The organism is Maridesulfovibrio ferrireducens, from assembly GCF_016342405.1.
GTDB classification, from domain to species: domain Bacteria; phylum Desulfobacterota; class Desulfovibrionia; order Desulfovibrionales; family Desulfovibrionaceae; genus Maridesulfovibrio; species Maridesulfovibrio ferrireducens_A.
On sequence record NZ_JAEINN010000014.1, the window covers coordinates 57672 to 115342 of the forward strand.

Annotated in this window: 45 protein-coding genes (2 of these 45 cut by a window edge); 16 read left to right on the forward strand and 29 right to left on the reverse strand. The window is 42.5% G+C overall.

Annotated features, from left to right (window positions below; all coding sequences use genetic code 11):
* The 7 genes from JEY82_RS14855 to JEY82_RS14885 form a co-directional block, all read right to left on the reverse strand.
* Positions 1 to 646, reverse strand: the 5' portion of a protein-coding gene (locus tag JEY82_RS14855; protein ID WP_304086989.1) for a diguanylate cyclase. 527 nt of this gene lie to the left of the window's left edge; 646 of the gene's 1173 nt are visible here — the first part of the coding sequence; the start codon lies at positions 644 to 646; the stop codon falls past the left edge of the window.
* Positions 633 to 1646, reverse strand: coding sequence for a BMP family protein (locus JEY82_RS14860; RefSeq protein WP_304086990.1), 1014 nt, complete (start codon positions 1644 to 1646; stop codon positions 633 to 635). The genes JEY82_RS14855 and JEY82_RS14860 overlap by 14 nt, the downstream gene beginning before the upstream one ends.
* Before the next feature lie 182 nt (positions 1647 to 1828).
* Entirely contained in the window at positions 1829 to 2641 is an 813-nt protein-coding gene (locus JEY82_RS14865) for an ATP-binding protein (RefSeq protein WP_304086993.1), read from the reverse strand.
* 116 nt (positions 2642 to 2757) lie between these two features.
* On the reverse strand, positions 2758 to 4365 hold the full coding sequence (gene hcp / locus JEY82_RS14870; protein ID WP_304086995.1) for a hydroxylamine reductase: 1608 nt from the start codon (positions 4363 to 4365) through the stop codon (positions 2758 to 2760).
* A gap of 100 nt (positions 4366 to 4465) precedes the next feature.
* Complete coding sequence (locus JEY82_RS14875) at positions 4466 to 4660, reverse strand: ferredoxin (RefSeq protein WP_304086998.1); 195 nt, start codon at positions 4658 to 4660, stop codon at positions 4466 to 4468.
* A 153-nt stretch (positions 4661 to 4813) separates the two neighbouring features.
* The gene (locus tag JEY82_RS14880; RefSeq protein WP_304087001.1) at positions 4814 to 6118 is read right to left on the reverse strand and encodes a 4Fe-4S binding protein; all 1305 of its coding nucleotides are present in this window, start codon (positions 6116 to 6118) and stop codon (positions 4814 to 4816) included.
* A gap of 86 nt (positions 6119 to 6204) precedes the next feature.
* The gene (locus tag JEY82_RS14885; RefSeq protein ID WP_304087004.1) at positions 6205 to 6828 is read right to left on the reverse strand and encodes a 4Fe-4S binding protein; all 624 of its coding nucleotides are present in this window, start codon (positions 6826 to 6828) and stop codon (positions 6205 to 6207) included.
* Between the two features lie 122 nt (positions 6829 to 6950).
* Between JEY82_RS14885 and JEY82_RS14890 the strand changes: the two genes are divergently transcribed.
* On the forward strand, positions 6951 to 7631 hold the full coding sequence (locus JEY82_RS14890; protein WP_304087007.1) for a Crp/Fnr family transcriptional regulator: 681 nt from the start codon (positions 6951 to 6953) through the stop codon (positions 7629 to 7631).
* Position 7632: 1 nt separating this feature from the next.
* On the opposite strand, the gene JEY82_RS14895 is transcribed toward JEY82_RS14890, so the two are convergent.
* From JEY82_RS14895 to JEY82_RS14915, 5 genes are all read right to left on the reverse strand, one after another.
* Positions 7633 to 8634 (reverse strand): chemotaxis protein, encoded by a 1002-nt coding sequence (locus JEY82_RS14895; RefSeq protein ID WP_304087009.1) that lies wholly within the window; start codon positions 8632 to 8634, stop codon positions 7633 to 7635.
* Positions 8635 to 8759: 125 nt separating this feature from the next.
* Positions 8760 to 10133 (reverse strand): tetratricopeptide repeat-containing glycosyltransferase family protein, encoded by a 1374-nt coding sequence (locus tag JEY82_RS14900; protein ID WP_304087012.1) that lies wholly within the window; start codon positions 10131 to 10133, stop codon positions 8760 to 8762.
* Positions 10130 to 11425 carry an HlyD family type I secretion periplasmic adaptor subunit gene (locus JEY82_RS14905; protein WP_304087015.1) on the reverse strand — a complete coding sequence of 432 codons (1296 nt, stop codon included), beginning with the start codon at positions 11423 to 11425 and terminating at the stop codon, positions 10130 to 10132. Before JEY82_RS14905 ends, JEY82_RS14900 begins: the two co-directional genes overlap by 4 nt.
* Positions 11422 to 13122: an ATP-binding cassette domain-containing protein gene (locus JEY82_RS14910; protein WP_304087018.1), complete on the reverse strand. Its 1701-nt coding sequence runs from the start codon at positions 13120 to 13122 to the stop codon at positions 11422 to 11424. Before JEY82_RS14910 ends, JEY82_RS14905 begins: the two co-directional genes overlap by 4 nt.
* Positions 13123 to 13128: 6 nt before the next feature.
* Positions 13129 to 14481, reverse strand: a complete 1353-nt coding sequence (locus JEY82_RS14915) for a TolC family protein (RefSeq protein ID WP_304087020.1) — start codon at positions 14479 to 14481, stop codon at positions 13129 to 13131.
* A gap of 167 nt (positions 14482 to 14648) precedes the next feature.
* Between JEY82_RS14915 and JEY82_RS14920 the strand changes: the two genes are divergently transcribed.
* Complete coding sequence (locus tag JEY82_RS14920) at positions 14649 to 17012, forward strand: CHASE2 domain-containing protein (RefSeq protein ID WP_304087023.1); 2364 nt, start codon at positions 14649 to 14651, stop codon at positions 17010 to 17012.
* 12 nt (positions 17013 to 17024) lie between these two features.
* Here JEY82_RS14920 and JEY82_RS14925 read toward each other — a convergent pair whose 3' ends face one another.
* Both JEY82_RS14925 and JEY82_RS14930 read right to left on the reverse strand, forming a co-directional pair.
* A complete protein-coding gene (locus JEY82_RS14925) occupies positions 17025 to 18974 on the reverse strand; it encodes an ATP-binding protein (RefSeq protein WP_304087026.1) in 1950 nt (649 codons plus the stop codon).
* Between the two features lie 274 nt (positions 18975 to 19248).
* Positions 19249 to 21543 carry a cysteine synthase gene (locus tag JEY82_RS14930; RefSeq protein ID WP_304087029.1) on the reverse strand — a complete coding sequence of 765 codons (2295 nt, stop codon included), beginning with the start codon at positions 21541 to 21543 and terminating at the stop codon, positions 19249 to 19251.
* Between the two features lie 195 nt (positions 21544 to 21738).
* Here JEY82_RS14930 and JEY82_RS14935 point away from each other — a divergent pair, with 195 nt between their 5' ends.
* Positions 21739 to 23502, forward strand: coding sequence for a motility associated factor glycosyltransferase family protein (locus JEY82_RS14935; protein ID WP_304087031.1), 1764 nt, complete (start codon positions 21739 to 21741; stop codon positions 23500 to 23502).
* Between the two features lie 124 nt (positions 23503 to 23626).
* Here JEY82_RS14935 and JEY82_RS14940 read toward each other — a convergent pair whose 3' ends face one another.
* Complete coding sequence (locus JEY82_RS14940) at positions 23627 to 24949, reverse strand: sulfotransferase family 2 domain-containing protein (RefSeq protein WP_304087035.1); 1323 nt, start codon at positions 24947 to 24949, stop codon at positions 23627 to 23629.
* A 139-nt stretch (positions 24950 to 25088) separates the two neighbouring features.
* Between JEY82_RS14940 and JEY82_RS14945 the strand changes: the two genes are divergently transcribed.
* The 4 genes from JEY82_RS14945 to JEY82_RS14960 all read left to right on the forward strand — a co-directional run bounded on the left by JEY82_RS14945 (position 25089) and on the right by JEY82_RS14960 (position 29001).
* Positions 25089 to 25316, forward strand: a complete 228-nt coding sequence (locus JEY82_RS14945; protein WP_304087037.1) for a hypothetical protein — start codon at positions 25089 to 25091, stop codon at positions 25314 to 25316.
* Between the two features lie 11 nt (positions 25317 to 25327).
* A complete protein-coding gene (locus JEY82_RS14950) occupies positions 25328 to 25948 on the forward strand; it encodes a phosphatase PAP2 family protein (RefSeq protein WP_304087039.1) in 621 nt (206 codons plus the stop codon).
* A gap of 1 nt (position 25949) precedes the next feature.
* Positions 25950 to 27584, forward strand: a complete 1635-nt coding sequence (locus JEY82_RS14955) for a glycosyltransferase family 39 protein (protein WP_304087041.1) — start codon at positions 25950 to 25952, stop codon at positions 27582 to 27584.
* Positions 27585 to 27771: 187 nt separating this feature from the next.
* A complete protein-coding gene (locus tag JEY82_RS14960; RefSeq protein ID WP_304087044.1) occupies positions 27772 to 29001 on the forward strand; it encodes a response regulator in 1230 nt (409 codons plus the stop codon).
* On the opposite strand, the gene JEY82_RS14965 is transcribed toward JEY82_RS14960, so the two are convergent.
* Positions 28991 to 30640 (reverse strand): NAD+ synthase, encoded by a 1650-nt coding sequence (locus tag JEY82_RS14965; protein ID WP_304087046.1) that lies wholly within the window; start codon positions 30638 to 30640, stop codon positions 28991 to 28993. The genes JEY82_RS14960 and JEY82_RS14965 overlap by 11 nt on opposite strands.
* 244 nt (positions 30641 to 30884) lie before the next feature.
* Here JEY82_RS14965 and JEY82_RS14970 point away from each other — a divergent pair, with 244 nt between their 5' ends.
* Entirely contained in the window at positions 30885 to 33608 is a 2724-nt protein-coding gene (locus tag JEY82_RS14970) for a response regulator (protein WP_304087049.1), read from the forward strand.
* Between the two features lie 73 nt (positions 33609 to 33681).
* Positions 33682 to 34023, forward strand: coding sequence for a hypothetical protein (locus tag JEY82_RS14975; protein ID WP_304087052.1), 342 nt, complete (start codon positions 33682 to 33684; stop codon positions 34021 to 34023).
* Between the two features lie 48 nt (positions 34024 to 34071).
* On the opposite strand, the gene aroC is transcribed toward JEY82_RS14975, so the two are convergent.
* Both aroC and aroL read right to left on the reverse strand, forming a co-directional pair.
* Positions 34072 to 35124, reverse strand: a complete 1053-nt coding sequence (gene aroC / locus JEY82_RS14980) for a chorismate synthase (RefSeq protein ID WP_304087054.1) — start codon at positions 35122 to 35124, stop codon at positions 34072 to 34074.
* Positions 35124 to 35654 (reverse strand): shikimate kinase AroL, encoded by a 531-nt coding sequence (gene aroL / locus JEY82_RS14985; RefSeq protein ID WP_304087057.1) that lies wholly within the window; start codon positions 35652 to 35654, stop codon positions 35124 to 35126. The genes aroC and aroL overlap by 1 nt, the downstream gene beginning before the upstream one ends.
* 315 nt (positions 35655 to 35969) lie before the next feature.
* On the opposite strand from aroL, the gene JEY82_RS14990 reads away from it, so the two are divergent.
* Entirely contained in the window at positions 35970 to 38486 is a 2517-nt protein-coding gene (locus tag JEY82_RS14990) for a mechanosensitive ion channel family protein (RefSeq protein ID WP_304087060.1), read from the forward strand.
* 139 nt (positions 38487 to 38625) lie between these two features.
* On the opposite strand, the gene JEY82_RS14995 is transcribed toward JEY82_RS14990, so the two are convergent.
* Together JEY82_RS14995 and JEY82_RS15000 are read right to left on the reverse strand one after the other, a co-directional pair.
* On the reverse strand, positions 38626 to 38964 hold the full coding sequence (locus tag JEY82_RS14995) for an STAS domain-containing protein (protein ID WP_092162289.1): 339 nt from the start codon (positions 38962 to 38964) through the stop codon (positions 38626 to 38628).
* 87 nt (positions 38965 to 39051) lie between these two features.
* Positions 39052 to 39495, reverse strand: coding sequence for an ATP-binding protein (locus JEY82_RS15000; protein WP_304087066.1), 444 nt, complete (start codon positions 39493 to 39495; stop codon positions 39052 to 39054).
* A gap of 217 nt (positions 39496 to 39712) precedes the next feature.
* Here JEY82_RS15000 and JEY82_RS15005 point away from each other — a divergent pair, with 217 nt between their 5' ends.
* From JEY82_RS15005 to JEY82_RS15015, 3 genes are read left to right on the forward strand one after another with little or no spacing between them, the layout of a single operon-like run.
* The gene (locus JEY82_RS15005) at positions 39713 to 42211 is read left to right on the forward strand and encodes an ABC transporter ATP-binding protein/permease (RefSeq protein WP_369681168.1); all 2499 of its coding nucleotides are present in this window, start codon (positions 39713 to 39715) and stop codon (positions 42209 to 42211) included.
* A 2-nt stretch (positions 42212 to 42213) separates the two neighbouring features.
* A complete protein-coding gene (locus JEY82_RS15010; RefSeq protein WP_304087068.1) occupies positions 42214 to 42711 on the forward strand; it encodes a Crp/Fnr family transcriptional regulator in 498 nt (165 codons plus the stop codon).
* A 47-nt stretch (positions 42712 to 42758) separates the two neighbouring features.
* Positions 42759 to 43358 carry a hypothetical protein gene (locus JEY82_RS15015; RefSeq protein WP_304087071.1) on the forward strand — a complete coding sequence of 200 codons (600 nt, stop codon included), beginning with the start codon at positions 42759 to 42761 and terminating at the stop codon, positions 43356 to 43358.
* Positions 43359 to 43725: 367 nt separating this feature from the next.
* Here the strand turns inward: JEY82_RS15015 and qrcD are convergent, their stop codons facing one another.
* The 5 genes from qrcD to rfbC form a co-directional block, all read right to left on the reverse strand.
* Positions 43726 to 44961 carry a menaquinone reductase integral membrane subunit QrcD gene (qrcD, locus tag JEY82_RS15020; protein ID WP_304087073.1) on the reverse strand — a complete coding sequence of 412 codons (1236 nt, stop codon included), beginning with the start codon at positions 44959 to 44961 and terminating at the stop codon, positions 43726 to 43728.
* A gap of 13 nt (positions 44962 to 44974) precedes the next feature.
* Positions 44975 to 45733, reverse strand: a complete 759-nt coding sequence (gene qrcC / locus JEY82_RS15025) for a menaquinone reductase iron-sulfur cluster-binding subunit QrcC (protein WP_304087076.1) — start codon at positions 45731 to 45733, stop codon at positions 44975 to 44977.
* Positions 45734 to 45756: 23 nt separating this feature from the next.
* The gene (gene qrcB, locus JEY82_RS15030; RefSeq protein ID WP_304087079.1) at positions 45757 to 47829 is read right to left on the reverse strand and encodes a menaquinone reductase molybdopterin-binding-like subunit QrcB; all 2073 of its coding nucleotides are present in this window, start codon (positions 47827 to 47829) and stop codon (positions 45757 to 45759) included.
* Between the two features lie 13 nt (positions 47830 to 47842).
* The gene (gene qrcA, locus JEY82_RS15035) at positions 47843 to 48394 is read right to left on the reverse strand and encodes a menaquinone reductase multiheme cytochrome c subunit QrcA (RefSeq protein WP_092162280.1); all 552 of its coding nucleotides are present in this window, start codon (positions 48392 to 48394) and stop codon (positions 47843 to 47845) included.
* 191 nt (positions 48395 to 48585) lie between these two features.
* Positions 48586 to 49137 carry a dTDP-4-dehydrorhamnose 3,5-epimerase gene (rfbC, locus tag JEY82_RS15040; protein WP_304087082.1) on the reverse strand — a complete coding sequence of 184 codons (552 nt, stop codon included), beginning with the start codon at positions 49135 to 49137 and terminating at the stop codon, positions 48586 to 48588.
* Between the two features lie 249 nt (positions 49138 to 49386).
* Between rfbC and JEY82_RS15045 the strand changes: the two genes are divergently transcribed.
* The 3 genes from JEY82_RS15045 (at position 49387) to JEY82_RS15055 (ending at position 51081) form a co-directional block, all read left to right on the forward strand.
* Complete coding sequence (locus tag JEY82_RS15045) at positions 49387 to 49947, forward strand: CvpA family protein (protein WP_304087084.1); 561 nt, start codon at positions 49387 to 49389, stop codon at positions 49945 to 49947.
* Between the two features lies 1 nt (position 49948).
* The gene (mazG, locus tag JEY82_RS15050) at positions 49949 to 50716 is read left to right on the forward strand and encodes a nucleoside triphosphate pyrophosphohydrolase (RefSeq protein ID WP_304087087.1); all 768 of its coding nucleotides are present in this window, start codon (positions 49949 to 49951) and stop codon (positions 50714 to 50716) included.
* 155 nt (positions 50717 to 50871) lie between these two features.
* Positions 50872 to 51081 carry a hypothetical protein gene (locus JEY82_RS15055; RefSeq protein ID WP_092162276.1) on the forward strand — a complete coding sequence of 70 codons (210 nt, stop codon included), beginning with the start codon at positions 50872 to 50874 and terminating at the stop codon, positions 51079 to 51081.
* A gap of 84 nt (positions 51082 to 51165) precedes the next feature.
* Here the strand turns inward: JEY82_RS15055 and JEY82_RS15060 are convergent, their stop codons facing one another.
* The 4 genes from JEY82_RS15060 to JEY82_RS15075 form a co-directional block, all read right to left on the reverse strand.
* A complete protein-coding gene (locus JEY82_RS15060; protein WP_304087088.1) occupies positions 51166 to 54165 on the reverse strand; it encodes a hypothetical protein in 3000 nt (999 codons plus the stop codon).
* A gap of 117 nt (positions 54166 to 54282) precedes the next feature.
* Complete coding sequence (gene cls, locus JEY82_RS15065) at positions 54283 to 55710, reverse strand: cardiolipin synthase (RefSeq protein WP_304087090.1); 1428 nt, start codon at positions 55708 to 55710, stop codon at positions 54283 to 54285.
* 112 nt (positions 55711 to 55822) lie between these two features.
* The gene (locus JEY82_RS15070; protein WP_304087093.1) at positions 55823 to 57220 is read right to left on the reverse strand and encodes a glutamate decarboxylase; all 1398 of its coding nucleotides are present in this window, start codon (positions 57218 to 57220) and stop codon (positions 55823 to 55825) included.
* 26 nt (positions 57221 to 57246) lie between these two features.
* A protein-coding gene (locus JEY82_RS15075) for an amino acid permease (RefSeq protein WP_304087096.1) crosses the window boundary here: on the reverse strand, positions 57247 to 57671 show its end. 1027 nt of this gene lie beyond the right edge of the window; only the last 425 of its 1452 coding nucleotides appear in the window; the start codon falls outside the window, past its right edge; its stop codon occupies positions 57247 to 57249.

The window sequence follows — 57671 nt, forward strand, 5'->3', positions numbered from 1 at the left end:
TACTATCCAATGTCTTGCCGAGCAGAGACAATTCGTCTTTGCCACGCCAGTCACACTCAATCCCGAGTTCACCTTTCGATAAAAGATCAGCTTGTCTTGTCAGCCGTCTAAGAGGCTTTAATATTTTATAATATATTGCTGGAACAACAAGCAGTAGAGCACTTAAAAACATAGAAGAAAATAAAATAATAATACGATTGCGAGCTTCTTCAATTCGGGGAATTATCCAGCCGTTATCCACTTCAACCTGAACATAGCCCAGAACTTCATCGTCTTTTACAACTGTTTCCCGCATAGAGAAAGAATCAAATTGATGATCGGGAATTTGCTTGGAAACCCGCAAAAGATAAAGATCAAAAAGTTCAGAAAAAACTTCGATACTGACTATACGCTCATCTTTTAACAGAACACCGGCAATATTGCGGACCCCTTCCGGCGAAAAGGATAACATTGCATCCTCAGTGCTCACCACGAGAGTTTTAAGGGTTTCGCGATGAAACTCGCTTAACTCGTCTTCTAACTTTATTCGCTCCTGACCAAGGGTTATAACCATACCCGCAGTTATGGGAATGAGCAGCCCAAGCAGCAAAACACATACCAGATACAGGGCTACGCTATGAAGTTTTATAGCTCTATTTATCAACATGGACGGAACACTTCAAATCCTCAGTATACTCGTGAACAGAAATTGATCCAAGAACAATGTCTTTCTTTATTACCTCAATACGTGCGCGCATTTCAGGAGTAACCAAAGATTTATTATTCTCGTCAAACACAATCCCCACTGCGCCCTGCTCAAGACCAAGCCGCTTAAAATTATCTCGCCAAACCCCTCTTTTAGCGAGCATCAAGGCTGCAAAAACTACTTTGTCAGTACGTTTAATCATGGAAGTCAGCACGCTGCCGGGATGAAGGCTATTCTGATTTACATCCACGCCGATGCCAAGCTTACCGCGGGCCGCGACCGCCTCCAGTACTGCCGGACCTGCTCCTCCAGCTACCTGATATATTACATCAGCTCCCTTATCCATCATCCTGTTAGCCAAAGCGGATGTGGCATTCCCGTCAAACCATGATCCAGTGTAACTCCCGATAAAACTTTTTAGAACGGTTATCTGGGGATCAACATATTTTGCTCCCTGAACATATCCGCACCAAAAACGCCGCAGAAAAGGGATATCCGCAACTGAAACAAAACCTATTTTTTTACTCTTTGATGCCATGGCCGCCAAAGCTCCGGCCAGAAATGAACCTTCATGCTCCGCCAAAACAAAAGAAAACATATTCGGCTCATCATAAACCGTATCGAGTACAATAAATCTAGTCCCCGGATAATTACGAACAAAATTAACCAAGTTAGCAAATTGATTGCCATAAGGTAGAAACACCGGGGAGTAGCCCTCATTCACATACTGCTTGACACTTTTATAATAATCCGCCGCATCCACACTGCTAACAACTTCAGTGCAATTCAGCCCGGTCTTTTTCGAAAATTTTTTAACACCCTCGTGAATGGAAACATTAAATGAATTGTTCTCAATACTACCCTGATAAATAACCACTGGCTTAAAGTTATCAGCATGAGCACAAACGGCCTGCGTGAAACAGACAGCAAATAAAATAAATAAAACATAAAAGTTACGCATCAGCACTATTTCACACTCCTTGCTTTACTAATATGCACTACAATCAAAAAGCAATAAACCTTTAAAACCGGAAAAACGTCCTCGAAAATAATTTTCGAGGACGATTCATAATTACTCATTTAAGCTTTTGGTTATTTTGCTTAAGTAATACCAGCTAGCAAGTATTAAAAATTCTCCAATTGCTAGAGAAGAACCGGCTGAACTAGGTCTCCCTTGAAAATAATCTCACCCGTGCGGGCTACAATAATTTTTTCAGCGGGGATATTCGCACCTGAATTTTTAAGAGCCTTTGCAACAATCTTGCTCATATTCGAACAACAAGGAACTTCCATTTCAAGAAGAGTAATGGACTTCAAACCTGCTGTTGCAAAAATTGCGGTGAGCCTTTCGATATAAAGTTCGACATCATCAAACTTCGGACACCCCATGAGCACTTTGCGACCCGGCAGAAATCTTTCATGATATCCGGGCATGGAAACAGCAACACAATCTGCGGTGAGCAAAAGGTCTGCGCCTTTAAGGAACGGAGCATCAGGTGGGACAAGTCTAAGCTGAACAGGCCAGTGAGTAAGGTGTGACGGACCTGCTTCACCTTCGATATCAGCCGAAATATTGGCCTTCTGACACGGAGTAAATTCTTCTAATTTTGATCCACCGCAACCGCAACCTGATTTAGGAGCAACTTTCGCAGCAGGATTATCCAATCTCAAACTTTCAGGAGAAGGCATATGCTCCGGCACCGCCCTTCCCTGCTTTGTAAGGAGTTCCCGTACAGCATCAGGATCAAAATCTTCGGTCTCAACGTCCCTTACGGTAAGAGCTCCGGTGGGACACTCGCCCAGACAGGCTCCGAGACCGTCACAATACTTCTCGGCAACCAAACGGGCCTTGCCGTCAATAATTTGCAACGCGCCTTCTTCACAGCCCGGAACACATTCTCCGCAACCGTTACAGAGTTCTTCGTCTATATGGATGAGCTTTCTTGTAACCTTCATAATTTTCTCCTGAAACCTGAAAAACTGATAAATTTTTGTTTATGTTACGGCGGAGAAAGAAATTCTTTCTCCGCCGTTTTAATTGAGTCTGTAATTAATTCTAATCGTTATACAATCTAGCCGAGAATAGCCTTGAGATCTTCATCAGGAGTGCTGATAGGCATAATGTTGAAATTCTCAACAAGGAAGTTCAGCACGTTCGGTGTGATGAAAGCAGGAAGACTAGGCCCGATGCGGATGTCCTTGATTCCGAGGTGGAGCAAGGTCAAAAGAATGGAGACAGCTTTCTGCTCGTACCATGAAAGGATAAAGGATAATGGAAGCTCGTTCACGCCGCATTCGAATGCGCCGGCAAGAGCGACCGCAATCTGAACTGCGGAATAAGCATCATTACACTGTCCGATATCAAGCAAGCGAGGAATTCCACCGATATCGCCGAGTTTTTTGTCGAAGAAACGGAATTTACCGCAAGCAAGGGTAAGGATAATAGTATCTTCAGGAGCTTTTTCAACGAACTCAGTGTAGTAGTTACGACCTGGTTTAGCACCGTCACAGCCACCGACGAGGAAGAAGTGGCGGATATCGCCAGCTTTAACAGCGTCGATAACTTTGTCAGCTACGCCGAGAACTGCGTTTCTTGCGAATCCGCAAAGGACAGTTCCTTTATCGGTATCAGCAGGGAAACCGGGAAGTTCTTTTGCCTTAGCAATAACTTCACTGAAGTCACCGTTAAGAACATGAGTCACTCCAGGCCATCCGACAAGACCAGTGGTGTAAATATCACCAATGTACTTTTCAGAAGGTTTCTGGATGCAGTTAGTTGTCATAAGGATTGAACCCGGGAATTCAGCAAATTCTTTCAACTGATTCTGCCATGCGGTTCCGTAGTGACCGTAAAAATGGCTGAACTTCTTAAGCTCAGGGTATCCGTGACAAGGAAGCATTTCACCATGGGTGTAAACGTTGATTCCTGTGCCTTCAGTCTGCTCAAGAATAGCGCGAAGATCTTTCAGATCGTGACCTGAAACAAGGATCGCCTTTCCAGCTTTTGCGCCGAGAGGCACTTCAGTAGGAACCGGATGACCATAAGTTCCGGTGTTACCGGCATCCAGAAGTTCCATTGCTCTAAGGTTGACTTCACCGCACTTCATACAGAGACCGACAAGCTCTTCCATGCCGAGAGGCTTAAGGGAAGCAGCAAGAGCTTCGTGAAGGAATGCGTATACAGCCGGATCCTGCTGACCGAGAATGGCAGCGTGATCAACGTATGCTGCGACGCCTTTAAGACCGTATATAAGAATCTGCTTTAGTGAACGCAGATCTGGATTTTCATCAAATGAATTTACAGAGAAAGCTTCGCCCTGCTTGCTGAGTTCAGCAGCAGTAGCACCGACTTTAGTAACTCCGCCGCAAGAACATCCGCCCTTGAGCTTGCCTGCCAGTTCGTCTCTTGCTGCTGCAACATTCTTAACGATAGGAATAAATCTTTCGTCATCAAAGTTTACATTAGTAAGAGTTGAAAAAACGGCTTCGGCAGTAAGGAGGTTCACAGCTGAAGGAATTTCAATACCTTCTTCGCGAGCGGCAACTGCTACGGTTCCAAGCTCTGCAAGAACATGAATCAAAAGATCCTGAATTGCAGAAGTTTCATCAGTTTTTCCGCATACACCTTTAACGGTGCATCCTGTGCCTTTGGCTGTCTGTTCACACTGATTGCAAAACATAATTTTTCTCCTTTTCAGGTAAGTTGTTTTCCTATTCGTTGATTGCAGAATAGGGAGGAACTCGAAGGATGTATTTGATCCAAGTCAAAACTACTTTTTTTTAATCATCTTCCCAAATTATGCAGTTCGCAGGACACAAATCCATAATCTCTTCAACCTTTGCTTCATCAACATCCTCTGGGTTATACACCTGAGGTAAATCGGCAGGCCCCATGGTAAAAACTTCTGGAAACTCTTCCGCACAAGCTTCGCAGCCAATACACGCATCAATATCAATAGCTACGGTACGACTCATAATTCGCTCCTTTTGATCCGTCGGAGAGAACCGACAATTCAATATTACCCATATCACATACACACAGTAGATAATACTATTTTTGAACATTTATTTATCTGTTATCTATAAACTCAAACACATAAACTAATCGTTATAAATAATAGTTACTATTTACATTCTTGCAACACCAAGAAATAAACTATGCAAAGAAATAACTAAAACAAGGAAAATTTTGCGGGATAAATTGGAAGAAACGAATGGAAGTTTATATCCCATGCAACCGCTGGAACATGAAGAAACGCAGTCTCCGCAAAGGGTGCAGGAAAGCCCCGGATGACCGGATTCAAGATCCTCTTTGCGTAACGCTCCGTATCTGCAAACCTTACTGCACTTACCACATTGATTACAATCTGATGAAATTTTCATTCTCCAAGGTGACAGCCTGCCTAGAAGGTTTGCAATGATTCCCATGGGGCAAAAAGCTGTACAATGTACCATCATCCCGATCTTGCGGGAAAAAATAAGCATCACAAAAATTCCAATTAAACCGAATCCTGCCGCCACTAAAACAGCGATAGAACCCGAAATACCTAGAACATTAAGACCCCAGGCAATGGCCACCACAAAAATTAATAGAATCAAACGCATCCATATAAGAGCATGAGGGAAATTGGCCGCCGGACGTTTACCGCTGACGCGACTGCTTTGATCGTCCCAAGCCCCGATATAACAAAGATGACTGCACCAAGCAGGACCGACAAGAAGGACTGATACCGTGAAAAGAATCGGCATAAAAAAACCGCTTCCTCGAAATACTGGACCGGCAACAATGAGAGCCGGAATCGGAAGATGCAGATTGCCCGTCATCAAAAATTGATCGAATCCGGCAAGTCCCAGCATCAGCTGAAGGAAGAACACAATTGAAAAAAAAGCCCATATCCGTGGACGGATCTTCTTCGCTCCATCCGGCAAAAACATTTTTCCGCCTATCCACGCCGCATAGGCAGATAAAATGAAAATCTCGGCTCTGCCCCATCCCGGAAAAAATCTGTCCACTAATAAAACAGGGAAAGGAGCCTTGCTGCGAACCGTTTCCAGTAACAAAGCGGTAATCAGGAAAAGAGCGGTTTTATACCACATTTTATCAGAATCGCGATGGAACCATTTTCTTCCCGCAAGGGTTACAGGAAAAGCCGCGGAAAAAAGTGTAACAGCAAAGACAGCTCCCATAATCGCGGCAAGACGTATCCAATCTACGCCAAGACCTATACGCATATTGATAAGATCAGATCCTTTAACAAGCCATAGAAAAGCTCCACCACCAAGAACGACAGTCGTAAGAAGGCCCGTCCAGCGTTCCTTGGTCATAGTGAGTATCAAACATCCCACAAAGGACACCGCAAGCCCCATATCGCCGCCACGCACGCTATGGGCCGCAAGTAATAAATATGAGATAGTTATCAGAATAATGCCCAAAATAACTCCTTCTTCAATACACACTATACACTTCTAGATACGACTATAAAAAATAAGATCACAATCCTGTTTATACCTTATACAAACTAATCCTGTAACAATTTATCATATCCGACCTTATCCATAATCTGCCCGAATCGTTTGCCCGTTTCATAATTTTCCATCCAGAGTTTAAGACTCCTAGAAATTATAAGAAGCACTTCGGCACTACTGTAAATTCCCGGCAATTCAGATCCTAAACGTGGATGCCGACCAAGGCGACCACCGGCAACAACTCGCCAGCCCTTTCTGGAACATGAAATTACCTCAACCGGACAGGCGCGTGCACAAAAACCACAATCCAGACATTTTTCGCGAGTAATAATAACTTTGCCGTCGATAAATTGCATTGCATCGTCCGGACAATTCGTCACACATTCACCGCAACCGATACATCCTTCATGATCAATAACCGGAACACATGCGCGGATAAGTCCGATGTCGGAAATATGCGGACGTGAACAACCATTCGGACAAGCTCCGGCATTAACGCTGAAAACCTTATGACGCGAGATATCATCTCCAAACTGCGTTTTAAGAAATTCCGGCCAGCCGGACTCTATTACGGTTTTCTCAATTCTATCAGCAAAACTCTCTTCAACGAAAAGAGCAAAGCGGCATTCTCCGCCTTTGATGCCTCGGCAAATATTTATGATTGCGGATTTCTCCATAGTCAAACCTCTCCTGCTCATGATATCAGGCTGTTTAATTAATTAATAATAGAAAAAAAGATAACATAGTCTGACTTGAGTCAAAAAGTCAGACCCTAAAGCCCACAATAAGGCGACTTGTAATGAAAAATACACATAATCTTGGTCAAATCAATCTGTTTGCAGGCCTTTCCGAAAGCCAGTTAGAAAAACTGGACAGCATAGCCATCCCTCGAAAACTCGTTCGCGGTGAACAAATCTTTTTAATGGGACAAGAAGCCAGCGGCTTTTATAGTGTCGAAGATGGTAGAATTAAAATTTACCGGGAATCACTTTCGGGCAAGGAACAGATCATACATATTTTCGGCTGTGGTGAAATTTTCGGCGAAGTTCCGGTTTTTCAAGGAACAAGCTATCCTGCAAGCGCAGTAACTCTTGAAGATTCTACAGTTCTATATTTTTCACGTGAGAGATTTGAAAAGATAATAAAAGAAGACCCCAGCCTTGCAATGAGTATGCTGGCCCTTCTTTCAGGCAGGTTGAGACAAATGGTCAATCAAGTAGCCGCGCTTAGTCTGGAAGAAGTTCCCGGCAGGCTGGCAAGCTACCTGCTGTTGCTGAAAAACACCCAGAAATCTAACATTTTGGAACTGGATCTGCAAAAAGGACAGATAGCCGCATACCTAGGTACAATACAAGAAACCCTGTCACGCATTTTTAAAAAAATGAGCGAGCAGGGATTAATCAAAGTCGACAAAAAAACTGTCGAAATTATAGATGAAGCTTCTTTGGAACTTATTGCGAGCGGTGAGGAGCAGCTTTAGATCAGCGGTTAGACTCCATCATGGTATTTGCGTCTTCCCATGCCTGTGCAACAAGACTCGCAATCTGAGGCTTAGAGTACTGCCTGTCTGCGCCGACAGACTCGCCCTTATGCAGCAACTCATCTGTGATGAGAGATGAAAATAAAAATACGGTCAAATCTTTTAAAATAGGGTCACCCTTAATTCTGCGTGTCACGGCATGACCATCCATCCCCGGCATTTCAATATCTGAAACAACAAGCTGGATAAAATCGGTAATAGGTTTACCGGACTGTTCAGCTTTTTCTTTAAATATCAAAAGAGCATCCCACAGATCTTTCCCGTTAACAAAGGCGTCCACGGAGAATCCGCCTTTCTCCAAAGCCTGCGTTACCAGATTTCGCATAGAGCGGGAGTCATCAGCGCACACTGCCTTAAAAAAGACTTCATCAACTTCCGCGACGTCAAGCAAAGCTTCGTCGCTGTTGGCTGGACTTAAATCATCCAAAGCCTGTTCAAGGTCGAGAACCTGAAGAATACGATCTGGATCAGTAAGCTTAACTGTTCCGATAATTGTACCTTCAGCATATTTGACCATATTGCCTTGCAGGGATTCAAGCTCTTCCCAGCTTATACGATGAATTCTGTTAACGCCTGAAACCAGAAAAGCGCTGGTTACGTTATTAAATTCAGTGATAAGCACCATACGATTTTCACCGCGCACTCTATCCATTCTCAGCCAGCCGCTAAGATCGATAAGAGGGATAACAGAACCCATAAATTCAAACATACCCAGAACAAGAATATTACTTGAATCTATTTTACCGGTAGTTGTTTTTTTGATGTCTGCGTCTTTACGGCCAGAAAAATTTTTTAAATCAACTTCTTTAACAATCTTCTTAACTTTAGCGACATTCAACCCAAAGGACCAACGCTTTCGTTTATCGCCACGACCTTCATCGAGATATAATTCAAGAATTTCTACTTCGTTAGTTCCAGACTTCAATAGGATCTTGCTTGACATTTATTATGACCCCGCTCGTTATAAACTCATCACAACCTAGCTATAAAAACAATATATGAATGGTAGTTATTACAGCTAGGCGGTTCCGTCTAGTACTGTTTTTCAATGAAAACATTAACACCGTGCTATTCGCTCATTTTGAGAACCAAAGACGCCAGCATTTCCTTAAACACAGGTCCCCAATCACCCGGATTTTCCTGCCTGAATAAAGTCATGGACGGATACCATGGAGAATCTGCACGTTTACGCATCCATCTCCAGTCTGGATTATAAGGAAGCGCTACCCATACCGGAATTCCAAGAGCTCCCGACAGATGTGCAACAGACGTATCAACAGTTATGACAAGATCAAGCTGTCCTAAAACCTTAGCTGTATCTCCAAAATCTTCACAGCCCGACGCAAGCTCACGAACGAGAAAGCCACATGCTGATTTTTCCCTCTGAGCAGCTTCATCACCCTTTTGCAGAGAATAAAGCATTACACCGGGAATTCTGGAAAAAATAAGAAAATTTTCTATATCAACAGAACGGTTATGGTCATTTTTGTGAGTCGGTTTTCCAGCCCATACAATCCCCACCTTGAACTTAGTTCCCGGCGGCACATGCACAGGAAAACCCGACCCGGCAGGAGGGACAAGATATGGACACTTCGAAGGAATACTATCCATGTCATGCTTCATAATCCGTGGAAGACTTAGCAACGGAGCCTGAACATCAAAATCAGGCAACCTGTCACCGGCGCTTACTATCTTTTCAAGTCCTTCAAGCCCTTTCAGCAGAGATACAAGCTCTTTCTGGCATTCAAGAATGACCTCTCCACCACCCTTGGCAACCTCGGCAACGTATCTGCAAAAATTAAGCGTATCGCCGAATCCCTGCTCACTATATAAAAATATCCTGCGTCCATTAAGCGGTGAACCGTCCCACAACGGCTGCTTAAAATGACGCTCATTTAACTCATTACGATACCATCTATATTCATAAGCCTCAAAACCTTGAATAAAATCACCTCTTGAAAGCAGGGCAAGTGCTCTATCCCAATTTATTCTGACATCATCCGGCTTTGATTTTAAACAAAAATCAAATATTTGAATCGCTTCATCAATCTTACCCATATCCTGTAAAACAAGCCCTAGATTGTAGTAAGCATCAATGAATTTTCTATCTAATTTAAACGCCTTACGGTGACAGTATACAGCCTCTTTCAACTGCCCCAGTCTGCGCAGAACATTCCCGAGATTTGTCCAGCAACCAGAAGAATCAGGATCTACAGCAAGTGCTCTGCGATAACATTCTTCGGCAGCCCTGATTTTACCCTGACTACGTAAAAGAACTCCCAGATTTGATAAGATAACCGGCTCATCCGGTGAATAGGAAAGGGCCATTGCATAAAAATTCAGAGCATCATCATAAAGCTTAGCCGAGTGCATTTTCACAGCTTCTTCAAAAGCTTTGCGCCCGTTTTCGGGTAAAGAGTCCAGCCAATCTTCCCTGCTCATCGCTCCCTCATGGCGTAACTCATCGATCCCATGAACGGTTCCAAAATGTATTCCAGAACAGTGCGTGTTCCGATATGAATTCCGGCAACAACCTGAATCCCCGGGAAAAGTCTGTAAAAATTACCGTCGTGCTCAAAACTATCTTTATCAGTTTCAATACGGACCCGGTAATACATAGCCCCTCTTTTAGTTGTATCCGCATCAGGACTGATATTAATCACTTTCCCATCAAGATTACCGAATCTTGCGGCATCACGGGAAGCAAGCTTAACAACCGCCTTCTGTCCGTCTTTTACATATCCGATATCACTTATAGGAAGGCGGGCTTCAATCACGAGTTTATCTCCGGCGGGTACTATATCCATAATTGTCGACCCCGCCCTGACAACCTCCCCGGCGCTCATAACATATAAAGTTTTAATAACTCCATTTACCGGAGACCTTATAACTGTTCGTTTTAAATTATCCTGAAATTTTCTAATGCGCTGTGAAAACTCTTCAAGTTCACGACGATCTTCCTGCATTTCTTCTCTGACAGAGGCATAGTATGAATTGGTAATTTCATTAATATCCGCCTGCGCCTGAATCAGTGCAGAACGAGCTTTCGCAAGCTTCGCTACATCCTCATCGATTGAGCTTTTTAATGAAGATTCTTCTTTAAGAAACCCTAAATGTTTATAGCGGGAAGTAAGCCCTTCATCTAGTAACCCGCTGCTTATAGCTATCTGCTCACGCAAAAGTCTAAGACTGATCACGGCGTTTCGCTGGCGGGAAGCAATCTGTTTTATGTCTTGTTCACGCTGAATAATTTTTTCTCTTTCTGATTGCAGATCATTCTTAATCCGCTCTTTTCTAGTCTGAAAAAGCTTAAGGGAGCGCTCTATAAGTTTAGGGTAATTCTCAAAAATGTCTTTGGGATAATTAGGTTTATCAAAACCTTTATCTTCCGCTTCAAGCCTAGCAATATTAACCCGCAGGGTTTTCACTCGCACATCAAGTTCTTCCACACTGGAATCACTGGCTGTAGCTTCAAGCTCCATCAACTCCTGTCCTTTTGAAACAGACTGACCTTCACGGGCGCTGATTTTTAATACGATTCCACCCTCAAGGTGCTGAACGAGCTTAAGGCGGGAACTGGGAATAACCTCACCTTCCGCCTGACTCACTATATCAAGCTGAAACAAACAGGCCCAGCCGAAAAACCCCAAACACATAAGAACACAAATAAAGAGAAAAAAATGACTCGCGGCTTGAACTTCACCGGATGTCTGCGGTGCATTGTTATTGATCATTTTGATTCTCCACCGCTCTCGGTACAACACCCCTGACTTTTCTTATCTTTCGCTGGATATAAAATTGTCGGCACAGGCTTACTGCTCAGATCAATCAAAACATCGGACCGTTCAGCAAGGCGCACGTCCTGAGTTACAATAATCAAAGTTTTCTTAGCTTTTACAAGAGATTGAATCACCATATCCATGATCCGAAGACCTTCTGGATCGAATCCTTCGGTCGGCTCATCCAGAATACATATAGCCCCTTGAACAGCTAAAGCTCTGGCCAGAGCAAGTCTGCGCCGTATGCCCACTGCAAGCTCCTGCCCGCCGTTTATAACCTGAGCTTCAAGACCTTGCACACTGGTATCAAGATATCTTTTCAGACCTGAGGCTTCGACAATCCTTAAAACTCGTTCATCGTCGATATCAGGACAATTCAAACAAATATTTTCTTTAATTGTAGCATTTAAAAAACGTGGTTCCTGCGGAAGATACATCACCTGACTTCTCCACCACGGGGCGGCAAGCTGACGCAAATCAACTCCTCCGGCAAGAATCTGTCCCCTGCCGGGATCAATAAGTCCCAGTAGCAATCTAACCAAAGTAGTTTTTCCGGAACCGTTATGCCCGGTAATTACGACGATATCTCCACCCTTGATATCAACTGAAAGTCTTTCGAAAAGCGGTCCAGTGGAACCGGGATAAGCAAAACCGAGATCTTTTATTTCAATGCTTCCCTGATATTTTTGCAGAACGGTTCCAGTCGAAGATTCAAGCGGCTGACTCATAAACTCGCGTAAAGAAATCATCATGGTTGAAGCCTGATCAAGCATATTGCGTGACTTCATAAATGAAGCTGAAACAGAAAGAGCTTTTCCAGAAAGGATCGATGCACCGATAAGCCCCCCCATACTGAGCGAACCCGCAACAACTTCACGCGCCCCCACAGCATAAACAAAAACACGAAGAAGCATACCTAATGTTTGCAACACGGCCTGCGCCCTTGTTCCGCTCTGAACCATATCACGCTTAATCTCTTGAAGTTTATCAACCTGACTGTCCAAGACTTTTGAAAGAAGTCCAATTCCTCCGAAAGCTCTGACCGTATCTGCTCCGGCGATTGCATTGGAAAGATGCCCGCGATGAGACACGGACTCATTCCGCATATTATCCATCAACTTTTTTCCGCGACGCATACTGAGCCAGCCGGAAAGACATGTGCATAAAACAGCCAGTATAGTAATGATTGCAATGGCGGGACTGAGAAAAAAAACGGCGCCCACAAAAAGAAGGAAAAACGGCATATCAAGAACAGAACATATAACAGAGGCGTCATAGCCGGACTGGACAACCTGAATACCGTTCATAAGCTCATGAATACGGGCAGGAGGAATGCGGCCCAGAGTATTCATTTTCGCACGGGCAAGGCATGTTAAAACAGCATCGGCAAGCGCTCTGTCAGGACCGACATTCACAGCAGAAGCCATGCGGACGCGCACGACAGTAAAGGCATGACTTAAAAATCCGGCAATAAGCATTCCGGAAGTGAGAGTGATAAGAGTTCCGTCAAAGCCATACCCGACATAACGGTTAAGAACCTGTATGACAAAAATAGGTGAGGCAAGCGAAAGAATGTTTATAAAAAATGAAGCGAGAGAAATCTCAAACGCAATAAATGGAACGAGTGACAGTCTGCGAAGCAATTCTCTCATATTCGACTACTCAAAAACTTCGATGTCTATCATCCCCATCTGGTAAAGCAGTCTGTATGCAAAAATTATGTTATCAATATCAGCAGTTACACTTGCACTTGTAGCAGTACTATAATCCCGTTCACCGACCAGAATATCGAGAAGCTCCACCTGTTCTCCGGTAGCCCTTTTTTTCTTAATCAGTTCAAGAAACTCTGCGGTAATATTGGCCTGAGTTCTATAAAGTTCAGCATTCTTACGAAGTGTCATAAGCTCAAGCCATGCGTTTCTGACATTCTCTTCAACCGTGCGTCTCACATCAAGAGTCTGTTTGCGTATTTCACGCAGATTGGCTTTTGCAGACTGAGCACCCTGATATTCACTGATGCCGGAAAAACCGGTATAACTGACCTGAAAAGTTGCTTTGTTTTCCATTCTTACGCCGCTTGCGCCCTGATCCTGTTCTCTTCTTTTGCCTTCAACGACAAATTCAAATTTCGGGAACAGAGTAGCTTCCTGAATATCGACATCGCTGGAAGAAGCTTCTTTAGTGTATTTAAGTTGAAGAAGCTGAGGATTCTGCTCATAAGCCTGAGCAATAGCATCATCAATAGAGGCAGGCATATAACCTGAAGGCATTGCCACAGGGACCATTTTATTTATTTCATCAGAGGTGATGGGATATCCGAAAACTGACCTAAAACGGTTGCGTGCAATCTGAAGCTGTCTCTCCACTGTAACTCTGTAAGACATGGCTCCTGCGAGCTGAGCTTTAATCTGAAGTTCTTTATATGACAGCCCCGCACCGCGCTGAACGAGTGTTTCTTCCATTCCGGAAAGACGCTTCATACTCTCTTCTGACTGAATTGCGTATTTTAGCATTTCTCTTGAACGGATAAGCCCGAGATACGCATCAACACCCTGAATAATCAACTCCTGCTTCGTCTGGTCAAGCACTGCTTTATATTCATTAAGAACAGCTTCTGCCCGGGTGACTCCTCCGGTTGCTCCGCCAAAATCGTAAAGCAACTGAGTAGCTTTAATCTTTTCTTCGTTTCTACCTTTATCCGTGCCGCCGCCGGGCTTATCAATCTCTTCACGCCCGCCTTCAACAGAAGCATCCACTTTCGGAGTCCAGCCGGACCAGCTCTGCGAAACGAGATGTTCCGCCGACTCTACGCGAGCTTCGGCAGCTTTAATCCTGTCATGAGTGGAAAGGAGGTCTTTTAAAATTTTGGCGAGATAAGGCTTCCCGTCAACCTGACCGGGGTTCATTGCACTCATTCCTTCGGACATCGCAGGCTGGGCGGCAACCTCTCCAACCGAAGCGAATAAAAGAAAAAACACCACAAACATTACAGGCAAACGAACAGGTCTCATGACAACTCCCCGAAAAAAGTAAATATAATAAGGCATTATACACAATCAACTAAATTATTACTTTCTATATACATAAATATGATTGAAAAATCCAGAGAACTAGGTGTATCTATCGTTATATATATTGGACTTTTCAACAAATAAATCAACCTTTTTTAATTTAATATATGCTAAAAACTATCAAAAAAATTTTCGGCTCAGATACCCTGCTCTTGTTCATAACAGGCATGGTTGCTTCGCTCATAGTTGCGGCCCTCTATATTTTCAGGCCGCCTATACTCCAATTTGTTGACTATAAAATATATGACGAGTTCATGCGCCAAAGCCCCGTAGGTGAAAAAACAGACATCCCGGCAATTGTCGATATTGATGATGAAAGTCTTGCGGAACTTGGACAGTGGCCTTGGCCTCGTTACAGAATGGCATTATTGCTTGCAAAAATTAAACAGGCCGGAGCTCTTTCAACAGGACTGGATATACTCCTTGCCGAACCGGACAGAACATCTCCCCAGACAATCCAGAAAAGCCTCCGCAACGAACTCGGGGTTACTGTTAATTTCAAAGGTCTCCCCGCGGGACTGATGGACAATGATCGAGTTCTTGCCGATGTTCTCTCGCAGGGCAAATATGTGCTTGGTTTTTATTTTGATTTTCAAAAAGATGAAAACGATCAGCCAGTGCCTTCTACTGAGTGCTTTATAAAACCTCTTTCCATAGCACAGATAAAAACTGAGGATTCCCCCCCCTTAGATAAGTTTACCCGCGACGCTTTAAGCGCCATATGCCCTCTACCAATACTGACAAAAGCTTCCCCCTTATGCGGATTTTACAACTCCATCACGGACTTTGACGGCGTGGTCAGACGAGTTCCGCTAGTCATCTCATGGGAGGGAAAACAATATCCCAGTCTGGCGCTTGCAACACTCATGAAAGCGATGAACAGAAAAAGCGTTATCGCAAAAACTACAAGATATGGTTTTGAATCCATCAGACTTGGAAAAACTGTCATTCCAGTTGATGCAAACGGGCAGATGCTGGTCCGCTATCGTGGCGGTACAAATGAATTTCCATATTACAGTGCTCGTGACATACTGAGCGGGAAAGTCGGAGAAAAAGAACTTAAAGGTAAAATAATACTTATGGGCACCTCCGCAGCAGGACTGCGGGATCTGCGGGTTACTCCTTATACATCCAATTACCCCGGAGTTGAGGTTCATGCGACTGTCATCGACAACATTATTACTAAAGATTTCCTGCTCCGCCCCGACTGGATTCCCGGACTCGGGCTTGTCATTGTACTAGCCGCAGGTATTCTAACAACCATACTCCTAACATGGACACGCTCTCTTCTGATAGTCCTGCCTATCGCCGGGATGGGTATTGCTATCGTTGCAGGAGCGTTATTTGTTTTTAAAACATATAACGCATTCCTTACTCCCACCTACGCTTTGATTACATTAAGCCTCAATTTTACGATGCTCACCTTAATCAAATTCTGGCGGGAAGAAGGACAGAAAAAATTCTTACAGGCGACATTCTCCTCATACCTTGCGCCGGAACTTATTGATGAAATGTTTTCAAGACGCGAAATGCCGGAGCTTGGCGGCGAAGCAAAAACAATCACCGCCTACTTTACCGATATTCAAAGTTTCTCCACTTTTTCCGAAAAGCTGACCGCAACACAGCTGGTAGAACTTCTCAACGAATACCTCTCGGTAATGACTGACATCCTTATTGAGAACAAAGGAACCCTAGATAAATACGAAGGGGATGCGATTATCGCCTTTTTCGGAGCACCTATAGATGTTCCAGATAATGCGCTGCGAGCTTGCCGCGTTGCTGTTGCCATGCAAAAGGCCAACAACGACCTGAGGGATAAATGGAGTCGGGAAAAACAAATACCCGGTGAACCGAATCGAAACACTAAAGGATTCCCGGATGATCAATGGGCTCCAGATGAAAAATGGCCGAAAGTCGTCCATAATATGCGAACCAGAATAGGCGTGAACACGGGCGAAATAGTAGTAGGAAATATGGGTAGTGCCATGCGCATGAACTATACCATGATGGGCGATGCTGTTAACCTTGCCGCCCGCTTGGAAGAAGGCGCAAAACAGTTCGGTATATTCAACGCAGTCAGTCATTTTACGCTCGAAATGGATGCCGAAGATGAAAACGGTAATCCCTGCAAAGTTATGGATTTAGTCGAAGCAAGGATGGTCGATAATATTCAGGTAGTAGGGAAAAGCGAGCCGGTAAGAATCTATGAATTGGTAGCCATGAAAGGCGGCCTTACCGAAGAAGAAAAGATTCTGTTCGACCTGTTCAGCAAAGCGCGTGAACATTACGTCAACACTGAATGGGATAAGGCTATCGAACTATACAAAGAAGCTGAAAAGTACGAAAGATTCACGGATACAAAAGTAACGCCATCCGAAGTGTTCCGCAAAAGAGCGGAAGAATTTAAAATAAATCCGCCTGTACCAGCCGGAGAGACTTGGGATGGGGTTTATCGGATGACTAAGAAGTAGGGGGGATAATTTTTATATTTTATGAATCTTAAACCTATCCAGTAGACTAGCTATCTCTAAATTATCTGGAAATTTTTCGACAAGAACAACTAGTTCAAGTAAAAAGGAGTCCACTTTGCTAACGTTCTTCGCTCTAGCATAATATATGATCAAACTGAAGGTAGCCTTAGCTAGACTTAAAGCTATCAATGATTTTTCAGAAACTACCTGCACCAAAAGCTTCAGTTCGGCATACACATCTTCAGCTTTAACCAAATCATCTGAATCGCCATAAGCAGCGACCAAGCTCAAAGCTAACAACGACCAAAAAAATGCAAAAGATATTCCGACCTTTTCCGGTATATGGATCAGTTTATTAAATGTGGGATGATTTAAATAGTCCTCACTTGCTCTACTCAAAAAAAGTGCAGTATTACGTGGTTGTAAAATCCACGCCTCCTCGATAATTTTGCTACGAAAATCATTTTCAACATACGTATCAAAATCATCAGACAAAAAATCTAAAACAAAAAGTTCCCCTACAAGATCAGGTTCCCATGCCGGAATAACATGCTCTAATTCAGGATATTTTTTAGCCTCACCATTCAAAGCTCTAAATCTGTCTTTATTTCTTATAATTTCCGATAAAGCGGTAACACAATCAGGCAACGTTTTTTTCTTCATGCTCGAAATCCCACCAACAATCGTAGCCAACGCCAACAAAGCCTTATCCTCTTCCGTAACCCCATTAGGTTTCCAAAACTTTTCATCTTCCCGCTTAATAACATCAAGCAAAAGCGACTTACGACTGTACTCTTTACCACAGCCGCCTTTAGCTACAGCATCCGCAAAATATGCCGCGAACAAAGGTCGCATAAGCGGATCAATTTCTTTCAGCTTTTCTAAATGATCGTCCCATGTTTCAGGAATTTCTTTTCTTTCAATTCCATAGAAAAAATCAAAAATACCCTCTGCTATCTCTGACTCAGATTCATTTATAAAAAGAGGGGCCGAATGAATCATGCGGCTTATATCTGCGTGCTCAATAAGTTTTTGCAACTTATGATCGGAATTCTCCCTATCCAAAATCAATACCCGCACATTGTAATCAAATCTCGGTGCGCGATTACTCAAAATCTCAAAAACTCGAATTAACCGATCCTGATCTTTCGAAGCGTAATCAATAACTATAAGTGTCGGCTGGCTAGGCTTCCACTTTTCAAATTCAAAATTTATATCTTCCAAAATACCAGCTCGATACGCACCACCATTTCGCAAACAAAATTCCAGACCAAGCCTGCTTTTACCCACTCCGCCGGGGCCTAGCACAGACTGCCAACTGAATCTTTTATCACTATAGAGAAAGCCATCAAGCAATTGAAGTTCTTCTTCTCTACCTACAAAAGGAATATATTGAGATCGATAGATAAACTTGTGGCGTTCATTGCCTTCCGAATACGTGCATTTAAATTCCGGCTGCTGATTAAGAAGCTCTATTATACTCCCGAGATCATCCTTAACCTTATCAAGCATACCAAACTGCTTAAGATCGGCTTGCAAATCCAAAGAAAGCGCATTCCTATGTTCAATATCTCCGGCAGAGCGATCTATTTTACCGCCTAAAATTTCTTTTAACTCATTCTCAGCTTTTGTTTTCTCAGAAACCTTCGCACTAAAAATATTTAATTTATCAATTACGCCTCTAATCCACTCATAACGACTTATACGTTTAAGCAATCTTTGCTTCATCGTGTCAGACATTAACTTAACAGCATGTTTGCCACCGGAAACAACTAAAGGCGTAAGTAACTTAAGACCAAGCCTTACCTTCCACTTTGGAAAGTCATACTCTTCTACAAGCCAGTCAGAAATAAATTTAGAAGAATCAACATCCGATAACCACTTAATAAGGTCTTCAGAATTAGAAATAGATTCTAGTGATAATTCAATATCGTCTGGGATTGTTTCTGGCTCTTTATTCATTAGATATGAGTGATAAAATAACTAAGGCATGTCAAGGATGTTCATTGAACTTATAACCTTTAATGAACTATAAATTGCAACACGTTTTGCAACACTTTTTGAAAACGTAACACTCTGTTTATTAAATACAATTACTTGAAACTTTAAAATTCATGCAAAGAGTTTTGCAACACTTTTTGCAACAGAATATGCACAAAAAAATCCCCTGAAATACAACGTATCTCAGGGGATTATAAACAACTAAAAAAGGGTTTAAGCCGCCGGAGGCATAATCTTACCGAACCTTAAAAACCCGCGCCCCGTCTGAACTGTCTTCAACATTGAATCCAGCCTCGAGCAACTTATCGCGTAATGCGTCTGCTGTGGCGAAATCCTTTTTCCCGCGTGCAAGCTCTCTGTCTTCCAGAATGATTTTAATTCCTTCCGGTAGCTTTATAAACGGAACAGGCATGGCGTCGTGATCGAGTATCCCTAAAATCTCGTCGACTTCGAGCAATTGATTCAAGCAGAACTGAGCTTCAGCCCCGCAAAGTTTAGCTGATCCTAATAATGAATTAATAGCCTTGGAGAATCCAAACAATATGGGCCAGAATCTGTGCAGTTTCAAATTGTCATCAAGCGCCTGTGAAAGACCGCTTTTAAGGGTGAACACTTCCTGATCGATATCTTCGGAAATATCTCCTGAATTATTTGCAAGCATGCTGAGTCCTGCGGCAAGATCCTGCAATTTCTGCTGATTCTTCACCCACATGGAAATGGCCTGCTCGCTGCATACCAGCGGCTTTTTGTATGACGATGAAAGCATCCACATACGCACTGCAATGGGCTGTCCCGCCTGTTCGATTAATTCATCAACACAAGGCAGTACTGAACCACCGGGCAAGACTGGCTGCGCGACCATCCATACTTGCGGAGAAACGCCTGCCCCCGCCCAGATTGCGCGTAAATTTTCCAAATGCGGAAACCTGTGAATCTCACCGGCAAGAAGCAGACTTACGCCCGGCAAGCCTTCCAAGGCGGTTACTGCCTGCTGTAAAAACCAGCTTGGGCGCACATTGCCCCACTCGGTTTCAAGCACATCTCCGAGTTTCAAATCTTGCAGAGTTGCACGTTTAAGCAGTGTAAAATCACGCGGATTTTCTTTTACGTAATCATCCAGATCAACGGTCTTGCCAAGGCTGACCATATCGATATCCATGTTGGTCATGTGACCATATCCCTTGTCGCGGGACACATCGAAATATACTGAGCGGAGTTTTTCATAAGCAAGGCCATGCGCCAACATAGTCCGGCAAATTGCTACGGTTCTGTCCACACAGGAAGAAGCTCTTCCGAAACGAACGGATTCGCGAACGCCTAAAAGCTTAGCAGCGGCCTCCATGGCAGTAGTTACTTCTCTGGCAAAACTCTCACGGGAAACACCTCTGTCACGCGAAACCGCAAGGGTCTGATCTTCAAGATCGGCAAGCCCGACCAGTGCGGAAACTTTGCTTCCTTCGCGCTCAAGATGACGCGCCAGCACATCGAGCATTACAATACGTCGGAACGCTTCAGGGTCATAGGGATTGTCAAAAGACGGCCCCATTGTGAACATTCCAGTTTCAGTATCAGCGCCCGATAAAATTTTATCTTCACCTGTGGACTGATCAAATATTTTCGGTCCCTTAAAAACCTGCGGGCGGAAAAGAGGAGTTGAAAGATAACGCTCACCGCCATCCGGGAAAATAGTTACAACCAAGCCCCCTTCAAGTTCAGCAGCTACAGCGGCAGCCCCAGACATGGCAGCACCGGAACTCATCCCTACAAAAACGCCCTCTTCTTTCGCAAGTCTGCGGCAGGCATCAAAAGCATCGGTGTCCTCAACACGGATTATACGGTCCAGCTTCTGCTTGTCATATATCCCGGGAGGATAGGATTCCTGCATGTTTTTAAGCCCCTGAATCTTGTGACCGGGCTTCGGCTCAACAGCAATAATCTGAATATCAACATTAAGCTCTTTAAGGCGCTTGGTTATCCCCATAATGGTTCCGGAAGTTCCGAGACAGGCAACAACATGAGTCACCTTTCCGTCAGTCTGATCCCATATTTCCTGAGCTGTGCCCTCATAATGAGCTAAAATTGAAGCAGTATTATTGTACTGGTCTGTCAGGAGATATTTTTCCGGTTCCTCACGATAAAAACGATAAGCCTGCTCAATTGCGCCGTCAGTTGCCAGATGACCGGGAGTAAGCAAAATATCCGCACCGTAAGCGCGCATAATCATTTTGCGTTCCTCGGATGCTGTTTCAGGCATAATCAGCATAAGCTTATACCCTCTTACCGCACACGCCATAGCCAGCCCTATTCCGGTGTTACCGGAAGTAGCCTCGATAATAATTTTACCAGGCGTAAGCTCCCCGGATTCTTCGGCCCGCTTGATCATCGCGGTCGCTACGCGATCCTTTATGGAACCGCCCGGATTCATTGATTCAAGCTTAGCCAGAATCTTGACGTTTTTATTTGGATTAAGGTGACGCATCTCAACAAGAGGAGTTCCGCCGACCAACTCAAGAATATCATTTGCAAACATTTTATCTAATCCTTTCAAGTATATATAATAAATAAATTCAAAAACATTTTAAGCGAACATCACCTTTTTTTATTCTGGCAGATTTTTTGCAAATAAAAAGCAGAACATCGTCAGTCTGAATACAAATATAAAATTCAGACGACCAGTGACAGGTCACAACAAAACTATTTCAACAGACTGCCAAGGACGGAATCAATGTCAGCTTACCCATTCCTCAAAGAAAACATCGAAGCTCTTGAAACATACAACCCGCCCCTTTACGCATGGTTAAGCAGTCAGGATTTTGACGAAGAAAAACTAACCCAATGCCTTTTCAAAAACAGATGGGATATTCTCGACTGGAAAATGGAAAACGGCAACGGCATGTTCGAATCTTTTTTGCCCAACCTTATCTATAAAGATTGGATCGTCCCCGAAAAAGCCGAAACCAGTGCAACTTTCATTATAGGCTGTAACCTCGGATATGGCCTCAATCATGTACTGATGACAACACCCGATACTCACAAAGTAATCGTTTCAGAGCCTAATGCTGAAATGCTGCTAGCCTGTCTGGGACAGACCGATTACCGCCCATTCATGGAAAATGGAAAACTCCATTTTTGTCCTGTCGATGAAAACAGACTGATGAGTATCATTAAAGACCTCGACCTTCAATTCGTATACGGCAAGATTTATTTGAGACTTGATATGCCAAGTCAGCAGATCGGGCCCGAATATGCCCGCTGGTCCGCAACTATTCGCGACAAAATGGAATCATTCAGTGTTGAAATGACAACTTTGCGTTTAAAGCAGGATGTCATGGTCGGCAACGAATTAGAAAACTTTTCCAGAACAATCCAAGACGGGACCATCTCTACGCTTAAAAATGCGGGTAGAGGTCTCGGCGCAGTAATCCTCGGAGCAGGACCGTCACTTGCTGAATTCGGACCTGAGCTTGCTAAGAATCCGGGCAATGCGGTTTACGTGACAGCTCTTCAAACGTTACCGGCAGTACAAAAAACAGGGTTGAAACCTCATTTCTGTATGGGACTCGATTACAATGAATCAATGCTCAGGGTATATGAACAGCTGGATCGCGAATGGGCAAAGGACATCCCGCTGATTTATTCAACCAAGCTTGATCACAAAGTGCTTGAAGCATACCCCGGACCGACCATTCCCATGTGGACCTTGGGCGGACTTGGAACATTTGCATTCAATCAGCATGAAGAGATTTTTGATGCAGGTAGTAACGTCAGTATTACTCTGAACAGATTTCTCGACTGGTGCGGATTCAACCAGATTCTTCTGGTAGGTCAGGACTTTGCGTGGAAAGGCAAAGTGTCTCACGCAGCCGGTCATCAGAACGCTGGAGCAACTTTTCCCGCAAGCGCATTAGTCCGCCTTAAGAACGCTGACGGCGAAAATTTAACATCCTCCATTCAGTACATGACTTCCAAACGAGAAATGGAAGAAGATATCACGAAACTAAAAACTCCGGTCTTCAACCTTTACGGCGGCTGTGCTCTTATCGACGGGACAAAGAATGTAGATATGCAAAAAGTAAACATGAATGGATTGCTCGCATCAGCTCCCGGAAGCATGGATTACTTTTTGACAGCTATGAACCTTGCCCGCACTCCCAGACCTGCTCCAAGGTTTGAATCACGCAGTCAAAAATGGAACGTATCAATCAGAAATGCGACCAAAAAACTTGAGAAACTTTTCCGCAAGCTCAACAAAAATCAGAAGGAAATCAATAAAACATTTCATGATGTATATTTCTTCCTGAGACAAGACCCGCTCTATCTTCCTTATCTCTACAACGAGATTCTGGATATGGCTGGACTTGCAAGAGCAAAAACAAGCTACGCTCCTAAAGATCTGCCCCATTTTAAAAAGATCGCCAAAAAAACGATCAAAAAAGTCAGATACATGGACCGCTGCTTAAACCTTGAAGAACGTAAAGAAGCTGCATGAAAGGCAGACTTAAACAAAAAAAAACAATAATTTCCATATCCATCATATTGAGAAATCCTCTGACTCACCTGCCCGAGTCAGAGGATTTCTCAATTTATCCTGAATTTAAAAAACATTAATCTTTCTACAAAAACTCATATCCAAAATTAATAAAATCATTTTCATAACGCTCATTCACAAGCTTTATAAGCTCAGGTGTGTAGTAGTCTGAAATGTAGTCACACTTGCTGGGTCTTGACCTGTTTTCATGGACAACGTCTATTTCTTCACCAGCTTTTGCAAGGAAGGCGGCAATTTCAACGGCATAATTTTCAAAACGCAAAAAAGATATATCGTTCATAACCCCCTCAGGAGTAGTTAATATACTAGTTTGCGATTCAAAGTGAATATTTGAGAATTCATCAGGACAAATGGCAATAAATTTACAAAAATTACTAAATGTATATGGCTTAATTATTTTGCTAAATGCAGAATTTAAAAATTCATCACTACCCACTCGCATAAGATGTGAATACAAAGATGCTAAACGTGTGTAAGGGTTTCTAACTATTGTAAACTTGTTATATTCATTAAAAAAAGGAGATGTAACATCAACATTATTTCGTAATTTTTTATATCTAATTTCTGTTTTAACTTGCTTAGAATATATTTTATCAAGAATAGCGATAGTACTTGATGTTCCATTTTTACATATATCAATAAATATTAGTTTTTTATTTTCAACTAAAGAAGTAAGTTTTACTCTGAAAGGAATCTTAAATAATTGTACATTTTGTCTACATATAACCGTGATATACTTTATCAACTCTGCCAAACAATATCCATTACATCCTACATCCACAATACAAATTTTTGAAAATTTACTCTTGTCATATTTTTTAAAAGCTTTTTCATACATATAATCATATTGGTCTGTATAAGAAAAAGAGTCTTCAAGAAAATCATTCATCTTCAAATCGTGAATTACTGCATTTCCTTCAGGATCTATATTGGTAGCAATAATAAAATATGTGGACTTATCGTTAAGTTGAGGCATTTTTGATAAAATTTGCAGCTTATTTCTATCCGTTAAATTAAAAGCATCATACATTTCTACAAATCTACAACTTTCCTTATAAATACAAAAATCATTACATTCTTTTTCGCGTAAAATATCTGCAATTTCTTCATGATACATGGACGCAATAACAACCTTGCATTCACTAAACGCTCCAATCTCCGAAATATTTATCACTGGCTTAGAGAAAAGATCACCTGATTTTTTATAACTATCTACAAAAGCTTTTACTCTTATATCATTCCGTTTTTTCTTAATTTCTATAAAGAAAAGCTTCGCTGCTTCTCCTGTTCCATATATTATTATCTCCGCCCCTTGTTCAATCCCTTCAAGCCCGCAAACCATATTGCACCTCATTAAAAACTCTTTAATAGCGTCTACCTTAATCAATTAACTCTACACTTAAAAATAACATTAAGTGCTTTTATTAACTACATCTGTTCAAGAAGTGAAGCAACAGAACAACCCCATTCCGCATCAGTTAAAAGATTCACTTGAATCCCCAGCCATGCCCGTGTAAACCGTGCCAATGAACGACAACAAACACGATGAACCATATTTTATGAAAGACGGAACACTGGTTATCCCCTTCTCCTGCCCAGACCACAGTTATAAGTATTGGAAAAAAGAAGGTAAACAACTTTCAGAGATCCTCGCTGAAATGAATGTGGACAAGGAAACTTGGAAAAAATTTACAACTGACACCCATCCTGATGATGCCGCAGAAAAAGCTGATTCAGACGAGAACAAGGATTAAGGTTATAAAGAGTGATCCGTTTCATTCATAAATATTCCAGCATATGCCACTTTATTCTGGCCTCATTCCCCTTGCTGACAGCTCTTGCAGTGATATTCTGTATCTTCGGCAATGAGGCTGCTGCCACAGCATGGTTTAAAGCTCACGCTCAGGCAAATCCGGACTATAAATTCATTGCAAAAATAATTACGGACTTTGGAAATATTGTTTTCTATCCAGTCTACTTGTGGTTTCTGATTACAGGGATAAGACAGAGAAAAAAATCAAGACTAAGGTTCGCTCTAGTCTATCTGACTGTGCAAATTATCGTCAGTGTCATCACTGTCAGATTTCTAAAAATAGCAATCGGCAGACCGCGCCCCGGTGAAGGCACTTTTTTTGAACCTTACTCCACCCGCGGAGCATACAACTCGCTTCCATCAGGACACACCTGTGAAATTTACGGGGCTTCCCTGCCTCTCGTTCTTAGATACAAAACACTGTTGCTGACTTTATTCTTAGGATTATTTGCCGCAACAGTGGCCCTCAGCCGCATATACCTTACATGGCACCACCCGAGTGACGTTTTCTTCGGCTGGATGCTCGGCTCAGTCGCCGGCTTCGCGATTCACCTTTTTTCAAAAGAGAATTAATATGAATAACTACACCTCCCCGATATGGAATTTCATGGAAAAACATCCGTGGATCAGCGTAATAATGATCATTGCGATGCAGTCGATCTTCACTATGGACTACCGTTCACTATGGTTTTCCGATGAAGTTCGCTATGCAGAAGTATATCATCAGATGAAAGATGCAGGACACTGGCTGGTAATGTACCTGAACGGAGTTCCATACCCGGACAAACCACCTGTATATTTCTGGTTTTTATCACTTATCGACGCAGTTACTCCTGCCGATGGCATAAGCGTATTTTTCCTTGGCTCAGCAGTTTCAGCAGGAATTTTCTTACTCTCAACGGTTGCCCTTGCACGCACTCTCGGATGTGGCCGCAAAACTACTCTTGCAACCGGACTGGTGCTGCTTACAAACATTTTCTTTATAGGAATTGCTCACTATTCCCGCATGGACCTGCTTTTTTCCAGTTTCATAATCTGGGCTAACATATGCCTTTTCAAAGGATTCCATTCGAAACACGCACCCAAATGGATAATTTCTGCCTTTGTACTGATGGGAATTGCCACACTGACGAAAGGCCCGCTTGGAATTGTTTTTCCGGTACTGACAGCTGTCTGTTATCTCATATGGAAAAAGAAACTCTCTTTGTTCCGCAGTAAGGCGGTTCTCAAAGGTTTCGCCATTCTTGCCGTAATACTGCTGGCATGGATAATCGGAGCAATACTCGTAGACGGCACCTCATTCATTCATAATATTTTCTACAAACAAATTTACGAGAGGGCTGTAAGCTCCTTCCACCACGAAGAACCTTTCCAGTATTACCTGATTGCCTTCCCGCTGGCATGGCTTCCATGGTCAATGGCAATCTTTGCTCTTCCTCTGAAAAAGCTGTTCAGCATGTCCCACTGGCGGGAAGTCACAGCTCTCAGAAAAAGCTCTCTAAATGATGGAAGGGACTGGGCATGGATAATGTTCATAAGCGGATTTGTAATGCTTACCTGCCTCAGTATCAAAGTCCTTATCTATATACTCCCGCTCTTTGCACCGCTTGCGATTCTTACAGCAAAAGGGCTCATGGGAGAGGGTGATAATCCTCCGGCTATTAATTCAAAGAAACTTTGGACAGCAGTAGCCTGTGTATATCTCCTGTTTGCTGTTACCGCTCCTTTTGCTGAAATATTCTTCCCATTTGATTTTGCGATTAAAGGACTTTTCTTCACATTCCTGATTATGGGATTGGGCGGATTAGCTCTTCTGGCAACCAGATCATCCGGTAGAAAAACAGGACTGCTTATCATGGCGGTAACCATGACGCTCTGGATTCAGCCGCTGGCACTTAAAACGCTTCCTTCGCTTGATCCTCTCATGAGTCCACGCATGACTGGTGAAATTATGAAAGAATACATTGATCAGGGAAGCTACCCGCTGGCGCATAAAATATATTCCGGTATTTTCTCATACTACGCCGGAACCAATATCCACGAAACGAGTGATTTTAAAGAGATAGAAAGGATACTCGAAGAGCAGGATAAGGTTATTCTGGTGATGCAGAGAAAATACTTTGACCGCTGGAAAAATTGCCCTGAAGGCGTAACGATCATTAATGAACAATTTATATCTGACCGCCCTTACGTCCTTCTTCGCAAATAATTAATATAAAAGTATTAAATTAAAAGGGTTGCTTTGATTAAATTCAAAGCAACCCTTTTTTATGTTTTGCACTCGCAGTTTCTTTTTAAGTTTTCAAAGGCAGAACAGCATGCTAGATATAACTTGTATGTCTTTTCCAGATTTCAATTTATGCCATTCAATTCAAAAAAAGTAATCAGAGGAAAATATGCCGAAATCTAAAAACAACATCCTCTTCGTAGATGAAGAAAAAAAACAGATTGAAGCCTTTAAAAAGATGCTAATGCCCATGTCCGGACAGTGGGAGTTACACTTTGCAAACTCAGCAAAAGAAGCTTTAGAACTGATTGAAATTCAGCCATTTGATATCGTTGTTACGGATTTTCATACAACAGGACTCCCCGACGGAGAGCTCATAAGTGAGGTTAGAAAACAGCAGCCCGGAGCAATTCGTTTCATTTTATCAAAGGATCAGAACACAAATAAATCCATGCACTCGGCTATGTATGCTCATCAATTCATAAGCAAACCTTGCTCCGCAAAAGAACTGATCGAAACAATTGAAAGATGCCTCAGATTAAAAAATATATTCCTTAATGAACGGGTTTCTAAAGCGATTGCCTCAATAGATGAACTTCCTGTAATGCCGTCTCTGTACATCAAACTAGAGAAAGAACTGCGAAAAGAAGATGTTTCGATCAAAAATATCGGCTTGCTCATAAGTGAAGATTTGGCAATAACCTCGGGAATTCTTAAACTGGTGAATTCCTCCTTTTTCGGCCTGTACTCTAAAATTACAACCCCGGAAAAAGCCGCCACAATGTTAGGGATCAGTACTATTAAAGGGCTTGTGCTGGGCATGCACATTTTCAACTCAAGCAAGACCGAATATTTGGATTTTTCCATCGAGAATCTTGGAGAGCATTGCCTATATACAGCTCTTCTAGCCCGGGCAGTTATTCAAGCAGAAGGAGCTGATACTGATACAGCTGAAAAAACATTTCTTGCAGGTTTTCTCCACGACATTGGAAAACTAATCCTTTGTGTCTCTTATCAGCCGGAATATTCTGAAATTCTAAAAATAGTACAAAATGAAAACATTCCTATGAGTGTCGCTGAAAAAGAAATTTTCGGTTTCACACATGCCGAAGTCGGAGCTTACCTTCTGGCTCTTTGGGGATTTGATGAGACAGTTGTTGAAGCAGTGTACAGCCATCACAATCTAACTGAACCGGATTCAGACATGCTTAGCCCTGCGGCAGCTGTCCACATTGCCGATACCTTTGAGCACGAACTACGCTTGCGGCATCAAGAGAATGCTCCACATATTTTGAATGCAGAATGGCTGGAAAAGAACGGATTTTCAAGTAAGCTTGTGGGCTGGCTTGAAGTCTGCGCTCAGCAATTGGACAAAGATCTTACAAATATTAACCCGTAAATCGGCAGGCTATAGGCATTCTCCATCCTGTACCGAAAGCTCTGGAAGTTATTTTAAGTCCCGGAGCGGCCTGCTTACGTTTGAATTCTGAAATTTTAATCAACCTAAGAATGCCCTGTACAATTTCAGGGGCAAAACCTGTTTCTTTGACAATTTCAATCTCAGACATATGATGCTCAACTCTGAGCTCAATAATGCGATCCAGCACTTCATACGGCGGCAACGAGTCTTCATCTTTCTGCCCCGGACGCAATTCCGCGGACGGTGGCTTTTCAATTGTCGCAATCGGTATAACATCCCCCATTCCCTGTTCATTCAGCCAGCGGCATACCCTGAAAACAAGAGTTTTGTAGAGATCTGAAATAACGGCCAAGCCTCCGGCCATATCTCCATAGATAGTACAATAACCTACTGCGAGTTCGCTTTTATTGCCGGTGGTTACGAGCAATGCTCCCATTTTATTAGAAATGGCCATTACAAGATTTCCCCGTATCCGTGACTGAATATTTTCCTCAGTCACATTCTCGGACAACCCGGCAAAAGCGGGAGCCAGAGCCTTTTCAAAATTCTGCATGAGTTCCTGAATAGGAATAATGATAGATTTGATACCCAGATTTTGAACAAGCTCCAAAGAATCATCAATGCTTCCTTTACTGGAATAAGGAGAAGGCATCAAAACTCCGAGAACATTCTCAGGCCCTAAAGCCTCAGCGGCGACTGCGGCTGTCAAAGCAGAATCTATCCCGCCTGAAAGCCCTAGAACAACTTTCTTAAAACCCGTTTTAGCAAGATAATCGTGCAAACCAAGCACCATGGCATTCCATGCTTCGGATTCCTCGCAGAAATCATCTTCCTCTATTTTTCCAGTGCCACTTTTAACATTAACAATAACGACATCTTCTTGAAAACTTTTCCCACGGGCAATCAAAGTACCCTGTGCATCAAAAGCGCAACTTCTTCCGTCGAAAACTAAATCATCATTACCGCCGACCTGATTTGCGTAAACAACGGGCACTTTATACTTGGAAGCAATGGAAGAAAGCATTTTTTCGCGCACAAGCTGCTTTCCAATATTAAACGGAGATGCCGATAAATTGATCAAAACATCCGGCTTGTTTTCCATTATTGCCGGTAACGGATTGCTTCCATAACGCGCATTTGTGCCATTTTCACGATCATTCCATACGTCTTCACAAATTGTTACGCCTATCCTTACACCGTCAAAAACAAAAAAATTGCATTCTTCGGAAGGTTCAAAATATCTCTGTTCATCAAAAACATCATACGTCGGGAGCAACCATTTATAAAAAACTCTCGGCACCCCGCCCCGCTCAATAAGCCATGCAGCATTCCGCAAGGGATTCCCACAACCTTCATGATTGATATCAACTCCTCCGACAATCAAAGCAATATCATCAGGAATCTTACGAGAAAGCTCAGATACCGCGTTTCTGCACCTTAATACAAAATCAGAATTAAGCAGCAAATCCCGCGGAGGATATCCTGTGAGCGCAAGTTCTGAGGTTACACATATCTTTGCGCCACGCTCAACGGCTTTATCAACACCGTCCAGAATAAGCTTGATATTACCTTCGAGGTCACCGACCGTCCAATTGAGCTGCAAAAGGGCTATTTTCATTATTTACTGACCGTCCTTTTCTTTATGAATACGGACTTTTGTTAACGTTTGCGGGAAGAGTTGTCCATAATTCGATTTCTCTAAACTTGATATGAACTTTCATTCAGTTTATCTTGCACTGAATATGCCCTAAGGATAAAGAAATAAATTACCCCTTAGCCATATTATATCTTTCAATCATAATTAAACAAACAATGGACTGAAATTGTTTAAAATAGACAAAGTACAAACTCGAATAAGCATAATGATCATATTAATATCATTATTGGCCTTCGTTATTTCCGGTGCCTACGATTATTCGATTATGCGTAAGGACATGCTTAAAGAAATGAATCAGAAGGCAGACGGCCTTGTCGAAAGACTTTCAGAGTCACTAATCCCCCCCCTTTGGAACGTGGATCAGTCCGCAATAAATAGAATTATTTTGTCGGAAATGAATGACAAAAGAATTAAAGCCATAATCGTTACTGAAGATAATGATAAAAACGTATTTGCAGGCAAAATAAGAGATAAAGATTGGGATATAATTGATTTTATAAATTGGCCCATAGGTGAATTCGTTAAACGAAAAGCTGAAATATCTGTACTGAATCAACCTATCGGTGCGGTTGAAATTTTCTTATCGACCAAATTCATTCAAGAGGAACTATACAATTCACTTTTACAGTCGCTCTTAAGAAACATGCTTCTAGTTGTCCTGTTAATGGTAACGATCTTCGTTACCATACGAAACGTTCTTATCTCGCCCATTATTAAATTATCCCAAACTGCACGCCGAATTTCCGTTGATAAAAACTATGGAGCCAGAGTTGACTTTAAATGTCAGGGAGAAATGGAAACACTCGTTAACAACTTTAACCACATGCTTCAGCAAATTGAAGAACAGGACCACAAACTTAAAGAATACAGCGGAAAGCTCCAACAAAAGATTCAGCAAAGTAATAAAAACTTAGCAAACAGCTACCGAGAACTTCAAGTAACAAATAGACAACTTGAAATTGCGAAAAATGAAGCTGAAGCCGCTTCACGCTCTAAAAGTCAATTTATGGCAAATGTCAGCCATGAAATAAGAACCCCCATGAACGCAATTATCGGAATGGCCGACCTGACACTGGCAACAAAATTATCTGCCAAGCAATCTGATTTTATGAAGATAATCATTAGTTCAGGTCAGGTACTATTAAGACTGATCAATGACATTCTAGATTTTTCAAAAATTGAAGCAGGCAAGCTTGAACTTGAAGAAGTTAACTTTGATCTTCATAAGTTGATTGATGAAATCTCGGACCTTTTTGTTGAACAAATGGTCGCTTCGCAAACGGAATTGGTAATTGAAATTCTCCCGGATGTGCCGAAACGAATAAAAACTGACCCGCTAAGGCTAAGACAAGTTCTTGCCAACCTGACCGCAAATGCTTTCAAATTCACCAATAAAGGTGAAATCACAATTACTGTAAAAGCTGAACATATCGGCCCGGAGAAAATGGATCTTATTTTTGCCGTAAAGGATACCGGGATAGGAATCCCGGAACAAATTCAGCCCGAGCTATTTAAAGCCTTTAAACAGGCTGACGGATCTACCACCCGTAAATATGGTGGTACAGGTTTAGGGCTGACCATTTCCAAACGAATAATCAATCTCATGGGCGGAGATATCTGGGTTAAAAGTAAACCTGGAGAAGGTAGCACATTCTTCTTTAAAATATCCCCGAAACGAGTTCCGAACACGCATCCCACTGAATACCTGTTGCCGGAAAATCTTCTGAACCAGCCTGCACTCATAATCGATGACAATATTGCGGTAAGATCCGTTCTTTCCCGATACCTGCAACAATTCGGCTTCAAACCTGAAAGCTCGTCTTCTGCGGAAGAAGGGTTGGAAATGATAAAACAAAAAACGGATGTCCCGTACAAATTCATACTCATGGATTTGAATCTTCCGGGAATGAAAGGAGATGAAGCTTCCAAAATAATCAGAGAAACTCATCAGCCCGAAGACCTTCCTATCATCATGATTACCGCAATGGATTTAAATGAAGCTCTGGTAAAAGCCAAAGCAACAGGGATAACAAAGGTCATAACTAAACCTCTGAAACAAGCGGCTCTATTTGATGCAATTCTGAAGACGTTTGCTCACAGTGATTATATGCAAAAAGTAATCGAACCTTTACAGGTCGCTGAAAAAATATTTGAAGGTTTTAACGTTCTGCTGGTGGAAGACAATGCCATCAACCGCCAAGTAGCCGAACAAATTCTTATGACTACCGGACTGGAAATAGAAACTGCCATTAACGGACTTGAAGCAGTACAGATGCTCGCCCAAAACAACTATGACCTCGTTCTTATGGACATCCAAATGCCGGAAATGGACGGATATGAAGCGACCAGAACCATACGTAACAAGTTGAAAAAAAAGGATCTTCCGATAATAGCAATGACGGCTCACGCTATGAGGGGAGACAAAGAAAAATGTTTGCAAGCAGGCATGAATGACTACATTCCAAAACCCATTGATAAAAATCAAATGATAAGCACCATCAAAGCTTACTTATTAATTAATCACGACGAATTCAGCAAAAGCAAAGTACAGGACACATCCTCAACAAACAAAAATTTCCAAAAATATCAACAACTGAACATAGAAGAAGCTTTGGATCGCATCGGTGGCGACTTAGATATTCTGATTAATATTTTGAACAATTTCGATGAATATAACAAAAAATTTACAAAAAAAATAAACTCCATGCTGGCAAAAAATGAACTCAAAGAAGCCGGTGATATGGCGCATACGCTGAAAGGGGCTGCTGCAAACCTTTCTGCAATCTATCTGGCCAAAACTGCTCAAAAACTGGAGAATGCCTGCAAAGCCAATCAGAAAGAAGATGCTGTCATAGCTTTATATGAAACAAGCAAAAAAATTGAACTTCTCCAAATGGATATTTTAATGCTCACCGAAGATCTTTCCTGATACTCTTTGTTGATATTCACGCCGAATTGAGGCAGGAATCAATTCATCATTAAGATTTAAAAAGGATTCAAATATGGCCCTTATGTTTGGAAGTCCTTCCAAAAAAGGACGTGGCTCTCTGGAAGATGCCAAAAAAGAACAGCGGCTCGACATGGCGCGCAATCTGTATCTTGGCGGCAAAATCAAAATTGTTACAACGGAAGAAATTCCTAACCGAGAGGTTATGGGAACATTCGGGCTTGTAGTCTGTCGAAGCTATAACTGCGATAATGCTTTCTATGGATTGATAGCTCAGGCAATAGATGCAAACGCAGATGCAATTCTCGCTTACCGGGAACTGGTTTCGTTTCATCCTGAAGGGGATAGATATTATTCCTGCTTTGGAACAGCTGTCAGGCTCAAAAAAATAAAATAATTTTAAATTTACAGGGAACATATGCTGTTAACATGTTCCCTGTAAAAATCACTTCATTCTACGTTGCAGGAGAAGATTATCTGCAATGGTAAGCATTGCCATAGCCTTAAGCACTGGAACAATGCGCGGAATAGCACAAATATCATGCCTGCCGCCGATTTTTATCTCAGCTGAATGACCTTCGCTATCAACTGTCTGCTGCTCTTTGCAGATGGATGGAATCGGCTTAACATAGGCCCTGACCACAATATCCTGACCACTTGAAATACCACCTAGAATTCCACCTGCATTGTTGGACAAAAATCCTTTCTCATTAATAAAATCATTATTCTCGCTACCCGTCGCATCCGCGGAAGAACATCCTGATCCAATCTCGACACCTTTTACGGCACCGACAGACATCAACGCATAAGCAAGTCTGGCATCCAATTTATCAAACACCGGTTCACCAATTCCTGCGGGCACGCCTTTAATGCAGACTTCAACAATTCCGCCCAAAGTATCTCCAGCAGAACGCACTTCCATTATACGCTTTTCCCACTTTTCAAGAACATCTGCGTCAGGACTGAAAAAAAGTCTTTCATAAGCACTGTCAGGATCTTTGACGACAGCATCAATACCACCGATACGCACCGTGTAGGCGTTGCAGGTTATACCTTCAAGACGTAAAAGTTCCTGTGCAACAGCTCCTGCTGCAACGCGTGAAACAGTTTCCCTACCGGAAGAACGACCACCGCCGCGATAGTCTCTGAAACCATATTTCGCATCATAGGACAAATCGGCATGCCCCGGTCTGTAGACATTCATAATTTTTGAATAATCTCTAGAGCGCTGATCTGTATTTTCAATATGAAAACCAATGGATGTTCCGGTAGTTCTACCTTCAAAAACACCGGATAAAATTTTTACCTTATCGGCTTCTTTACGGGCGGTTCCGGCAATACCAGACCCGGGCTTGCGTCTGTCCAGCTCAAGTTGAATAATATCCTCATTCAGCTCAATTCCAGCAGGACATCCATCAATAACTCCACCAAGGCCGGGACCGTGAGACTCTCCATATGTAACAACCTTAAAAAGATTGCCGAATGTGTTTCCACTCATTATTTATAATCTCCATTCTCAATAATTTTAAATGCCCCGACAATTCTTTCACAAATTTCCTGCACACTGCCTGCACCGTCAACAGTCACAGCCGCACATCCTGAATATAATTTTTCACGCGCTTCAAGAATTTCGCTAATTTCTTCCATCAAAGATTTTCCTGTCAACGATGGACGTTGTCCATGTTCAGGATTAGCTGACAAACGCTGAACCAGCGTATCAACATCTGTTTTTAAATAAACAGTAAAACCTTTTTTCAAAATTTCAAAATTTTTCTCGCGAACAACAATACCGCCACCACACGAAACAACTGCTCTTTCAATCTCTGACAAAGACTTAAACACGTCACTTTCAAGATCACGAAATGCTTCCCACCCGTTAGCTTCTACAAAAGTTGAAATTTCACAACCTGCTTTCTCAACAATAAGTGCGTCACTATCGTAAAAATCAAACTGCAACCCCTTTGCAACAGCCCGGCCGACTGTAGTTTTTCCACATGCTCTGGGACCGACAAGAAAAATTTTATTCACACCCACTCCTATTGCTCTTCTGTAATATATAAAATGTTTGTTTTCTCGTTTACAAACACCTAGACTGTTTCGGGAACCTAGAATTGCGTTAATTATAAGTTTTCATCACCGATATTTCAATTCAGTGCATTATTAAGCTGTTCTTTAAAAAAAACAAAACTAAATGTCGGGATTATTGTATTGAAAAAAGATATCACGTATTAAACGAAGAAGACTCAATCTAAGCGTTGCTTAAGAGATACAAACCTGAAACAGTCAGCGGATCAACATTCTTAAACGTAAACATACCGGACTTGTCAAGCACCGGAGACCCTGATGACTATATACATAAAAAATACAATTACTCTCGCCATTGCGGCCCTGTTGCTTTTAAGTGTGTCTTTTTTAAGTGAAGTACGTGCTGAATCTACAAAACAAACATGGACTTACATGGTCGAAGGCATTGAGCAGGACATAAACGAGCAAAACGCAGCGGTTCAGAATCTGCAAAAACATCTCCCTGAAATGATCAAAACTTTTGATTACCGCATTAATAAAGCTAAAGACCGACTCGACCAGTTAAAACTTCTCAGGGGATTAGCAAAACGGACCCCCTGGTCATATAGAACGATCTTATTGCAGCTTGAAGACCTTGAAGATTATGTATTGTATGCCAAAAAAGATCTGCTTCTTGAAAAAAACCGTCTTAAAAAAATTAAAAAAGATATAGACATTCTTTCAGAGCTTAATATTCAGGACAGCCTTGAAAGTAATGTAAAAAGAAACCTGCTTAAGCGAACTTTAGACAGCTTTACAGAAATACACCATCACTCAAGCCTCATAAAAAAAGACCTCGACAAAGCCCTTGCCCGCGCGGACGAAACGGTTGCAGCAATTGCCCGGAACACTAAACTGACCACAAAACATTATGCCGACTCGATGGAAAGCTTCTACTTCGAAGCAGGGCCGTCATTACTCGCTGCTAACAATTGGCAGGATATTACTTATGCTTTTGATGAATGGAAAAAAGGCCATTCTAAATTTTACTATCCACTATTTGTATGGGTGAACTGGACTAATTTCATGTCTTACATGTCCATCATAACTATTGTCTGCTGGATACTTCTTCGTCAATCCGTCAAGACACTGCTCAAACGCCCAAATTTCGTCAAACACTCAATGTCAGCATACAACTTCGGACTGCTCATGCTCTCTTTAGGTTCAGGCATATTTATAGCACGCCACATCACTCTTTTTACATCAAACCAGATCACAGGACTGGTATGGTCCGAACTAATAACTTTGGGCATCATCATTTGCGCGCGCAATTTTTTATGGGCGAATGAAAAGACCAAACCTGCCCCGCTGATATACACCCCCATGTTTACTCTCTGGTGTCTGATGACAGCAGGCGACATGCTGCATATGCTGACTGTTCCGGTTGACTGTATCGGGATAATATGGATTTGCTTCAGCCTCGCAGCTTTAGCAGTGATCCGTATAAATAGAAAAAAACAATCACTTAAAATAACCAAAACTACATCAAAAATCACGATGTATGTTCTAGCAATCGGCTCCATTTTGACACTATTCGGATTGGGCGCAGAAGCGATGATCTCGACTCAACTCTGGTTCCTGTTCCTCGTAACACTCCAGATTTGTAACGCGCTTAAAACTATAATGATCACAACTGGAACATCTGCACAGCAAGTGGAGCAACAAGAGGATGAAATAAAACCCGAGACGGAAGAGGAGCCTGCTGAACAAGCAATGATCACGATAGAAACCATACAACAAAATCAAATGGCTCAGTTGCTGTACCCACTATCAGTTTCAATAATTATCTTTTTATTTATTGCATGGGCGACAGCATATATGGGCGGACTGCCGTTCGCAAAATTTGTATTCAGGCATATGGATGTTAATATTGCCGGCGCAGCCATATCCATAAAAAGTCTTTTTTACATCCTGATATTGTTTTTTACTTCAAGGCTGATTTTATTCTGGCTTAAAACGCTGGTATCCACAACGGCTATTGCCGGCCGCAAAATGGAATCCGCCTTAGCTCATACTTTTTCGACCATAGGATCTTATCTGGTATGGGTAGTCTTTATCCTTTCATCCCTATACCTGCTGGGAATACCAATGTCGGCCCTTACATGGATTGCAAGTGGTCTTTCCATCGGTATTGGTTTCGGCCTCAAAGATATCGTAAGCAACTTTGTAAGCGGACTTATCATTCTTTTCGGCGGATCTATTAAGAAAGGGGATATTCTACAGCGCAATAAACTTATAGGCAGGGTTGAAGACGTTTCCATTCGCAACACAACCATGCGCGCCCTTGATAACAGCATGGTGATTATTCCAAACTCCAGCTTCCTGAAAGGTGAAATTATAAATCTTAATTTTCGTGATTCGCGTATAAGAGTTGCAATTCCTATAACCCTTATTCCCGGATCAAAAATTAAAAAAGCAAAAAAAATAATGCTCAAGATCGTTAAAAAGCACCCTAAGGTATTGAGCGATCCAGAACCAAGCATTCTTTTTAAAAGGTTCGGTAACTTCGGTCTTGAGTTTGAAATTTATTTCTGGGTACAAAATTTCGAAGATCAATACCCGACAGAATCTGAAGTTGTTGATGATCTTGACCAAGAGCTTCAAGCTAAAAAAATCTCTGTAGCCTTCCGCGGCATTAAGGTTAAATATAAACCAAAGGGTGATGATGCCGCCAAACTGGCAGCGCAGCGTGAAGCATTAAAAGAAAAAAAGAAGGCAACAAATAAGTATTTTAAATCAGCGGCACTTCGAAGACATAGAAACCTGCAGAAACTTGAAAGAGATAAGCCTGCATAAACAAATAATAAAAGTCTTCCTATCGAACAACTTATCGATAGGAAGACTTTTTTAATAAACTCATTGAATCATAAGAACGAATTTTTAGAACACGAAAACCGTTAAACCCGAAATTTAATTATCTTAAAAAGAGCTCTCTTTAAAACGACGAAATACCTTCTTCCTTTGTATCAAAAATAGGCAGAAAGGATACAAATCCCGACAGGTCAAAGACTTCGCGAATATAATCTTTCAGTGAGCAAAGCAAAAGTTTACCATCGCCGCCTTTAAGCTCTCTTGCTGCCTTTAGAAGCACACGGAGTCCGGCACTGGAAATGTACTCAAGATTTTCAAAATCCAGAATGATTTTATTTTCTCCGCTCTGAATTGAGCTGAGGAGACGTTCTTCAAAATCATTAGAAGTGTTGGAATCAAGCCGTCCTTTAAGCGCAAAAATTATAACACCGTCATTTTTATTTTCACCAACTTCCAAGCCCATCTTATCCTCCGGTTTCTTACCATTATACCCGTCCGACAGCTCTGATAGATAATCGGCAGACGACTTAATTTATTTATTAATATAAAACTATTGAATAATCTTGGTCAACTTCAATATATTCTTCCCGTTGCCCAACTCATACTCAATACTATCCATCATTTTTCGCATAAAATGAATACCTAATCCACCAATTCTTCTTTCATCACAATCACATTGAATTTCAGGCTCAGGAATATCAAGCGGGTTGAACGGTTTTCCGTCATCCCTAATCTCGATAAACATAACGCCATCTTTTAAAATAAGCTCTATATCAAAAGAATGAGAATCCGAAAAACACCCATAGCTTACAAGGTTTGTAAAAAGTTCATCCAGAACTAAATTAACCTCAAAAATATTCTTCTCCGGTATTTCATTTTGCTGACCGAAGTTCTCAATTTTTTCGGCAAGAATTTTTAGCTCGCTAAGATCAGCCTTCAGCGTAAATGAAGAAATTTTATCATCGCCGACTTGCGACTGCCGATTATTAACCAAATCTCTATCCTCTATTTTTTTCCAAACTAAATAAAAAACAATTTGACTACAATGAAGTTAGAAAACCCTTGTCCCTGCGTCAACAAAAAGGTAATAAATTTTTGAAAGTCAGTTTATTTATTTACTAAATTTTAATTTAGCAACACGAATAAAATTTTTTTGACCAAATTTATTCTATTTGATCTTTTATTTATGAGCATATTTTAAGGAGCTTCCTTTGACGATCACCAAACGGTCCCTTATGTACTGGGTGAAGACCAGCAATTTCAAATTACAAATGATATTGCTGGTTGTAATTTTAGTAACAGTAGCTGCACGCGTAATTCCTCTTGAAATGCAGAAACTGATTATCAACCAAGCCATCAGTATGCGTAAGGTTGATTTACTTGTCAGATACTGCACCTTCTACATAATAGCCGTAGTCAGTGCCAGCCTGTTAAAGTACGCAATTACGACTTTGCAGACTTACATAGGGCAGGAAGCTCTGGCGAAAATGCGAAAAGGCCTCTACGCCCATATTCTCACGCTCCCTTTAGGCTTTTTCAGAAAAGCAAACCCGGGTATGGTTGTTTCATCACTGATAACAGAACTTGCTCCGGCAGGTGAATATGTAGGACAATCAATCGCAGTCCCGGTTACCAATGTTCTGACGTTGATAACATTTGCAACGTATTTGTTCTACTTGAACCCGACCATGGCCGCCATTTCAATCGCACTGTATCCCTTCGTTATATATCTTGTTCCCAAGCTCCAAAAAAAATCAAACAGAGCCAATAAACAGAGAGTCGATACAACACGTAATCTCAGTAGCCATATCAACGAAACAATTTCAGGAATACATGAAATTCATGGTAACGGCTCATACCGTATTGAAAACCGTAAATATGGTTCATTCGTAGACCGCCTTTTCAAAATCAGAATCACATGGATTCTTTACAAACAGGGAATCAAGGTTCTCAATAGCTTTTTCCAAAATCTTGGACCATTTTTACTCTTTCTTGTCGGTGGTTATCTAGCCATTCAAGGTAAATTCGACCTTGGTGCTCTTGTTGCTTTTCTTTCCGCTTATGAAAAAATTTATGATCCTTGGAAAGAACTTATGGACTTCTATCAGGTTCATAATGACGCAACTGTCCGCTATGAACGAGTCATGGAATATTTTGATTTCGAGCCCGAATTTGAGCTTGAACCTAAAGACAGAGCTCCGATTAAACTGACTGGAGCCATTGATATTCAAAACCTAGGGTTCACCGTTTCAGGGGGCATTAAACTGCTCAAACAAATCAACCTGAAACTGAAACCCGGCGAACAACTGGCTCTTGTAGGATTTTCGGGCAGTGGCAAAAGTACACTGGCCCAATGTGTCTCACAGCTATACAAATATACCGGAGGGTCGGTAAAAATCGACGGCTATGAAGTCGGAGAACTGACCAAAGCCGACATGGTCCACAGTATGGGTATTGTTGCGCAGGAACCGTTTATCTTTTCAGGGTCCATAAAAGACAATCTGCTCTATTCATGTGCAGCTGTACTTGAAGGCGATCCGGAAGCTGAACAGAAAATGCCAAGCCGGGACCATATGATTGAAAGCATCCAGCAAGCAGGCATTTTTGTGGATGTTCTAAGATTCGGTCTAAACACCCTTGTGGATTCTGAACAGGATAAAGAACTATCCGAACGCTTACTGATGGTTCGCAAAAACTTTCACTCAGACTTCGGTGAAAAATTTGCTGAACATGTTGAATTCTATCAGGAAGGTAAATACCTCGATTACTCTACAGTTGCTGGTAATATTATCTTCGGATCTGCTAAGGATAAAAGTTTTGCAGGTAAAAACCTTGCCACAAACGAATACTTTATCAATTTCTTAAAAGAAACTCAGCTTGAAACACCTCTTCTCAGCCTTGGCCGTGAAACCGCTAAGCAAGCAGTTGATATTTTGGGTGATCTCCCTCAAGAAGAAATTTTCTTCGAGCAAAGTCCTATTCCGACAGAAGATTTTGAGGAATATAAGCAACTTGCTGCCAGATTGGACCATAACACTTTGCAGGAAATAAAAGGCAAAGATAGAGACATGCTCCTCCAATTGGCCCTGAACTTCATACCGGGAAAACATAAAATTGTTGCTTTGCCATCTGTTTTGAAAACGCTCATTCTTGATGGACGGCAGATGTTCTTTAACAAGGTATCCGTTGAAAAGCCGGATTCTTTCAGCTTCTTCAAAATAGCTGAATACATCCCTTCGCAGACAATTTTGGATAATATTCTTTTCGGAAAACCGAAAACAGATCATCCACAAATTCAGGATGCGATCAACCAGAGTATGATTCAGCTTCTTATTGAGGAAGACCTTCTGGAAACAGTTGTCGAGCTTGGAATGGGATTTGAGGTCGGAACCAAGGGCGATAAACTATCCGGTGGTCAAAAACAGAAGCTTGCAATTGCAAGAACATTCCTCAAGAATCCACCTATTATGATTATGGATGAAGCTACTTCTGCCCTTGATAACCGTTCACAGAACAGAATTCAGGGACTTTTAGAAACTAAATGGAAAGGAAAATCGACTCTCATTTCAGTTATTCATAGGCTTGATACTATCAAGAACTATGACAAAGTTGCTGTAATGAAAGCTGGTAAGCTTATGGAAATAGGGCCTTATGATGAATTAATCGCGAAAAAAGGCCTTCTCTACGAACTTATACACGGAGCAAAGTAGCTATGAGCGTCGAAACAAGTGAATATCAGGAACAGCTCGAAATAATAAGAGAAGTCCCTTACTTCTCAGGACTTGAACTGGAAGCTCAAAAACTTCTGGCCTACCTTTGCGTGCGTGAGACTTTCTCCACCGGTGAAACGGTCTTTAATACAGGGGATGTAGATCAGTCAGCTTACTTCATTTTAAAGGGACAGATGGAAGCTTTTCTGGATGGTGTAGATACTCCAATCCAGACTTTCAAAGAAAACGACTTTGTCGGAGCTCTGACCTTAATAGGCGATTCTAAGAGACTCTTTACCCTCAAGGCGATATCTGAATCTGTTTGTATCCGCCTTACTAAGGACAAGTTTGAGAAAGCCCGAGAACAATACCCTGAAATAAGCAACAAATTCTTAAAAGCTGCGGTTAATAAAATCAGCGACAGAGAAGAAAGATTTATTGCTAAATATGATATCGGCTGTGAAGGATGCAAATCCACAATCGGCTTAACCCTTATTTAAGATAGTGTGAGCAAAGTAATTATTGCCACCGGAGGATTAGTTAAAATATGAAAAAAATACTTTTGTTAAGCCTTGCCTTAATAGTGATCATGGTAACCTCGGCTTTTGCCAAGAACGCTCCTGAATCAGTTGCAGGAATTACCATTGGTGAGAATATTTCTACAATTAGATCTATTCTGGATATGGACTCTGCCAGATCACCATGGCAGGAAGAATACATCAAGCGTATTGGAATTAAGAAGCTTGAAGGCTACAATGGTGGATATGTTGTCGTTGGAGACTGTAATCGCAAAGATATAATTTTAAGATTAAAATTAAAATATTCTGACAGCAGTTTATCTTTCTTCAATAACATTTACGGCATGCTTGAAAAAAGATTCGGGAAACCCAATGATTGGAGAGGAAATCCTTTCGGAACCTTGAAAGTGTGGAAGTGGTCTCTCAATGATGACTTAGGTAATGTAAGCCTGATTCTCCAGCATTTCAGTGGTAATGACGACAGCATAAACAGCGGAAATTCCATCCGTATTTCTCGTCCTTCATGGATCACAGACGAAAAGAAGTGCTGGGAAGCAGCTAACCCTGAGCCGAAAATTCCGTCTATTCCTGCTAAAATGAAAGGAATGAGTTGGTTCATACCTTACTAAGACAATTCAACTTATTCTATTCAGATTCAAAAGCCTCTCTAAGCAATTAGGGAGGCTTTTCTATGCACTCTATCCCAATCATATTCCGTGCAGATTACACCCATTGTTCTGACGTCTTACAAGTCAAATAGCTTAGCAGATCAACATATCAACTCTTTACAAACACAGAAAGTTCCAAATTAAGATCTACTTTTCATAGTGGCTTACATTAATCAAAATAGAGTTACCTTAAAAATACAATAGTTACTCTATCCTACCAATATTCCATCCTGAAATTGATTAACATTTTAGGGCGAAACACAGCCAAAAGAAAAGGCCCGGTTCATGACGAACCGGGCCTTTAAGAAGCAATATAATCTACTTACGACTACTTATTGCTGTTCAGCTTAACTTCCTGAGGGAAGACAGGCAGATACCTGTAACAAAGACTGAGCGCAAGCGCACCGTAAGCGACGATCATTCCTGAAGTTGCCCATTCTGCCCAGTTAGGAGTATAAATCTCCCAATTGTCGAAAGGCATAACAGGAATAGCGATGGTCTGAACAGTGAATACGTAACGGTTGATGCTGATACCGATACAATCGAGGATTGCAGCAGTATAAAGCAATGTGGGGTTGTTTCTGATAGAAGGAGTAATCAACATAATCGCAGGGACTACGCCGCAAAGTCCTAATTCAGTCCACATCAGCCATTTACCGTAGACGTTACCGTAGAACATCTCGTCGAAAGTAAAGCCAACAGAAGGCAGGTAACCGGTAGCCCAAGCCCATGTGTCAATGATCTTGAAGAACATGTACAGACAGAGCATGGAGCCTGCTATTTTACCCATGAGAGCTTTTACTTTGTAATCCACAAGCTTTTTGCCTGTCATCTTTTCGATGAGGGTACATACCAGAACTGTGAAAACAGGACCGGAACCAACAGCGGAAAGAACGAAGAGGAAGAAAGTCCAAGGCCAGATGAAGAACCCATCACGGAAAGCATAAGGACGACCGAACATAACGCCGTACATGCCGCCCAGTGAACCCTGGTGGAATGTGGAAAGGAAAGTTCCGATACCGGCAAACAGAGCCATATTCACGTGAAGGTGATGAGCAAAGTGATGCAGGAAAGGAATTTTATTAAGCTGCTTCTGCTCGAGGATCAACGGAATAAATTCGATGACCAGAACGGTGCAGTAGCAAGTAATACAGAAGATAACTTCTGTCAGCATGGAATGCACGTTAGGGTGCCAGTATCCGAACCATGCACGGATCGGCTGACCGATATCCATGGTGAGGATAAGCATTGCACCTGAGTAGCACAAGAATCCAAGTATAACAGCTAAGTTAACAATATTTTTAAGTTGATCAATCTTGAGGATGTACTTGAGAAATCCGGTGAAAAATGCACCGGCACCAAGTGCGATAACCGCAAGGTCAAAAGTAATCCACAGTCCGAACCCGAAGTAGTTATCCAAACCTGTTACGCCGATACCGTTTGCGAAAATTATCACAGCGGCATAAACACCCCAGAGAAAGAATATTGATACAAAAGCCATCCATAAGGAAAACTTTGGTAGTCCACAGCGAGTTACGCCTTCGGGGAAGAGATTGCTATCCATAATTGCCTCCCTCCTAGTGCTTGTCTTTAGGCAAGTGGTTATCACTCTGCTCACGGACCCAATCACGACGGCTTATGTAATAGACCTGAGGGTCCATGCCGAGACTTTCAAGAAGACGGAAAGCGTTCTTATCCTTAATAAGATCGTGGACCTTATGTTCAGGATTCTTTGAGTCTCCGAAAGAGATTGCACCAGTGGGGCAGGCTTCAAGACAAGCAGGTTTATACCAACCGTCAGGAAGTTTATTAGGATCCATATCTTCAGCACGGGCGCGAGCACGAGCATCAAGCAGTCTGGAATGACAGAAGTTACATTTCTCAACAACACCGCGAGGACGCGTGGAAGTTGAAGGTGAAAGTGCTTTTTCCATTCCTTCAGGCCAAATTGGATCAAACCATCCAAAGTAACGAGCGTGGTAAGGACACGCAGCCATACAGTACCGACAACCGATACAACGAGGATAAATCTGACTGACGATTCCGCCTTCTTCGTCCTTAGTAGTCGCAACTACGGGACAAACGGGAACGCAAGCCGGCTTTCCGCACTGCATGCAAGGTCTAGGAAGGTATGCTGATTCCCGTTCAGGGAAATCCTTTCCATTATTCAATTCATAAACAAGCAACCAAGTAAGGGTTTTCAGTTTGTTAGAACCGTCTTCCATTGGTGCTATATTATTTTCTGCCTGGCAGGATACCATACAAGCACCGCAACCGGTACACTTGTCGACATCAATTACCATGGTCCATTTAGTATCAAATTCAATTTGTTGCATAACGTGAATCCCCTGACTTTAATTTAGGCGATGCTCACGAAAGAACTGGTCCAGACGGCCATGCCGGTTCCGGGCTCAGTGCCAACAGTGAGAATTTTGGAGATGTTGTCGCCTTTTCCGCGGGAGAACACGTCCCAAGCGGTATGACCGAATCCAAGTGGTGCGGCTATCACATCGTTCATTACGCCTTCGTTGATGTGGACTCTGGCAACACACTCTCCGCCTGTTCCAGTAAGTTTAACTTTAGAACCTTCGGAAACGTTAAGTTTCTTAGCGGTCACTCCGTTAATCTGAACGAAGAGGTCTTTGCCTTGCAGCTCGAACTTGCTGATTGTCACACAGTTCAATGGCGGAATAGCCACTGTAGAGGATCCGACGTTGAGCTTAGCATAAGGAGCCAGTGCAATTTCGCCACCCTTAGGCATAGCAACTGCCTTAGAGAGAACGGATGCTGCAAACTTAAGCGAACCTGATTCTGTAGAATCAGAAACAAAAGCTGCTCCTCCAACAAGTGAATCCCAATCTGCGCCAGCTTTTTCGGCCTTAGCCTGCAAAACTGCCTCTGCAGATTCATATCCAAGATCAATACCAAGTCCGCTTGCAACGCCGAGAACGACGTCGATTGTGGACTTACCGTTATAGATAGGCTCTGTAACGGGAGCACACGCGCTGAGCATTGCAACACCAACTCCGTAAGGAGTCTGTGCATCATCAAAACGCTCAAAACTGTGCGGATTAGGCATAATCAAGTCAGCTTTAGAAGCTGTTTCATCCATCCATGTGCTAAAACTTACAAGGAACGGCACTTTAGCAATTGCTGCAGCCATGGTGTCGGCCTGAGGCATTGCATATACCGGATTCGCTTCGTAAGCCAAGAGCACTTCAGGAGCTTTAACTTTATCTGAAGCAACTGCTGCAAGATAACCAGCAAAATCTCTGCTGGAAAGTTCTGTACGGCTGACAGCTGAGTCAACAGCTAATGGAAGGTCAGCGAGGAGCTTCATTCCGCCCTTCTCACCAACTCTGCCGAGGAGCATATTGAGTGCGGTAGCTGCGATGATATCAACAGCACCTGCGCCCTGTCCGAATTCAGAACCGGAAATAACAAGCGGTGCTGAAGCAGACATAAGCTGCTTAGCAAGCCCGGCCATTACGCCTGGAGCTACACCGATTGCTTTTTCAACCTTATCAGGAGTGAATCTGGACATAACCAAAGTCTTGAAGTCAGCAAAATCAGAGGCAGAAGCGGAAGATCCGGAATTAAGCATATGGTATGCAAGACCGAGGCTGAATATAGCGCCTGTTCCAGGTGCTACAGGAATCCACTTATCACTTGAAGAAGCTGTGCTGTTCAAGAAAGGTCCGGCATAGACATAAACGCTTTTCAAGTCTTCGCCAGTAGGACGCATTTCGGAATATACACGCTGATTTCTTACAACAGAACCCCAAGAGTTCATTGCATCTGCTCCGATGAACAGAACAAAATCAGAATTGTCCAGATCGTAACCGATCTGTCCGCTGCCACCCATATTATCCAAAGCAACTGCTGCGGCCTGCTCATCACCGGGCATCAGGTAGCAATCACTGCTTCCCATACCTGCGGCAAAAGCAGATAAAACTTCGCTAGAAGTTCCGGTAGCGTCGCCACTTACGATGGCGAGTTTTCCGGCCTGCCCTTTAACGGCAGAAAGTTTCTCTGAAAGCATTTTCTCAGCTTCTTCCCAGGAGATAGACTCATACTTACCGTCTGCGACCTTTTTCATAGGTCCATTCACACGGGAAGGACTGTAAAGAAGCTGTGCACCGCCTGCGCTTATTGCGTCGACGCCGCCTTTGCTCATTTCATTTTCGACATTTCCCTTTACAACGTAAGGGCTGCCCCCGACGGATTTAACCGTCAAAGAACAAGGGGAAGGGCCGAATTTGGACAAAGTAGCCTGCTCAGTGATCTGTCCGTACTTAAGCCTTGGAATCCAAGGCCAGTTCTGAGACCAAATAGCGGCATCATCCAAAGATTTCCAAATAACAGGTGTGAAGAGTGAACCTACAACACCACCTGTAACCAATTGAATAAAAGTTCTGCGATCAATACCCATTGCAGTCCCTCACTTACTTATGGCAGACGTAACATGCGTTGCTGGTACCAACTTCCGCATGACAGCGTTCACACTGCCACATCTTCATGGTCTGCTTGCTGTAACCGCTTATCCTGTTTTCGTAATACGTCGGCAGGGTGTCGCTATTGCCAACATCGGGATGGCAATCAGTACACTCGAAGCCTTTATGCGCCATGTGCGAAAAGTATACGTTATCAGGCTGATACTGATAAACCAGCCATGGAACCTCGACGTCCTTCGCAAGGTACTCATTCACGTAAGTTTCTTCGGCTTTTGATTCACCGAGAAGATCTTCGTGACATTCAGCACACTTCTCATTTGAAGGAAGCCCCGCAAAGGAACCATCTTCCATAAACGTGTGACACGACTCACAGTCCATTCCCTCACCGTCAACGTGGACCTTGTGACTGAAATCAATAGGCTGAGTTTTCTGGCTATAAATAACCTGCGGGAAAACCCACCAACCGATTACCAGGCTCGCAAGGACACCGATGAAGAAAGGGAGAACGCCTCCACACTGCTTCGATGCTCTTTTCTCCTCCATAACCTCGCCCCACTACTCCTTAAGTTTTGTGAAACATAAACAACCAATTAACGCCATATCTTCTAAAATAGAGAATCTTTCTATGTCAAGAGAATATGAAACTTTTCACAAAGTTCTCCGGAACAGAAAAAACCCCTATCCACAACACAGGAATACGGTGGACAATTAATGCCCTTATGGTAAATTTTCAGCTAAAATTTAAATGGTGATTCAAACTGAGATAGTGCTGAAAGTTTATTATCTTTCTCAGAAAGAACCGGATTTTCAGATTTCCACTCAATCGCCAGATCAGGATCATCCCAGCGAATACCGGACTCGCTCTCAGGAGCGTAACCAGCATCAACTTTATACATGAACTCATTCTCTTCAGTTAATGTTTCATAACCATGAGCGAAACCTTTAGGAATAAACAGTCTGCGAAAATTTTTAGCCGAAAGTTCAATCTTGAATGACTTCAGATAAGTTGGAGAACCTTTCCGCAAATCCACCACGACATCGTTAACAATCCCTCTTGTAACCCATACAAGTTTGGCCTGTGCATGTGGCGGAAGTTGCAAATGTAACCCCCGTAACACGCCGATACCACTGGAATACGCATGATTATCCTGAACAAAATCTGCCGGCAGACCATTTTTTACAAAAAAAGATCTGTTAAAACTTTCCAGAAAGAATCCACGCTCATCCCGAAAAACCTTCGGTTCAATAATAATAAGCCCGGGGAATTCCGTCTCAATCAAATTCATGCACTCCTCCAAATAGAAAACATCTATACATAATATGTTCCCCAAAATTAAATGAGAATTAACCGAGTTAGCCGAATGACACAACCTCATTTTTAACTTGATTCGAATATTTTTTATTCTTTCTTACTTAATTCCCCTTATTCACATTTCCGGCGCGGTCTGATATCCGTATCTGACAATTTACAGGTTAAAGCTGTACGGATAATTCTACCGTCAGTCTGCGAACCAACCTTAAACATCGGAATAGCAATGAATACAGCAGGATTAGCTCTAAATTCGCTAGATATTATTCTTATAGTTATTGCCGCAGGATTAGTTTTCAGAGGACTTCTTCGTGGTATTGTAAGGGAAGCAATTTCTGTGTTTTCGCTTATTTTAGGATTTTATCTGGCTGCAAGATATCATCAAGAACTAATGCCTTATTTCGGAAATTTTTTCGATGGACCGGGAACAGTCAAAGTTTTCAGCTACCTTTCAATAATTGCTGTCACCATTTTGGTCTCAGTACTGCTCGGCATAGTTATTAAAAAGATTCTCACAATAACAATGCTGGGCTGGGCAGATCAGGCTCTAGGCGGACTTTTAGGATTAGTTGAAGCTGTGTTAGTCGGCGGAATACTTATTATTATTCTTAATAGTTTTACCCCTAATTCTGATTTTATCACCAAATCAAAACTAGCTCCTAAAGTTATATCTGCCGCAAGCCTTTTAATAGGTTTTGCTCCAGATAATATTTTGGAATCATTGGATATTAAATCCATGATCCCTGAACAATCCCAATTAACTAATCAAATCAAAGAAATTATATAAAATGAGTAATTCAAAATCTCTCGAAAAGTTACAGGGAGTTATCTCCGCCCTGCTCGGTCCTGACGGTTGTCCATGGGACAAAGATCAAACTCCACGTTCACTTTGTGACTATGTTATTGAAGAAGCATTTGAACTGGTAGAAGCGATAAGAGCAGATGATTCAAAAGAAGCGATGGAAGAACTGGGTGATGTGATGTTTCTTCTCCTGTTCATTGCTGAATTATATGAAAAAAAAGGATCTTTCTCTCTTGCCGATTCACTTGATTCCAGCTCAGCCAAGATGATCAGAAGACATCCTCATGTTTTTGCTGAAACAAAAATTGATAATCAGGATGAATTGCTCCGTAACTGGGAAAAGATCAAACGCAGTGAAAAAGACGATTCAAATAAGATTTTCGACTCACTGCCCAAGGGATTGCCACCGCTTCTTAAGTCTTACCGCATCAACTCTAAGGCCGCACACACAGGTTTTACTTTTGAATCCGACGAGCAATGTACACAGCAGCTTGAAAGTGAATGGAAAGAATGGAATGCGGCTCTTGAATCCGGTGATAGCGCAAAGTCTGAAGAAGAATTCGGGGACTACCTGTTTGCGCTGGTAGAACTTGGACGCAGAAAAGGCATTAAAGCCAACAGCGCTCTGGATGTAACGAATAATAAATTCTTAGGAAGATTTTCTAAAATGGAAGATCTGGCAAGAGAACAGAATAAAGATGTTTCCGAGATGGAACTTGCTGAACTCAACGAACTTTGGAATCAGGTTAAATAACTAAAGAACTTATTTTTTTTGATAACGATCACATTAAATCCTCAGCTCAATTCTTTTGAGCTGAGGATTTTTCTATTTCTACCCTAAAGTTATTTACGCTTTTACCGATAAACCAGATAGGCGCGATTAGTACCCTTAATCTTCAGGGGGTGTTTATGGACATATCAGCAATCAATTCAGGACAATTTACTATCTCGGCAGCAACCGAGAAACAGATGTTCGGAGCACAAGTAGTCACAAAGACACTTGATTACATGAACTCCAGCCAATCATCTTCATCAACTAACAGCGATTATGATTTCCAGAAAAGTGTTCTCGGCGCACATTTCGCCGGTAAGGGAGCAATTGCTAACATCAAAGCGTAAAAGGGACCTGAATAGCGCCTATTCAGGTTAGAACCCGGAGTTAAAACCGCGGTTCTAACCTGTATAAAAATCAACAACTTCAAGCTACGCAGTTGAAACTTCTTTCTTCATAGCCTCAAGATAACTATTTCCATGGTCGAGATAAAACGCCAGCGGCTTGCCGAAATTCTTTCCTATCAACCCGTCAACAAGCAATCGGCTTATCTCTTTATCTGCAAGCAAAACATTTTGCGATGCAAGAAAAATTGACTTTTCCTCGTTGGTCATCTTCTTCAGACGGACTCTAAGAGCTGTCCGTGCGCGAGGTTGAAACATCCAGAATCTCATCAAATCCAAGGCATTGATTATAAAAATCTTTTCAAGGTCACTACCTGTACTTTGCATTTCTGAAATAAATTCTACAGGCTCATACAACATGTCCCTTCCATTACGTTCAGGAAACATCATTTCAAGCTGGGTATAGCAGTCAAAAACACTTTTGATTGTTCTTTGGTAATCCCATAGCCTCATGCGGATATTGTCATGGCGGTCAGCCATACCTTCAATAATTCCGGCAACCATATCTGATGCCAGCTTAGATATAACCGCAGCCCATGTCTGAAGCACCATATCTACCGCCACAACACCCGCTATTCCCATTACAAGACCTATTCCGTCACTAAGGACGACGGCAAGCGGCACAGAGATTATGGACCGCAACAAATTCCAGAATGCAGCACTGCGCGGAAGCCCTCTGAACATGTTATGGCTAAAAATATACAACCCGTTTGCCAATCCCATAACAGCATAAAGCAATATCGGATTGGTATGTGTGTTGACTCCGAAGCCGTGATCGAGAAGTAGGGTTTTAACAAAGAAATCAAGCAACGGCACCGAGAATCCCGTAAACAAAAGAGAATCCGATATCCTGCTCCAGCTCACATGGTCATTCCAGCGTGAAAGTGGTGACCTAATAAATCCGCCACCACCTAGCACTGCCTGAGTAATATTACGCCAGCCGGTAATCCCGAACCAGATAAATGCGCCGAAGAAACGCAGAAGCCACCAGTCCTTAGTCAAAGCAAAGGTCAAAAAGGCGGGGATAAAACCACACAAAATCTTGAGTGCGTTTTTCAAAGAAGAATTCATATATCTGAAAGATCTGGACTTTTTACTTCCTAAATCATTGTCCAATGTGAAATTGTGTCCAACATCACTGAGTCCGCCAAGCATTGCTATATTTGTTTTATTTCTTGCACATGCAGTAAAGCGGGTAAGGCGCCAGTCCTCTGATTTTTCATATCCAAACCTGTTTATCAGCGGAAGTGTCCGTAAAAAACGCATAGACCTGTTATACAACTTGCTGTCTGAGGATTTCGGAGTCAAAACAACATCAAGACAGACTTCAGCCTTAGCAGGAATCGGACATTCACCTTTTTCAAGACTGGTAAAAACTTTTTTCGCAGCATTATCCGGTAATGTATCGGCAACAACCAACCCCATACCGCGTGCACTGGCAATAATACCGGACGAACCGCTTCCTATACGTGCCTGCAACCTTGTTCCGCCATACATGGCACTAAAAGTTCCCATATGTGAAAGCACATTATGCAGACATTCAAGAACTTCCTCATCCGCTACGGCCCCCATATTTTCAAGTCCGCGAATTGCCCGGGAAATTATATTTTTAAGCTCAAGCAGATTGCGATCATTAAGAGCTTGACGCAACGCATGAACGTCTTCCGCAATTTTAGCTGTGCCGAGTGAAAAACGTTTAAGATTCAGCTCTTCAATATAGCGGACCATGCCGCCGCACTTATATAAAATACATATAATATCTGCGATAGTAAGACCGTCAGGAACTAGAGTTATCCTTTTCTGCGAGGCTATAGTGCGAATTCTTGCTACAAACTGCTCCGGTGAAAGATTCATAAGTTCAGGCGGGTCAGAAGTTTCACATCCAATAAAACGTCCATCAATTGAGCACGCAACATCTGAACAGATGAACCGCTCAATAACAGTCTCGATATCAAATTTATTTATGATTTCAACAAGTGCTTTTATGTCTACCCGTCCACTCTCATCCGCAAGTTCGTACTGAGCTTTCAGTTCGTTTACCCGCTCTTTAAACACAGGCATGAGCATTTCAAGAATATAGCGGCCCAGATGTAAAAACGAAGGCTGTCCGGTTCCGACAAATGCCAGAAACTCAGCTTCACATATTTCAGGACAGATAACCCCGAAATCTTCTTCAATGACTACACGCTGCTGCTTATTAAAATTATGAACACACCTGATCACCTGCTTCTGCAACCAACGCGAAACTTCAAGCCCTTCTGACAAAAATTTAACGACTTCTTTTGATTGAATAAACCGCTCAAAATCACGCCCGTTATCAAAACCGTCCAATGTCCAGATAAGCGCTGCTGTGCGATTCTGCCAGCGTATTTGATACTCAATACCGACTTTAACTTCGATATCCATAATTCTGGCAGCTTCGTAAAGCTCGCGCGATTCAACCACTCCGACATGGTTATAATAAACAACTGTCAGACTTCTGATACCCTTGATCCAGGCATCCATTATTAAATGAGTCGGTGATTTGCGCCCCTTGCTGTTTGCATCATGAACGCGATGATCAAAGGCTATATGGTTCCATTCTTCGGGCATTTCCAGCAGATAGTAACTGTCAAGAAATTCGCGGACAACTCGAGGCTTCCCGGTTGCCGCTTCATGAAAATTGTGAGCCAGTTCAAGACATAAATCTTCATCGTCAACAGAGCGAACCAGCTTCTTCATTATCTGAATCAGCACGCGCGCAGTATTCATGCGAAGCGCCCCTTTAGGCATTGCCAAAACCTCATCACGTAAGGAACGCAAAGCGGACAAACGTCTGGAAACTCCCTCAGTTTCGAGAGAACTAAGCAGATGCGCGACCGAATAAGCAATCCTGAGACCACGAGATCCGACCAGTTCCCTGATACCATGAGGACTTAAATGAGGAGCAAGAAGGTAACGATCTTCGCCGATCGCAACATCACGATTAAGAATATCGCGGACTATCCCGAGGAGCTTATAATCTTGACTATCAAAAAACATTTTCATGATTCACCCTAAGCACATTGAATTTTAACTTAAAATATACCTTTTTGTAACACTACCTAGGGTTTTCACAAGACTCAAGATAATTAAGTTCTTTTTTTCACATAAAAGAAAACGCCCTCATTGAATTGGTGCAGTCAGTTGCGCGACTCTAACAAATAAATTGAACAGAAAACTTTTTTTTATTATATCCTTATCGGTCACCTGCACACTGTTGCTGAAATCATTTTCAAGCATACTGGCCACTTCGCTATTAAAATCTTCATTGGCAATAACCATCGTAATCTCAAAATTAAGCCGGAATGAGCGGTTATCAAAGTTCGCAGTTCCCACTGTTGCGTATCCTTCATCAATAAGTACAACCTTTTGATGCAAAAAACCTTTGTCATACCAATAAACCTTTGCACCGATCTGCAACAACTGCTCAACATAAGCCCAATGAGTATATGTCACCAACAGATTGTCAGTCTTCCGCGGTATCAATATCCGCACATCCACGCCGCGTAAAACAGCCAGATGTAATGCTGTAATAAACTGCTCATCAGGAACAAAATAAGGACTGACTATCCACAGCCGCTCTCTGGCGCTCTGAATACATTCCATAAAAAACAGAGTACACGCCTCGAAAGTATCCTCAGGACCTGAGGGCAGTGCCAACGCGCCCACATTTCGTCCACCTTCAGCAGCTACGGGGTTCCATTCCAGTTCAAGTAATTCATTACTTGCCCAATACCAGTCTTCGTAAAATGAAACTTGAACCGACTGAGCCGCCGGCCCGGCAATTCGAATATGCGTATCACGCCAATGTCGCAGCCCTGCACTTTGACCAAGATACTCATCGCCGACATTATGCCCGCCTACCCACGCTTCAACTCCGTCAACAACTACAATTTTCCGGTGATTTCTAAAATTCAATTGAAATCGATTGGCCCGCCCTTTAGTTGTATTAAAAGCATAAATCTTAACTCCCGCAGCATTAAGCTCCGCAAGATATTCATCAACAAGCCCGAGACTGCCTATTTCATCATAAAGAAAACAAACTTCCACACCTTCGCGAGCCTTGCTGATCAATCTGTCTTTAAGTTCATTTCCCAAGCCGTCAGCCTTAACTATATAAAATTGCACGAGTATATATTTCTCAGCCCGCGCAATTCCAGCAAAAATTGAATCAAATGTCTGCCTGCCGTCTATCAAAAGGTCGACATTATTGCCGGACGTAAATGGAAGTTTTGCAATTTTCTCAATTGACAATGCAGTCCGTTGATCCGGAAACATTAATAAGTTCCGTCCTCTGAGCACCTGAGTATATTTTTGAACAGCATCACTGCTACGCGCATGATTGGCCCGCAGCAATTTAACAAACCCGTGAAATTTATTCCGCCCGAATATCCAGTAAGCAGGCAAAGCCAGATAAGGAATAGCGACAAGCCCAAGCGCCCATGCAACAGAACCCTGCGGAGTACGGGATTCCATAATAGCTTTTATTGCGCTGAAAAAACCTAAAAAATGGAAAAATAATGCTATAAATGCTAATAATTCCAAAGTCATAAATTGGACCTTCCTGTGGAAGATTTTGTTTATTATATCACGCGAATATCTAATAAATGTCCCCTGCCTGATACTAAATCAGACAGGGGACATTTATTTTAAAAAGACTGAATTACTTGGAGTGGCTGAATCCGCCGGCATCTTCCTCAGACAATGGAGCGGTCATGGGATTCTTTTTCAGGAAATCCAGACAGCGCTGCATGTCAGTCAGTAACAACTCGCCGAGATCAAGGCTTACACCGTGACGCACCAACATGCGCATGATGACCAGATCCTCACGATGGGCAGGCATGGAATACGCCGGAACCTGCCAGCCACGACTGCGCAGACGATCGGACAGATCGTAAAGTGAAAAACCGTGATCCACTCCCGGCTTCAACGTCCAGCTGAGAGCCGGGATACCGCCCTTGCCGTCATATATAATTTCAAACGGCCCCATCTCTCCAATTTTCGCAGCAATGGCTTGCGCCGTGTCATAGCAAGCCTGATGAATCTTGCGGTACCCTTCTCTGCCGAGGCGCAGGAAATTGTAATATTGCGCTACAATCTGACCGCCCGGGCGTGAAAAATTCAGCGCAAATGTCGGAATGTCGCCGCCCAGATAATTAACACGGAAAATCAAATCTTCGGGAAGATCTGATTTGTCGCGCCAGATAACCCACCCCACACCAAGTGGAGCCAGTCCGAACTTATGACCTGAAGCGTTTATAGATTTAACGCGCGGCAAACGGAAATCCCATTCCAATTCCGGCTCTACGAAAGGAGCCAGAAAGCCGCCGCTTGCGCCGTCAACATGAACCGGAATATCCAGTCCGGTTTCAGCTTGCAATTTATCCAATGCATCACAGACCGCTTTGACGGGTTCATATTGACAAGTGAACGTCACTCCGAGAGTAGGAACAACGCCGATAGTATTTTCATCACACCGCTTGATGACTTCTTCCGGAGTCATGATCAACCGATCTTTTTCCATGGGAATTTCACGTAATTCAACATCCCAATAGCGGGCGAACTTATGCCAGCAAATCTGAACCGGACCACATATAAGATTGGGCCTGTCTGTAGGCTTGCCCTCTTTTTTCATTTTATCACGCCAGCGCCATTTCAAAGCCATGGCACCGAGCATGGCAGCTTCACTGGAACCGGTGGTCGAACAACCCAAGGTATTAACCGCATCCGGCGAATTCCAGAGATCGGCAAGCATATGCACACAGCGAGCTTCAAGTTCAGCTGTCTGCGGATATTCATCCTTGTCGATCATGTTTTTATCCACACACTCATCCATGAGCCTGTGCATCTCAGGGTCCACCCATGTCTGGCAGAATGTAGCCATATTCTGACGGGAATTACCGTCCAGCATCAATTCATCATGAACAACCTGATATGCGTGACGGGGATCATGCTCTTCGGCTGGAAACTTATATTTGGGCATGCGAACCGATAGATCGGTGGAAGCGTAAACATCATCCAACAACTTTCCCCTGACTGAATTTTTATCATGTAGTGCCATACTATTATATCTCCTTTTTTAATGGTCTAATTATCAGAATCCTGCTTCCACTCTGGTTTTTTCATTGCATGAATAATCATCGGCAACCCGATGAACACGATCATTCCGGCAGCAACCAGACAAACATAAAGAGTAGGATTACCAACCGGCAGGTTGGTGGGAGGGAAGAAGCCGACAAGCAGTGCAAAGCTAACTCCGATCAAGCCCATTCCAGCCAACAAGCACATGCCGAGTGTTCCGCCGGGAACTTTGTAGGAACGCGGCAGGTCAGGACGGGTGATGCGTAACTTAATGGCTGCCGCATACATGAGAATGTACATGACTAAGTACAAGGTCACAGTGATAGCCGAAAGCACGAAAAATGCGACGCTTACATTGTCCATAATAAAATAAAGCGAAGCCAGTACACTGACAATCACCGCTTGAATCATGAGAATATTTACCTGAATGC

What these genes read in the sequence shown, in the direction of transcription:
- JEY82_RS14860 (WP_304086990.1), bottom strand. Translation starts at nt 1,646, where the DNA reads ATGCGTAACTTTTATGTTTTATTTATTTTATTTGCTGTCTGTTTCACG.
- JEY82_RS14865 (WP_304086993.1), bottom strand. Translation starts at nt 2,641, where the DNA reads ATGAAGGTTACAAGAAAGCTCATCCATATAGACGAAGAACTCTGTAAC.
- hcp (WP_304086995.1), bottom strand. Translation starts at nt 4,365, where the DNA reads ATGTTTTGCAATCAGTGTGAACAGACAGCCAAAGGCACAGGATGCACC.
- JEY82_RS14875 (WP_304086998.1), bottom strand. Translation starts at nt 4,660, where the DNA reads ATGAGTCGTACCGTAGCTATTGATATTGATGCGTGTATTGGCTGCGAA.
- JEY82_RS14885 (WP_304087004.1), bottom strand. Translation starts at nt 6,828, where the DNA reads ATGGAGAAATCCGCAATCATAAATATTTGCCGAGGCATCAAAGGCGGA.
- JEY82_RS14890 (WP_304087007.1), top strand. Translation starts at nt 6,951, where the DNA reads ATGAAAAATACACATAATCTTGGTCAAATCAATCTGTTTGCAGGCCTT.
- JEY82_RS14895 (WP_304087009.1), bottom strand. Translation starts at nt 8,634, where the DNA reads ATGTCAAGCAAGATCCTATTGAAGTCTGGAACTAACGAAGTAGAAATT.
- JEY82_RS14900 (WP_304087012.1), bottom strand. Translation starts at nt 10,133, where the DNA reads ATGAGCAGGGAAGATTGGCTGGACTCTTTACCCGAAAACGGGCGCAAA.
- JEY82_RS14905 (WP_304087015.1), bottom strand. Translation starts at nt 11,425, where the DNA reads ATGATCAATAACAATGCACCGCAGACATCCGGTGAAGTTCAAGCCGCG.
- JEY82_RS14910 (WP_304087018.1), bottom strand. Translation starts at nt 13,122, where the DNA reads ATGAGAGAATTGCTTCGCAGACTGTCACTCGTTCCATTTATTGCGTTT.
- JEY82_RS14915 (WP_304087020.1), bottom strand. Translation starts at nt 14,481, where the DNA reads ATGAGACCTGTTCGTTTGCCTGTAATGTTTGTGGTGTTTTTTCTTTTA.
- JEY82_RS14920 (WP_304087023.1), top strand. Translation starts at nt 14,649, where the DNA reads ATGCTAAAAACTATCAAAAAAATTTTCGGCTCAGATACCCTGCTCTTG.
- JEY82_RS14925 (WP_304087026.1), bottom strand. Translation starts at nt 18,974, where the DNA reads ATGAATAAAGAGCCAGAAACAATCCCAGACGATATTGAATTATCACTA.
- JEY82_RS14930 (WP_304087029.1), bottom strand. Translation starts at nt 21,543, where the DNA reads ATGTTTGCAAATGATATTCTTGAGTTGGTCGGCGGAACTCCTCTTGTT.
- JEY82_RS14935 (WP_304087031.1), top strand. Translation starts at nt 21,739, where the DNA reads ATGTCAGCTTACCCATTCCTCAAAGAAAACATCGAAGCTCTTGAAACA.
- JEY82_RS14945 (WP_304087037.1), top strand. Translation starts at nt 25,089, where the DNA reads ATGAACGACAACAAACACGATGAACCATATTTTATGAAAGACGGAACA.
- JEY82_RS14955 (WP_304087041.1), top strand. Translation starts at nt 25,950, where the DNA reads ATGAATAACTACACCTCCCCGATATGGAATTTCATGGAAAAACATCCG.
- JEY82_RS14960 (WP_304087044.1), top strand. Translation starts at nt 27,772, where the DNA reads ATGCCGAAATCTAAAAACAACATCCTCTTCGTAGATGAAGAAAAAAAA.
- JEY82_RS14965 (WP_304087046.1), bottom strand. Translation starts at nt 30,640, where the DNA reads ATGAAAATAGCCCTTTTGCAGCTCAATTGGACGGTCGGTGACCTCGAA.
- JEY82_RS14970 (WP_304087049.1), top strand. Translation starts at nt 30,885, where the DNA reads ATGATCATATTAATATCATTATTGGCCTTCGTTATTTCCGGTGCCTAC.
- JEY82_RS14975 (WP_304087052.1), top strand. Translation starts at nt 33,682, where the DNA reads ATGGCCCTTATGTTTGGAAGTCCTTCCAAAAAAGGACGTGGCTCTCTG.
- aroC (WP_304087054.1), bottom strand. Translation starts at nt 35,124, where the DNA reads ATGAGTGGAAACACATTCGGCAATCTTTTTAAGGTTGTTACATATGGA.
- JEY82_RS14990 (WP_304087060.1), top strand. Translation starts at nt 35,970, where the DNA reads ATGACTATATACATAAAAAATACAATTACTCTCGCCATTGCGGCCCTG.
- JEY82_RS14995 (WP_092162289.1), bottom strand. Translation starts at nt 38,964, where the DNA reads ATGGGCTTGGAAGTTGGTGAAAATAAAAATGACGGTGTTATAATTTTT.
- JEY82_RS15010 (WP_304087068.1), top strand. Translation starts at nt 42,214, where the DNA reads ATGAGCGTCGAAACAAGTGAATATCAGGAACAGCTCGAAATAATAAGA.
- JEY82_RS15015 (WP_304087071.1), top strand. Translation starts at nt 42,759, where the DNA reads ATGAAAAAAATACTTTTGTTAAGCCTTGCCTTAATAGTGATCATGGTA.
- qrcD (WP_304087073.1), bottom strand. Translation starts at nt 44,961, where the DNA reads ATGGATAGCAATCTCTTCCCCGAAGGCGTAACTCGCTGTGGACTACCA.
- qrcC (WP_304087076.1), bottom strand. Translation starts at nt 45,733, where the DNA reads ATGCAACAAATTGAATTTGATACTAAATGGACCATGGTAATTGATGTC.
- qrcB (WP_304087079.1), bottom strand. Translation starts at nt 47,829, where the DNA reads ATGGGTATTGATCGCAGAACTTTTATTCAATTGGTTACAGGTGGTGTT.
- qrcA (WP_092162280.1), bottom strand. Translation starts at nt 48,394, where the DNA reads ATGGAGGAGAAAAGAGCATCGAAGCAGTGTGGAGGCGTTCTCCCTTTC.
- rfbC (WP_304087082.1), bottom strand. Translation starts at nt 49,137, where the DNA reads ATGAATTTGATTGAGACGGAATTCCCCGGGCTTATTATTATTGAACCG.
- JEY82_RS15045 (WP_304087084.1), top strand. Translation starts at nt 49,387, where the DNA reads ATGAATACAGCAGGATTAGCTCTAAATTCGCTAGATATTATTCTTATA.
- mazG (WP_304087087.1), top strand. Translation starts at nt 49,949, where the DNA reads ATGAGTAATTCAAAATCTCTCGAAAAGTTACAGGGAGTTATCTCCGCC.
- JEY82_RS15055 (WP_092162276.1), top strand. Translation starts at nt 50,872, where the DNA reads ATGGACATATCAGCAATCAATTCAGGACAATTTACTATCTCGGCAGCA.
- JEY82_RS15060 (WP_304087088.1), bottom strand. Translation starts at nt 54,165, where the DNA reads ATGAAAATGTTTTTTGATAGTCAAGATTATAAGCTCCTCGGGATAGTC.
- cls (WP_304087090.1), bottom strand. Translation starts at nt 55,710, where the DNA reads ATGACTTTGGAATTATTAGCATTTATAGCATTATTTTTCCATTTTTTA.
- JEY82_RS15070 (WP_304087093.1), bottom strand. Translation starts at nt 57,220, where the DNA reads ATGGCACTACATGATAAAAATTCAGTCAGGGGAAAGTTGTTGGATGAT.